The 48179-nt window shown below is 63.5% G+C and carries 42 protein-coding genes (1 of these 42 cut by a window edge); 31 read left to right on the forward strand and 11 right to left on the reverse strand.

Annotated elements, in window-relative coordinates:
* Both HZB49_RS27770 and HZB49_RS27775 read left to right on the forward strand, forming a co-directional pair.
* A protein-coding gene (locus tag HZB49_RS27770) for a PEP/pyruvate-binding domain-containing protein (protein WP_291617280.1) crosses the window boundary here: on the forward strand, positions 1-90 show its 3' end. The gene continues 1530 nt to the left of window position 1, outside the view; only the last 90 of its 1620 coding nucleotides appear in the window; its start codon lies off the left edge, out of view; the stop codon is at positions 88-90.
* Between the two features lie 119 nt (positions 91-209).
* Positions 210-917: a glutathione binding-like protein gene (locus HZB49_RS27775; RefSeq protein WP_291617281.1), complete on the forward strand. Its 708-nt coding sequence runs from the start codon at positions 210-212 to the stop codon at positions 915-917.
* 8 nt (positions 918-925) lie between these two features.
* On the opposite strand, the gene HZB49_RS27780 is transcribed toward HZB49_RS27775, so the two are convergent.
* Positions 926-1570, reverse strand: coding sequence for a nitroreductase family protein (locus HZB49_RS27780; protein WP_291617283.1), 645 nt, complete (start codon positions 1568-1570; stop codon positions 926-928).
* Between the two features lie 331 nt (positions 1571-1901).
* Between HZB49_RS27780 and HZB49_RS27785 the strand changes: the two genes are divergently transcribed.
* The 5 genes from HZB49_RS27785 to HZB49_RS27810 all read left to right on the forward strand — a co-directional run bounded on the left by HZB49_RS27785 (position 1902) and on the right by HZB49_RS27810 (position 6982).
* A complete protein-coding gene (locus tag HZB49_RS27785; RefSeq protein ID WP_291617285.1) occupies positions 1902-2666 on the forward strand; it encodes a three-Cys-motif partner protein TcmP in 765 nt (254 codons plus the stop codon).
* A gap of 6 nt (positions 2667-2672) precedes the next feature.
* Complete coding sequence (locus HZB49_RS27790; RefSeq protein ID WP_291617287.1) at positions 2673-3419, forward strand: DUF5131 family protein; 747 nt, start codon at positions 2673-2675, stop codon at positions 3417-3419.
* A gap of 352 nt (positions 3420-3771) precedes the next feature.
* Positions 3772-5331 carry a DUF1800 family protein gene (locus HZB49_RS27800; RefSeq protein ID WP_291617291.1) on the forward strand — a complete coding sequence of 520 codons (1560 nt, stop codon included), beginning with the start codon at positions 3772-3774 and terminating at the stop codon, positions 5329-5331.
* 5 nt (positions 5332-5336) lie between these two features.
* The gene (locus HZB49_RS27805; RefSeq protein ID WP_291617292.1) at positions 5337-6569 is read left to right on the forward strand and encodes a DUF1501 domain-containing protein; all 1233 of its coding nucleotides are present in this window, start codon (positions 5337-5339) and stop codon (positions 6567-6569) included.
* 68 nt (positions 6570-6637) lie between these two features.
* Positions 6638-6982 carry a DUF559 domain-containing protein gene (locus HZB49_RS27810; RefSeq protein WP_291617294.1) on the forward strand — a complete coding sequence of 115 codons (345 nt, stop codon included), beginning with the start codon at positions 6638-6640 and terminating at the stop codon, positions 6980-6982.
* Between the two features lie 68 nt (positions 6983-7050).
* Here HZB49_RS27810 and HZB49_RS27815 read toward each other — a convergent pair whose 3' ends face one another.
* Positions 7051-7992 (reverse strand): aldo/keto reductase, encoded by a 942-nt coding sequence (locus HZB49_RS27815; RefSeq protein ID WP_291617295.1) that lies wholly within the window; start codon positions 7990-7992, stop codon positions 7051-7053.
* 447 nt (positions 7993-8439) lie between these two features.
* Between HZB49_RS27815 and HZB49_RS27820 the strand changes: the two genes are divergently transcribed.
* From HZB49_RS27820 to HZB49_RS27845, 6 genes are all read left to right on the forward strand, one after another.
* The gene (locus tag HZB49_RS27820; protein ID WP_291617297.1) at positions 8440-9417 is read left to right on the forward strand and encodes an ABC transporter substrate-binding protein; all 978 of its coding nucleotides are present in this window, start codon (positions 8440-8442) and stop codon (positions 9415-9417) included.
* A 154-nt stretch (positions 9418-9571) separates the two neighbouring features.
* A complete protein-coding gene (locus tag HZB49_RS27825) occupies positions 9572-10447 on the forward strand; it encodes an ABC transporter substrate-binding protein (RefSeq protein ID WP_291617298.1) in 876 nt (291 codons plus the stop codon).
* 139 nt (positions 10448-10586) lie between these two features.
* Positions 10587-13286, forward strand: a complete 2700-nt coding sequence (locus HZB49_RS27830; protein ID WP_291617300.1) for an ATP-binding protein — start codon at positions 10587-10589, stop codon at positions 13284-13286.
* Positions 13283-13672: a response regulator gene (locus HZB49_RS27835; protein ID WP_291617302.1), complete on the forward strand. Its 390-nt coding sequence runs from the start codon at positions 13283-13285 to the stop codon at positions 13670-13672. The genes HZB49_RS27830 and HZB49_RS27835 overlap by 4 nt, the downstream gene beginning before the upstream one ends.
* Positions 13669-14922 carry an adenylate/guanylate cyclase domain-containing protein gene (locus tag HZB49_RS27840; protein WP_291617304.1) on the forward strand — a complete coding sequence of 418 codons (1254 nt, stop codon included), beginning with the start codon at positions 13669-13671 and terminating at the stop codon, positions 14920-14922. Before HZB49_RS27835 ends, HZB49_RS27840 begins: the two co-directional genes overlap by 4 nt.
* Before the next feature lie 251 nt (positions 14923-15173).
* Positions 15174-15824, forward strand: coding sequence for a hypothetical protein (locus tag HZB49_RS27845; RefSeq protein ID WP_291617306.1), 651 nt, complete (start codon positions 15174-15176; stop codon positions 15822-15824).
* Positions 15825-15881: 57 nt separating this feature from the next.
* Here the strand turns inward: HZB49_RS27845 and HZB49_RS27850 are convergent, their stop codons facing one another.
* Both HZB49_RS27850 and HZB49_RS27855 read right to left on the reverse strand, forming a co-directional pair.
* Positions 15882-17402 (reverse strand): caspase family protein, encoded by a 1521-nt coding sequence (locus tag HZB49_RS27850; protein WP_291617307.1) that lies wholly within the window; start codon positions 17400-17402, stop codon positions 15882-15884.
* Between the two features lie 2 nt (positions 17403-17404).
* Positions 17405-19609, reverse strand: coding sequence for a caspase family protein (locus tag HZB49_RS27855; RefSeq protein ID WP_291617310.1), 2205 nt, complete (start codon positions 19607-19609; stop codon positions 17405-17407).
* Positions 19610-19991: 382 nt separating this feature from the next.
* Between HZB49_RS27855 and HZB49_RS27860 the strand changes: the two genes are divergently transcribed.
* The 3 genes from HZB49_RS27860 to HZB49_RS27870 all read left to right on the forward strand — a co-directional run bounded on the left by HZB49_RS27860 (position 19992) and on the right by HZB49_RS27870 (position 23074).
* Positions 19992-20255: a hypothetical protein gene (locus HZB49_RS27860; RefSeq protein ID WP_291617312.1), complete on the forward strand. Its 264-nt coding sequence runs from the start codon at positions 19992-19994 to the stop codon at positions 20253-20255.
* Positions 20256-20402: 147 nt separating this feature from the next.
* Positions 20403-21512: an autotransporter domain-containing protein gene (locus HZB49_RS27865; protein ID WP_291617314.1), complete on the forward strand. Its 1110-nt coding sequence runs from the start codon at positions 20403-20405 to the stop codon at positions 21510-21512.
* Between the two features lie 296 nt (positions 21513-21808).
* Entirely contained in the window at positions 21809-23074 is a 1266-nt protein-coding gene (locus HZB49_RS27870; RefSeq protein ID WP_291617316.1) for an FAD-dependent oxidoreductase, read from the forward strand.
* 191 nt (positions 23075-23265) lie between these two features.
* On the opposite strand, the gene HZB49_RS27875 is transcribed toward HZB49_RS27870, so the two are convergent.
* The gene (locus tag HZB49_RS27875) at positions 23266-24078 is read right to left on the reverse strand and encodes a PAS-domain containing protein (RefSeq protein ID WP_291617318.1); all 813 of its coding nucleotides are present in this window, start codon (positions 24076-24078) and stop codon (positions 23266-23268) included.
* Between the two features lie 195 nt (positions 24079-24273).
* On the opposite strand from HZB49_RS27875, the gene HZB49_RS27880 reads away from it, so the two are divergent.
* Complete coding sequence (locus HZB49_RS27880) at positions 24274-24624, forward strand: DMT family protein (protein WP_291617320.1); 351 nt, start codon at positions 24274-24276, stop codon at positions 24622-24624.
* A 183-nt stretch (positions 24625-24807) separates the two neighbouring features.
* Here HZB49_RS27880 and HZB49_RS27885 read toward each other — a convergent pair whose 3' ends face one another.
* The 5 genes from HZB49_RS27885 to HZB49_RS27905 all read right to left on the reverse strand — a co-directional run bounded on the left by HZB49_RS27885 (position 24808) and on the right by HZB49_RS27905 (position 30035).
* Complete coding sequence (locus HZB49_RS27885; protein ID WP_291617322.1) at positions 24808-26139, reverse strand: adenylate/guanylate cyclase domain-containing protein; 1332 nt, start codon at positions 26137-26139, stop codon at positions 24808-24810.
* Positions 26140-26374: 235 nt separating this feature from the next.
* Positions 26375-27535 carry a PQQ-dependent sugar dehydrogenase gene (locus HZB49_RS27890; protein ID WP_291617354.1) on the reverse strand — a complete coding sequence of 387 codons (1161 nt, stop codon included), beginning with the start codon at positions 27533-27535 and terminating at the stop codon, positions 26375-26377.
* An 82-nt stretch (positions 27536-27617) separates the two neighbouring features.
* Positions 27618-27785, reverse strand: a complete 168-nt coding sequence (locus HZB49_RS27895; protein WP_291617324.1) for a hypothetical protein — start codon at positions 27783-27785, stop codon at positions 27618-27620.
* 175 nt (positions 27786-27960) lie between these two features.
* Positions 27961-28611 carry a glutathione S-transferase family protein gene (locus tag HZB49_RS27900; RefSeq protein ID WP_291617326.1) on the reverse strand — a complete coding sequence of 217 codons (651 nt, stop codon included), beginning with the start codon at positions 28609-28611 and terminating at the stop codon, positions 27961-27963.
* A gap of 197 nt (positions 28612-28808) precedes the next feature.
* A complete protein-coding gene (locus HZB49_RS27905; protein WP_291617328.1) occupies positions 28809-30035 on the reverse strand; it encodes a glycosyltransferase family 87 protein in 1227 nt (408 codons plus the stop codon).
* Between the two features lie 237 nt (positions 30036-30272).
* On the opposite strand from HZB49_RS27905, the gene HZB49_RS27910 reads away from it, so the two are divergent.
* From HZB49_RS27910 to HZB49_RS27935, 6 genes are all read left to right on the forward strand, one after another.
* Positions 30273-31475 (forward strand): pyridoxal phosphate-dependent aminotransferase, encoded by a 1203-nt coding sequence (locus HZB49_RS27910; RefSeq protein ID WP_291617330.1) that lies wholly within the window; start codon positions 30273-30275, stop codon positions 31473-31475.
* Positions 31476-31703: 228 nt separating this feature from the next.
* Positions 31704-32180: a DUF992 domain-containing protein gene (locus HZB49_RS27915; protein WP_291617332.1), complete on the forward strand. Its 477-nt coding sequence runs from the start codon at positions 31704-31706 to the stop codon at positions 32178-32180.
* Positions 32181-32480: 300 nt separating this feature from the next.
* Positions 32481-34529 (forward strand): elongation factor G, encoded by a 2049-nt coding sequence (locus HZB49_RS27920; protein ID WP_291617334.1) that lies wholly within the window; start codon positions 32481-32483, stop codon positions 34527-34529.
* 205 nt (positions 34530-34734) lie between these two features.
* Positions 34735-35475, forward strand: a complete 741-nt coding sequence (locus HZB49_RS27925; protein WP_291617336.1) for a class I SAM-dependent methyltransferase — start codon at positions 34735-34737, stop codon at positions 35473-35475.
* Positions 35476-35509: 34 nt separating this feature from the next.
* Positions 35510-36352 carry a shikimate dehydrogenase gene (locus HZB49_RS27930; RefSeq protein WP_291617337.1) on the forward strand — a complete coding sequence of 281 codons (843 nt, stop codon included), beginning with the start codon at positions 35510-35512 and terminating at the stop codon, positions 36350-36352.
* A gap of 222 nt (positions 36353-36574) precedes the next feature.
* Positions 36575-39733, forward strand: a complete 3159-nt coding sequence (locus HZB49_RS27935; RefSeq protein ID WP_291617338.1) for an ABC transporter substrate-binding protein — start codon at positions 36575-36577, stop codon at positions 39731-39733.
* 112 nt (positions 39734-39845) lie between these two features.
* Here HZB49_RS27935 and HZB49_RS27940 read toward each other — a convergent pair whose 3' ends face one another.
* On the reverse strand, positions 39846-40982 hold the full coding sequence (locus tag HZB49_RS27940) for an alpha-hydroxy acid oxidase (RefSeq protein ID WP_291617355.1): 1137 nt from the start codon (positions 40980-40982) through the stop codon (positions 39846-39848).
* 121 nt (positions 40983-41103) lie between these two features.
* Between HZB49_RS27940 and HZB49_RS27945 the strand changes: the two genes are divergently transcribed.
* From HZB49_RS27945 to HZB49_RS27980, 8 genes are all read left to right on the forward strand, one after another.
* The gene (locus HZB49_RS27945) at positions 41104-41265 is read left to right on the forward strand and encodes a hypothetical protein (protein WP_291617339.1); all 162 of its coding nucleotides are present in this window, start codon (positions 41104-41106) and stop codon (positions 41263-41265) included.
* Positions 41266-41475: 210 nt separating this feature from the next.
* Entirely contained in the window at positions 41476-42819 is a 1344-nt protein-coding gene (gene glmM / locus HZB49_RS27950) for a phosphoglucosamine mutase (RefSeq protein ID WP_291617340.1), read from the forward strand.
* A gap of 178 nt (positions 42820-42997) precedes the next feature.
* Entirely contained in the window at positions 42998-44257 is a 1260-nt protein-coding gene (locus HZB49_RS27955; protein ID WP_291617341.1) for an MFS transporter, read from the forward strand.
* Between the two features lie 255 nt (positions 44258-44512).
* Positions 44513-45340 carry an outer membrane beta-barrel protein gene (locus HZB49_RS27960; protein ID WP_291617342.1) on the forward strand — a complete coding sequence of 276 codons (828 nt, stop codon included), beginning with the start codon at positions 44513-44515 and terminating at the stop codon, positions 45338-45340.
* 180 nt (positions 45341-45520) lie between these two features.
* On the forward strand, positions 45521-46402 hold the full coding sequence (locus tag HZB49_RS27965) for an outer membrane beta-barrel protein (protein WP_291617343.1): 882 nt from the start codon (positions 45521-45523) through the stop codon (positions 46400-46402).
* Between the two features lie 80 nt (positions 46403-46482).
* Positions 46483-47073: a glutathione S-transferase family protein gene (locus HZB49_RS27970; RefSeq protein WP_291617344.1), complete on the forward strand. Its 591-nt coding sequence runs from the start codon at positions 46483-46485 to the stop codon at positions 47071-47073.
* A 140-nt stretch (positions 47074-47213) separates the two neighbouring features.
* Positions 47214-47438, forward strand: coding sequence for a hypothetical protein (locus HZB49_RS27975; RefSeq protein WP_291617345.1), 225 nt, complete (start codon positions 47214-47216; stop codon positions 47436-47438).
* Positions 47439-47495: 57 nt separating this feature from the next.
* On the forward strand, positions 47496-48179 hold a 684-nt coding region (locus HZB49_RS27980; RefSeq protein WP_291617346.1), incomplete at its 3' end, for a phosphoserine transaminase.

Genomic DNA, 48179 nt, shown 5'->3' on the forward strand with positions numbered 1-48179 from the left:
CCGGAGGCCGAGCTGGCGGAACTCGCGAGCTGGCAAGGCGAACAACGCCCCGGGCACGGCGTCGCCGCCGCTTCGCGCGCCGCGGTCTGACGCCCCATCACATTTTCGCAGCGCTGCCGCGTTGCCATTGACTCGGCGGCGCGTCCTGCCCAAATTCATGCAGTCGCATCTTTTTCGCTGCATCAATTCACGAGCGCAGGACCGCCGCCATGATCGATCTCTATTACTGGACCACGCCGAACGGCCACAAGATCACGATGTTCCTCGAAGAGACGGGGCTGCCGTATCGGATCATCCCGATCCAGATCGGCAAGGGCGAGCAGTTCAAGCCCGACTTCCTGAAGATATCGCCGAACAACCGCATTCCCGCGATGATCGATCACGAGCCGAAGGGCGGTGGCAAGCCGATCTCGATCTTCGAGTCCGGTGCGATGCTGCTCTACCTCGGCGAGAAGACCGGCAAGTTCCTGCCGGCCGATCTTCACGCCCGCTACGACGTGATCCAGTGGACGTTCTGGCAGATGGGCGGCCTCGGCCCGATGGCGGGGCAAAACCATCACTTCAACGTCTATGCGCAGGAAAAGATCAAATACGCCATCGACCGCTACGTGAACGAGACCAACCGCCTCTATGGCGTGCTCAACAAGCGCCTCGCCGACCGCGAATTCATCGCAGGCGACTATTCCATCGCCGACATGGCAAGCTATCCCTGGGTCGTGCCGTGGAAGAACCAGGGCCAGAACATCGACGACTTCCCGCATCTGAAGCGCTGGCTGGAAACCATCCGCGAGCGTCCCGCCACGCTGCGCGCCTATGCGAAGGCGAAGGAGGTCAACCCGAATTTCGGCCAGCCGGTCAACCGCACCGAGGAAGAGCGCCGGATCCTGTTCGGCCAGACCGCGGCGGTGGTGCGGTAGGCGCGCGCTTACTCCCCTTGAAAGCCGACCGTCTGCGACAGCAGCACCTGATGATCGTGCGGCAGGCCGAGCGCATTGGCGATCGCCTCACGGTCGATCCAGGCGCGAATGACGGTGGCGAGCCCGTTGCCGGCGGCGAACAGATAGACATTTTGCGCAACCGCACCTGCTGCCGCGGAGGCAAAGCTCCCGCGCTGCGACACCGGGATCAGCTTCATGCGGCTGTGGTCGGCGATATAAACGAGATCGAGCGGCGCCTCGTCGACGAAATCCTGATAACCGGTGACGCGCCGCACGTCGTTGCCGGCGACGAGCTGTAGCTCGTTGGCCTTCGCGTCATAGAGATATGCGCCCGACGCAAGCGCCACGTAGATGTCGATCTCCTGCGCGTTCATCGCTGACGGTGCGGTACGGCCGCCATCCGCACGATTGATGCCGTTGGCAGCCCACAACAGATTGGCGAGCAGGGGCAGTGGCAATTCCTTGCGCGAAAATTCCCGCATCGAACGGCGCCGGGCGATCGCTTCCATCAATGGCATGCCGCCTGTCTTGTCTGGTGCAGGCAGGGCGATTTTCGGCGCGGCATTGCCGCGCGCCGGTCTTGGCCGCAACTGCCCCATGGCGCCGAGTGCAAGCTTGGTCAGGGTGCTCATCGGTGCTTCTCCGTGCCCGCTGCTGAAATTACAACATCAAGCGCAAACTTTATTTGTCGTGTTGCTTCAGATCAAAGTGAAGTTTTTTTGGGCACTGAAGCGCAAGCAGCAGCTGCAGGGACTTCCTGGGTGTCATGGCAGTTCGGATGTCGGGAGGTCAAAATCGCTCACTCCACGCGGAGCCCCTTTCCGCTATCGCTAGACAATTCCTCCGGGCGATTTCAATTTATTGCTAGTTTTGGTAGAATGCTAAAAGGGGGGATATTGGGTGGCAAGAAGGGCAATTGATCCGTCTGACGGGCTCATAGCTGACATTGTAGGTCCATGGGCCTTGGAAAAGCATGAGAGGCTTCGGAAATACATCGACGCCTACCGTGGTGCGCGAGCGATGTTCTTGCCGCCGCGCGGGTCCGGAGGCGCTGCCTTTGTCGATCTGTTTTCTGGACCTGGGCGCTCACAACGCGATGACAATGGCCAATTTATCGACGGTAGCCCGCTCGTAGCTTATCGCGCCGCCCTACAAAGCCGCACTAGATTCTCTGACCTGCATTTCAACGATATAGATGCAGACAATGTCGACGCGCTGCGCCAGAGAATTGAGAGTCTCGGTGGAGCGGCTCACTTCTACAACGAGTCGGCGGAGAAGGCCGTTGAGCGCGTTGCCTATGCGCTCGATCCCTCCGGACTCCATTTCGCCTTTCTTGACCCATACAATCTCGAAAACTTGCCGTTCTCGATCATCCAACGGTTGGCAAAGTTGCCGAGGATGGACATGCTAATACACGTTAGCGTCTTTGATCTGCAGCGCAATTTGCGGCGTTACTTGGATGACGGACGTGTGCTCGATGCGTTCATGCCGGGTTGGCGTGATGCCGTTGACCCGAACCGCGTTGACCAAGCGGTGAGAACCGATTTGCTTCATTACTGGTTAGGTCTTATTCGTCGTCTCGGTACCTCTCCTGCCGAGGGTATTGAACTAGTGTCGGCGACCGGCGGACAAAGACTCTATTGGCTCGTCTTCGTGAGTGCTAACGAACTTGGCAGAAAGCTTTGGGGTGACATCAGCAACGTGCATGTTCAGGGAAGACTGTTTTGAGGAAACATGGCTGAAACTGCGATCGAGTGGACCGACGCAACCTGGAATCCGGTGGCTGGTTGTAGTGTGCTGTCGCCCGGCTGTACGAATTGTTATGCAATGCGGATGGCGGCGAGGCTCGATGCAATGGGAGTGGCGAAATACCGCGGCCTCACGCGTAAGAGTGGTGGACGGGCGAAGTGGACCGGAAAAATTCGGCTCGATCGAGAGGCTTTGGTGGCGCCAGTGAAGTGGCGACGTCCGCGGCGTATTTTTGTGAATTCGATGTCCGACCTATTTCACGATGCAGTTCCGGAGGATTTCGTCGCTGACGTCTGGGCGGTGATGGCCTCCACGCAATGGCACACTTATCAAATTCTGACCAAGAGGCCGGTGCGCATGGCCAAGATCACGGCGGGCCTGAAGATGTTGCCGAATGTATGGCTTGGTACCAGTGTCGAAAATGCTGAACACCTCGATCGTATCGACGCGCTACGCAAGGTGAATGCCGCGATCAGGTTTATTTCCTTTGAGCCTTTGTTGGGTTCAGTTGGCGCAGCGAATCTTACAGGCATCCATTGGGCGATAGTCGGTGGCGAGAGCGGTCCACGTGCGCGACCGATGCTAGAGGAGTGGGTCGATGAGATCGAGGCTGCCTGCCGGCCGGCTGGCACAGCCTTCTTCTTCAAGCAGTGGGGCGGCGTTCGGAAGAAGTCGACGGGTCGAACCTATCGCGACCAAATCTTTGATGAGATGCCAAACCTTCCAGTCTAATCTACGGGCTGCCCCGACCCCTCAGCTTCGTCGTTCACGCTCCTCGCGACGGCGTTTGCTGCGCCGCGAGCTTGCGCAGGCAATCCGGACACAGGCAGTCGCTGGCATCCGCCGGCAGCGGCAGCCGGAACGACTCATCCGCGCACCAGCATCCGCCCGCAAGGCTGCAGGAAAATTCCGTCCCGCAGGCGGAGCAGGCGAGGCGGCGCGGGCCTGGAGTTTCTGACCGATTTGTCATCAATCGGGCCGGTTTCCTGCGCTGAATTAATCCCGGGTTCATCCCGGATGGCGTTATGATCTCCCGCAAATCAGAGATCAAGCACGCTTCGAGGGAAGCCCCGAGGGAAACCGGATGGCCCGCGATTCGCAAGCCGCGCTCGTTGCCCTCAATCGCTTCGGTTTCGGCGCGCGGGGCGGTGCGTCCGGCGATTTCATCAATGCGGCTTCCGATCCGCGCGGTTTTGTGAAGGCGGAGCTGAATCGTACGAACGGCGCATTACTGGAGCTGCCCGGCCTTGCCTCGACGCCGGCGCTGGCGAAAGCCGTGTTCGACTATCAGTTCGAGATTCAGCAGGCGCGCAACGCCGCGGCGAAACCGGGCAACCGCGGTGCTGCGACCGAAGCGCCGCAATCCTCCGAAGCCGCGCCAAAGCAAACGCGCAACCTTTCGCTCAACCGCATCGCGATGGAGATGGCTCCGAAAGAGCCGTCGATGCAGCAAGGCGAGGCGGGCAGTGCGGCCGCGCCGCCGGCCGAGCCGATGCCGCCCGGCGCGAAGGCCCCGCCGCCGCAACCGCCGAACGTGATCCAGAAGACGTTTCGCGCCGAGGCGCTGGCGCGCATCCAGCGCGCGACCATGGCCGATTGCGGCATCGTCGAACGGCTGGTGGCGTTCTGGTCCAATCATTTCTGCATATCCGCCAGCAAGGGCGGGCTGGCGCGGATGTGGGCCGGTTCGTTCGAGCGCGAGGCGATCAGGCCGCATGTGTTCGGCCGTTTCACCGACATGCTGAAGGCGGTGGAGCAGCATCCGGCGATGCTGTTCTTCCTCGACAACCAGCAATCGCTGGGGCCGGATTCCCGCGCCGGCATCTTCCGCAATCGCGGGCTCAACGAGAATCTCGCGCGCGAGATCATGGAGCTGCATACGCTCGGCGTCGACGGCGGTTACACCCAGGAAGACGTCACCTCGCTGGCGCGCGTCATTACCGGGTGGACCTATGCCGGCAGGCTCGGCCAGCTCGGCACGCCCGGCACCTTCGTGTTCAACGCCAATGCGCATCAGCCGGGCGCGCATCGCGTGCTCGGCAAGACCTACGAGGCAGGCGGCGTCGCGCAGGGCGAGGCCGTTCTCGCCGATCTCGCGCGGCATCCTTCGACCGCGAAATTCGTCGCCGCCAAGTTCGTTCGCCACTTCGTCGCCGACGATCCGCCGCCGGCGCTGGTCGCAAGGCTGCAGGACGTGTTCACCAGGACCGACGGCGACTTGCGCGCGATGACGCTGGCGCTCATCGACGCCGACGAAGCGTGGAAGGCGCCGCTGACCAAGATCCGCAGCCCTTACGAATTCATGATCGCGACCGGCCGCGTGCTGGCGCGGATTCCGGGGGATCCCGGGCGCTATCTCGGCGGCCTCAACACGCTGGGCCAGCCGCTGTGGTCCCCCGCCGGGCCCAACGGTTTTCCCGACACCAACGCCGCCTGGGCCGCGCCCGAGGGCATGAAACTCAGGCTCGACATTGCGGCGCAAGTCGCCTCGCGCATTGCCGACAGCGTCGATCCCCGAGATCTGCTCGAAGTCGTTGCCGCAAATGCCGCTTCGCCCGAGACGCGGCGCACGGTGGAGCGCGCGGAGACGCGCCAGCAGGCGCTCGCGCTGTTGCTGATGTCGCCGGAATTCCAGAGGAGATAGTACCGATGGAAACGACAATGGATTGTTGCGAAAGCCGGGCATCGTCGCTCACGCGACGCTCGCTGCTGTTTGGCGGCGCCTCCTTTGCCGCCTGGGCATACTTGCCGAAATTCGCCCGTGCCGCCGAAGGCCGCGATCCGCGCCTGATCGTCGTCATCCTGCGCGGCGCGCTGGACGGGCTTGCGACGGTTGCGCCGATCGGCGACCCCGATTATGCCGCTCTGCACGGCTCGATCGCGCTGACCTCCAGCGGCGCGAAGGGCGCGACCATGCTCGACAATTTCTTCGGCCTGCATCCGGCCATGCCGGAGTTTTCGCGCATGTATCGCGAGAAGCGCGCCGCGGTCGTTCATGCGGTGGCCACCTCCTATCGCGAGCGCTCGCATTTCGACGGGCAGGACGTGCTGGAAAGCGGCTTTGCCGGCCCGGGCCGCGTGCAATCCGGCTGGCTCAACCGCGCGCTGGAATCCTTGCCGCGCGGCGAGCGGGTGACGAGCGGGCTTGCGGTCGGCCCGACCACGCCGCTGATCCTGCGCGGAGCCGCGCCCACCGTCGCCTGGGCGCCGGTGGCGCTGCCGCAGGCCGCGGAAGACACCGCCATGCGGCTGATGGATCTCTACAGCCAGCGCGATCCCGCGCTGGCGAAAGCACTCGCCGCCGGCCTGCAGCTCGACAAGGTCGCCAAGGGCGACGACATGAAGCCAAAACCCGGCATCAATGGTGCGGCCGCGATGCGGCTGGTGGCGCGCGGCGCCGCAAAGCTGATGGCGGCCGACGACGGTCCGCGTATCGCCGCACTCGCCTTCGACGGCTGGGACACCCACGCCAATGAAGGCGGCGCGACCGGCCGGCTCGCGCAGCTGCTCGGCGGCCTCGACGGGGCGCTGGCGGAATTCGAGAGCGGGCTGGCGGCGCGCTGGCGCGATACCGTCGTCGTCGTCGCCACGGAATTCGGCCGCACCGCGCGCATCAACGGCACCGAAGGCACCGACCACGGCACCGGCACGGTGGCGCTGCTCGTCGGCGGCGCGGTGAAGGGTGGCAGGATCATCTCCGACTGGCCGGGGCTGAAACCCGCCAACCTCTACCAGGGCCGCGACCTCGCCCCCACCACCGATCTGCGCGCCGTCTTCAAGGGCGTGCTGCACGATCATCTCGGCATCGGAGAGTCTGCGCTGGCGCAGACGGTGTTTCCCGATAGCGCGAGCGCGAAGCCGATGAAGGGGCTGCTTGCTTAACCTCTCCCCGCCCTCTTGCGGGGAGAGGTCGGATTGCATGAAATGCAATCCGGGTGAGGGGCAGGGCGATGCGTGGCCGCAAGGAAGAGACCATCCGATTCGCGAGACGCTTGCGCACCAATCAAACCAACGCCGAGACGGTCTTATGGAATCGTATTCGCAACAGGCAAATCGATGGACACAAGTTCGTCCGGCAGCAGCCCATCGCAGGGTACATCTGCGACTTTGTCTGCCGCGAAAAGCTTTTGGTCGTTGAAGTCGATGGCGGTCAGCACAACGAGTCTGCGGCCGATGTAGTTCGAGACCGTCGCTTGAACGAGGAGGGCTACAAAGTCATCCGCTTCTGGAACAATGACGTGCTCGGCAATATCGAAGGCGTGTTGCTCACCATCCAGGCCGCGCTCTCCGGATAGAGCCCCTCACCCCAACCCTCTCCCCGCGAAGAGCGGGGAGAGGGAGCGGAAGCACCGCCGCTGCCTCATTAGCCCTTCGTAATCCGGTCGATCTCAGCCACATCCTCCACGCTGAGCGCCCACTCGATCGCCTTGACGTTCTGCTCGATCTGCTCGACGCGCGTGGCGCCTGCGATCACGCTCGACACTTGCGGGCGCGACGCCAGCCAGGAGAACGCCAGCTCCAGCATCGTATGCCCGCGCGCCTGCGCAAAGGCCTGCAGCTTCTCGACGATGTCCTCGTTGCGCGCCGTGACGTAGCGATCCCTGAGCGCCGGCGCCTTGCCGAAGCGCGTATCGTCCGGCGGCGCCGCGCCGCGCTTGTACTTGCCGGTGAGCAGGCCGCTCGCCAGCGGGAAGAACGGCAACAGGCCGAGCTTGTACTCCTGCGCCGCCGGCAGCAGATCCTTCTCGATGTCGCGCACCACGAGGCTGTACTCGTCCTGGCAGGAGACGAAGCGGCTGACGTTCATCGCGCGCGCGACATGCTCGGCCTCCGCAATGCGCCAGGCCGGAAAATTGGAATTGCCGATATAGCGCACCTTGCCTTGCCGGACGAGATCGTCCAGCGCGCGCAAGCTCTCCTCGATCGGCGTCAGCGGATCGTAATCGTGCTGCTGGTAGAGATCGATGTAATCGGTCTTCAGCCGCCGCAAGCTCGCTTCCACCGCCTCCATGATGTAGCGGCGCGAGGCGCCCTGTTTGGTGCCGTCCTTGCTCATCGGCTTGGAGTATTTCGTCGCCAGCACGATGTCCTTGCGGCGGTCGCCGAGCACGGTGCCGAGCACGGTCTCCGAGCCGCCCATGCCGGCATAGATGTCGGCGGTGTCGAACAGCGTCACGCCGAGGTCGATGGCGCGGTGGATCACCTTGCGTGAGGTTTCCAGATCGGTGCGCTGGCCGAAATTGTTGCAGCCGAGGCCGACGGCGGAGACGCGCAAGCCGGAGCCGCCGAGATTGCGAATTTGCATGATCGATCCTGTGGGCGCGAAGGCGGGAGGGGCGGCGATTGTGACCCGCGGCCCGCGGGCCGGCAAGGTGCCATCGCACCGCGGCCCCGCATGACTGCGCCGCGCATTGCGCCCGGCAGCCAAAAAAAGAAGCGGCCCCGGTCAGACGCGGCGACTGACGGGGACCGCTGGGGCGTGTGATCTGAGACGGGGGGCCTGATCAGACGCGGGCGAAAGCTAGCCGCGGTTTGTTACGCGCCGGTGACAGCCGGATTTATCCACAGGGCGAACCTGTCAGCGCGTCACCTTGCCGTGCGGTCGGGTTCAGAGGGCAGGCAGTCGATGCGCGGCGATCCCGCAAGGCAGTGCTTCCCTGAAAATTCCGCGGCGGCTCAAAAAAGATTATGATTGAGAACGCTGGGGGTTTTTCGGAAGCTGCGCTTCGACAGTGGCCAAGGAAAGGGAAAAATGGACAGGCGTGCCTTCTTGACCTTCATGGCCGCCTTGGCGGGTCTGCCGCGGATTGCCGCCGCCCAGAACAGCGCCAAGACCCTCAAGATCGGGTGGCTGACCGCGCAGCAGGAGGCCAGCCTCACGCCCAACCTTGTGGCCATGCGGCAGGGTTTTGCCGAACTCGGCTATGTCGAGGGACGGAATCTCCTCATTGAATACCGGTTCGGCAACGATCGGCTCGATCAGGTGCCGATGCTCGCGTCCGAATTGGTGAGCGACCGCGTCGAACTCATCGTCGCCCAGGGGGCGGCCGTATCCGCAGTGAGCAAGCTCAACCTGCCTGTGCCCGTCGTGTACATCTTCAGCGGCGATCCGGTTTCGGCCGGCTTCGCCGACAGCCTGGCGCGTCCCCGCGGCAACATGACCGGCCTCACGCTGATGGCGGCCGAACTGAACAGCAAGCGGCTGGAAATCCTGCGCGACATCGTTCCCGAACTGCGCCGCGTCGCCATCATCGCCAACCCGGAGCATCACGGCGTCAATCTCGAGCGCGCCAATTGCGAAGAGGCCGGTCAGCGGCTCGGCATCGAAATCCGGTTCTATCCGACGCCGACCCGAAGCGCGCTGGACGACGCGTTCGCCGCGTTGAGGTCCGATCCCGTGCAGGCGATCTCGATTTTCTCCGACGGCTTTGCCGTGCAGAACCGTCAGGTGGTGATCGATTTCGCCAGCCAGCAGCGCGTGCCCGTGATTGCGGGGTGGTCGATATTCGCCAGAAGCGGGGCGATCTGCTCCTACGGTCCGCTGCAATCCGAGCAATACCGGCTCGTCGGAGGTTATGTGGATCGCATCGTGAAGGGCGCCAAACCCTCCGAGCTGCCGGTCCAGCAGCCTGCGAAATTCGAGACCGTGGTCAATCTCAAGACGGCCAGGGCTCTCGGCCTTTCCATACCGCCAACCCTGCTCGCACGCGCCGACGAGGTCATCGAATGACGCCGCGGCGCGCGATACGGTGGTAATGATAGAGTCGGCTCAGTCCAGGGATCATCGCATGAGGCGGCGTGATATCATTGTTGCGGGAGGCGTTGCAGCGCTCTGGAGCGCGCTCGCGCGTGCGCAAACCCGGACGGCGGCTCCGCGGCTCGGAATGCTCCGGTACGGGTCGCCGGGGGAAGACGGTGGGCTGAAGCCGTTCCTGAGCGCGATGAGCGAGCTCGGATATGTCGACGGCAGGACCGTCCAATACGATTATCGCTACGCGGGGAACGATGCGGGCAGGCTGCCGGCGCTGGCCGCCGAGCTTGCAGCCTCCAGGCCGGACGTCATGATGGCGTTTGGCGGCGACATTGCGCCCTTCGTCCGCGATGCGACGCAGTCGTTGCCGATCGTATTTTCGGTCAGCGCCGATCCCGTCCGGCTGGGCCTAGTTGCCAGCCTGAACCGGCCAGAGCGGAACGCCACCGGAATCACGTTTCTGCACGACGAACTTGGATCGAAGCGCCTCCAGTTGCTGAAGGAGGCCGTTCCCCGTCTTTCCCGGGTGGCCTTCCTGTGGAATCCCGATCATCTGGACAACGAGCTTCCCGAGACCTCCCGCGCCGCGCAGGCCTTGAAGATGGAGTTGCTGTCGTTGCCGGTCCGCAAGACGGACGAGCTTCAGGCGGCCTTCGACCGGGCAACGGCCGCGCGGGTCGACTCCGTCTATGTCGTGACGTCGACACTGATGGTGAATTCGATGCCGCGCATCCTGAGTTTCGCGACGGAAAATCGCCTGCCCTTGATAGGAGGCTGGGGCGCCTGGGCATCGGCCGGCGGATTGATGTCATATGGTCCCGACGTGAATTTGATGGTGTCCCGGACCGCCGTTTTCGTCGACAAGATACTTCGAGGCGCAAGACCCGCCGAACTGCCGGTCGAGCAGCCAACCAGGTTTGAATTGACCGTAAACACGAAGGCGGCGAGGTCACTCGGCCTCAACATACCAGAGAGCTATCTGGTTCGGGCCGATCACATCCTGGAATGACGAATCTCGCATGCATGTGGCAAATGCCGGGGGGCGGCACGCCAGGTGATCGGGCAGGTGCGGGAGAAGGGCATCGAGGCGGCAATATCCTGCACTGCAACAAAAGACAAATACCGTTGTTCTTGCTAGCTTTGGCGCGATGAACATTTCCCTCGATCCAGATCTGTCAAAGGAAAAGGTTCTGGCGGCTGTGCCGGCTGCGGTATCGGCAACCGGGGAGGAACCGGCCGGGAGGAAAACCGGCAGCCGGCTGTTTGCCAAATACGTTGCGCTGTTTGTCGCGGTGGTCGCCATCGCGCTTCTGTCGAACGGAATCTTCGAGGTCTACTTCTACTACCGGGAGCACAAGGCTTCCCTCATCCGGATCCAGCACGAGCAGGCCGAAGCCGCCGCCGCCAAGATCAGCCAGTTCATCAAGGAGATCGAGAGCCAGCTCGGATGGACGACCCAGCTGCCCTGGTCGGCCGGCTCGCTGGAGAACCGCCGCTTCGACGCGCTGCGGCTGTTGAGGCAGGTGCCTGCCGTCACGGAGCTGGCGCAGATCGACTCGACGGGAAAGGAGCGGTTGCGGGTCTCCCGGCTTGCCATGGACGTCATCGACAGCGGACTCGACCTGTCGAAGGAACCGAAATTCACCGAGGCCGTCGCCAACAAGGTCTATTACGGTCCGATCTATTTCCGCCGGGAATCCGAGCCCTACATGACGCTGTCGCTCGCCGGCACGCGCAAGGACGCCGGCGTCAGCATCGCGGAAGTCAATCTGAAGCTGATCTGGGACGTGGTTTCGCAGATCAAGGTCGGCGAGCACGGCCACGCCTATGTCGTTGGCTCGCAGGGACGCCTCATCGCGCATCCCGACATCAGCCTGGTGCTGCGCAACACCGATATGTCCAAATTGGTCCAGGTGCACGCGGCGCTGGAAGAGCAGGCGGCGATCGCCAAACAGATGGAAGAGGCCGCCGCCGTGTTGCAGGCAGCACAGGCTGCGTCCGGCGCACGGACTACGCCGCAGGCCGCCCCGCCGCCGCCACCGCCGCCGCGCCCTCTCAACACCGACTCGCTGCAGGGCGCACTCAACATTCAGGGCCAGGAAGTGCTCACCGCCTCCGCGCCTATCTGGCCGCTGCGCTGGGTTATGTTCGTGGAGCTACCGGTGCAGGAGGCCTATGCCTCGCTGTACGCGGCGCTGAAGCGGCTCGCCATCGTGCTGCTGGCCGCCTCGATCTTCGCGGTACTTGCCGGAATCTTTCTGGCGCGGCGCATGGTCGGCCCGATCCAGGCACTGCGCGCCGGCGCCGCGAGGATCGGCGGCGGCGACTTCGCTCAGCGCATCTCCATCAAGACCGGCGACGAGCTGGAAGGCCTTGCCAATCAGTTCAACGACATGGGCGCCCGCCTGCAGGAATCCTATGCGGACCTGGAAAACAAGGTCGAACAGCGCACGGCCGAGCTGAGCGAGTCGCTGCAACAGCAGACCGCGACCGCCGAGGTGTTGAAGGTCATCAGTCGTTCGGCATTCGATCTGCAAACCGTTCTGGATACCCTCGTCGAATCGGCGGCCCGCTTGTGCGACGCGGATGAGGGAACGATTTTTCGTCCCGCGGATGAGGGCTATCGCCTGGCGGCGAGCTACGGCCTTGGAGACGCGCACAAGAACCATCTCGCAACATTCACGACCGTGCCTGAGAGAGGCAGCGTAGTCGGACGGACCCTGCTGGAGGCCAGGACCATCCACGTCCCCGATGTTCAGGCGGATCCCGAATATGCGCCCTCTGCAGGCCGCAGGAGCGCCAATGTGAGAACCATGCTCGGCGTGCCGCTATTGCGCGATGGTGTGCCGATCGGTGTATTCGTGTTGACGCGGCACATGGTACGGCCGTTCAGCACAAAGCAGATCGAGCTTGCGACGACCTTTGCCGACCAAGCCCTGATTGCGATCGAAAATGTCAGGCTCTTCGACGAAGTTCAGGAGCGGACCAGGGAGTTGTCGCTCTCGCTTGAGGAATTGCGCACCGCGCAGGACCGCCTGATCCAGACCGAAAAACTCGCATCGCTCGGCCAGCTCACGGCCGGCATCGCGCACGAAATCAAAAACCCGCTCAACTTCGTCAACAATTTCTCCTCGCTCTCGACCGAGCTGATCGACGAGTTGAACGATGTGCTGAAGTCGGCGCCGATCGGCGACAAGACCCGCGAGGAGATCGACGAGCTCACGCACATGCTGAAGGGCAACCTGGACAAGGTGATCCAGCACGGCAAGCGCGCCGACTCCATCGTCAAGAACATGCTGCTGCATTCGCGCGAGGGCTCCGGCGAGCATCGGCCGGCCGATATCAACGCGATCGTCGAGGAAAGCCTCAATCTCGCCTATCACGGCGCCCGGGCGGAGAAATCCGGTTTCAACATCACGCTCAGGCGAGACCTCGATCCGGCGGCCGGCATGATCGACGTCTATCCGCAGGAAATCACCCGCGTGTTTCTCAACCTGATCTCGAACGGTTTCTATGCAGCGACCAAGCGCAAGGAGAGCGCCGGCGACGGTTTCGAGCCGACGCTGAGCGCGACGACCAGGAATCTCGGCAATCGGGTTGAAATCCGCATCCGCGACAACGGCACCGGGATTCCGTCCGATGTGAAAGACAAGATGTTCAACCCTTTCTTCACGACAAAGCCGGCGGGCGAGGGCACCGGGCTCGGCCTTTCGATGAGCCACGACATCGTCGTGAAACAGCATGGCGGCAAGATTGACGTCGCGACCGAGCCGGGGTCATTTACCGAGTTCATCATCACGCTGCCGCGAAGCGGTGCGATAAGGGAAACCACTGGAGGCAGGAATTGAGCGTCTACATACTCGTCGTCGATGACGAGCCCGACGTGGAAGCCCTGTTTCGCCAGCAGTTCCGCCGTGAGCTGCGCAGCGGGCGTTTTCTGATGGAGTTCGCTCCGTCCGCACCGGTGGCGCTGCAGCGCGCCGTCGAGCTGCGTGAGCCGTCACTGATCCTGATCCTTTCCGACATCAACATGCCGGGGATGAGCGGGCTCGACATGCTGCCGAACATGCGCGCCGAGCGGCCGGACGTGCCGGTGATCATGATCACCGCCTATGGCGATGCCGAGACGCGCAGGAAGGCTCTCGAGCGCGGCGCGGAAGGGCTCCTTACAAAGCCCATCGATTTTTCGGTGCTGCGGCAGGAGATCGATTCGAGACTTGGGCAAGCCGCATGACCGCGACCATCCTTGTCGTCGATGACGAGCCCGATCTCGAGGCGCTGGTGCTGCAGAAGTTCCGCCGCCAGATCCGCGAGGGCGCGGTGAGCTTCGTGTTCGCGCATGACGGCATCGAGGCGCTGCAGCAGCTGGAGGCCAATCCGGACGTCGACATGGTCGTGTCCGACATCAACATGCCCCGCATGGACGGGCTTTCCCTGCTGGCCAGGCTGCAGGAGGCGGACGACAAGAAGTCCACCATCATCGTTTCCGCCTATGGTGACATGAGCAACATCCGCACCGCCATGAACCGCGGCGCGTTCGACTTCCTGACCAAGCCGATCGATTTCGCCGACCTCGAAACCACCATCGACAAGACGCTTCGCCACATCGAGCTGTTGCGCGAGGCGCGGCGGCGCCAGGCCGAGGCCGAGCGGGCGCACGCCTCGCTGTCGCGCTATTTTTCGCCGCAGCTCGCCAGTCGGCTGGCTTCCGGGGGCGCGGGCGAAAATGGCCTGGAGGTGCATCGCCGCGATGTTGCGACCATCTTCACCGATGTGACCAGCTTCACGTCGTTGGTGGAGAACCTCGCGCCCGAGGTTCTGGGCGAGCTGCTCAACGAATACACCGGCGGCATGACCGAGATCGTGTTCTCTCATGAGGGAACGGTCGGCAAGATCATCGGCGACGGAATCCACATCCTGTTCAACGCGCCCGGCGACCAGCCGGATTACGCGACGCGAGCGGTGGCGTGCGCGCTCGAGCTCGACGACTGGGCCGAACAATTCAGGCAGCGCTGGCGGGCGGCGGGCGTGAATTTCGGCGCCACGCGTATCGGCGTTCACGCCGGCCCCGCTCTGGTCGGCAATTTCGGCGGCAGCAAGTTCTTCGACTACACGGCTCACGGCGACACCATCAACACCGCAGCACGGCTCCAGGCGGCCAACAAGTTCCTGGGTACGCGGATCTGTGTCAGCGAGTCCGCAGCCAGGGCCGCGGAGAATTTCAGGGGGCGGCCGGTCGGCGATATCGTGCTGCGCGGGCGCAGCGAACCGCTCCGCGCCTTCGAGCCGCTGCGTGAGGAGGCCTTCTCCTCGCCGGCGACGGCGCAATATTCCGCGGCCTTCGCCAGGCTCGAGGCTGGCGATGCCGGGGCGATGCCGGCCTTTGCGGCACTGGTGGGCCAGCATGCCGACGATGCGCTCGCCGGCTTCCACCTCAAGCGCCTGCTCAACGGAGCCAAGGGCGTTCGCATGCAGCTGGAATAGGCTTTTGCCCGGCAAAGGCGCGCAGAGGGCCGCTTCCCCTGCGCACACTCGCAGACCCGGGATTGTACGGCTTCGGGAGCGGCCGAAACGGGCCCCGGAATAACCGATCCTTAACCATAACCGCCCATCATCCCGGCTGAATTGGGGTGGGCAATCGCGCGAGAGTTGTCGCCGGATCGTCCGCGATGGCGCTTTATTTTAGCCGATTGATGAGGAGAAATTGCAACCAGGCTGACACGTAGGGAACTCAGGTGGCCGAGACACCGGACAAAGAACCGCAAGGAGACAAGCCGCCGGAGACGGTACAGCTGAAGTCTCCGGGCCGCGTGACGGCGACCGTGGTGTCGCTGGCGGCGCTGGCCATCCTCGGCGCGGCGACCGCTAATCTTCTGCCCAATCTCGATCGCTTCGCTTTGCCGAACGCCGATCGCCTGGCTCTTCCGAAATTCGATCGCATCGCCCTGCCGAAATTCGATTTCTCCTGGCCGGATTTCATTCGCACCGCTGAGCCGAAGTCGAATCGCATTGCCCCGCCGTCTCCGCCCAGGACGGTTTCCGTGCCGATACCGGATCCGCTGGTCAGGACGATGCTGATAGACATCCAGTCGTCGCAGCAGCAGGACGCAGCTGTGCTGGCCTCGCTCACGCAGAGCGCCGAAAACCAGCAGTCGGATTTGCGAAGAATATCCCGCCAGCTCCACGCGCTGACGGTGCAGGTGAACGCCCTGCAAGGTGCGGTGGGGCCGTTGACGACGTCCAGCATCACGCCATCCAAGGCCCGCACCCGGTTTGTCCGGAGATCGCCAAAGACGATCCCGCCGCCGCTGCCCAAGCCGGTCGGCCCTGTCTCGGTCGGCGGCGCCCCGCTCAGCACGGCGCCGGCGTCGGGTTCTGGCGTCTGACGGCGCCTCGACTCTCTTTCCTCGCGCGACGTCACTCCCGGCACGCGCGAAGCAGGCTTACTTCTGTTTGCCCTTTCCGATCCGCGCCAGAATTTCCCTTGCTTCGGCGCTGCCGGCTTGCGCGGCCCGGGCGAGCAGTTTTCTCGCCCCGACAGTGTCCTGCCGGCCGCCGATGCCGTTGGCGTAGCAGCGCGCCAGATTGATCATGGCTTCCGGCTCTCCCATGGCCACGCTCTTTTCATAGAGCGCGCGGGCTTGCCCGGGGTTTGCCGCAACGCCCAGCCCTTTCTCGGTGAGCTCGCCGAGCCTGTTCACGGCACGCCCATCGCCAAGATCGGCTGCGCGCTGGTAGAGGCTGTAGGCTTTGGCCGCATCCTTCTCGCCGCCGATCCCGCGCTCCTGCTGAATGCCGAGACTGACGATGGCCGGCGCAAATTTCATTTCGGCCGCGATCTCGTAATAGAACCGGGCGCGGGCCGGATCCTTCTCGACGCCGTTGCCATTGTCGTACATCGCTCCCAGTGCGTAGAGCGCGCGGGTGTTGCCGAGCTCGAACGCCTTCTTGTAGCTCGCCAGCGCCGCCGGATAGTCCTGCGCGGCAAACAAGGCGCGGCCGAGCTGGTAGTGGAAGCGGTCGATCCCCGGAAACTCCCTGACGGCTTCGGAGCATGCCGCAATCGCGTCGGCGATCTTGATCTCTTCGAGCTTCACGCCTCTGACGATTGTGTTTCTGGTCGTGTCGTCCGGCGCCGCAGCCAGCCGGTCGCAAGGTTGCACCGACGCAGGATCGGCCGTGGGTATCGACACCGGCGCCTGCTTGACGGCGTTGAGATAGATTTTGTCCCGCGACAACTGGCCGTACATGTACGGCGTCTGCTTCTGGGCGGTCGCGCCCCTGACCTCGTCGCGGAGTTTCCGGAACATGAAGCTGATCTCGAGATCGGGCTCGGGAAGGTGCTTCAACAGGGCTAGTGCGAACGGGCTGTTGCGGCCGTTGCCCTCTTCGGCCCTGCGGGTCGGCTCGGTCGAAAAGAACACCAGGACGTTCCTGGAAGAAGCGGCGGCGCCCGGGGAAGCGTGATCCTGGCCGGCATCCTGCCGCTCGAGTTTCGCGGGAAAGGGATTGCCGCGCAACGCATCGAGGATCACGAGTCCGAGGACGCGGGCTCTCGCGACATTTGCCGTCGCAGCGCGGAGAGGTATCGCCTCGGTCCGAAACGAGAGCGACGATGCAAGCTGCGCATCGACGGGAATCAGGTAGCCGTCGACGCCGGCATGGACGCTGTATCCTGCAAAATAGACGATCGCGATCTCGGCCTTGGCCGACTTTCCCGCAAACGCGTCGAGGGCGGATTTCAGCTCTTCGGCGGATGCATCCTTGCGCACATCCACATCGAAGCCGAGCCCGGTGAGCATCGCCGCGATGTCTTCGGCGTCGTTGACGGGTGTCGCGAGCGCGGGAGCGTGGCGGTAGTTGGCGTTTCCCACGACCAGGGCAACGCGGCTGTCTGCCGCTTCGACGGTGCCGCCAAGGAGAAGCGCAACAACAGCAATGATTCCGGGGATCCAGCACCGCAAGGCTAGCGCGTGTCCTCTGTCCCGGCCGAATGCCGCAGCGTCCAGTCGCGCCAGGTCAGGAAGTCGAGGCCGAGCAGGCTGTAGTCGACCTGCAGGTATCCGTCGTCTCCTTGCGAGACCGCCGCTGGAACGCGCGGTGCCACTTGCTGTGCCATGACCCCGACATAGACCGTATCGTCGCCGATGTAGCGATAGCGATAAAGTTCGATGCCGTGTTCCGTGACGCCAAGCCGGTGGATGTCCTGCTTGAGCCCTATGTCGGACGGAATCCTGATGTTGCTTGCCGCATTGGATGCAGCGGAACCGGCAGCCCTGGATGCGGCCGACGATGCTGCCTTGCTCGCGGCGTTCGAGGCGGCATTCGATGCCGCGGTAGCCGCAGCCCGGCTGGCGGCGTTCGATGCAGCCCGGCTGGCCGCGCCAGAGGCGGCGGAAGACGCCGCTGCGGCCGCAGCCCTGCTTGCAGCCGCCGAAGCGGCGCTGCTTGCAGCCTGCGAGACCGCGCTGCTCACCGCATTGCTGACCGCCTGGTTGACAACGTTGCCCACGGTCGTGCTGACGACGTTACTGACGACGTTGCTGACGTTCTGCTGCACGCGCGCGACGGTTTGCCGGTATTCGCGGTTGCGCGCCTTTTCCTTCTCAGACTTCGTGTACGCCGAGACCAGCAAGCCGCGCTTGCGGGCATCGTCCACCGCGTCCTGCATGCAACCCTTCGGATGGCCCTTGAGTCGGCAAAGCTGGAAACGGAGTTGAACCAGATCGGGATATTTGCCGGTGGCGGCAACGCATGAGCTGGCGTCGCCGCTGAAACAAAGGTTCACCTCGTTGTCCTGCGCGGTCCGCAACATCAACTCCGTCGAGTTGACGCGCCGCAGGCCGACATCGCTGTTGCCGGGAATGCGGTTATGGCGCTGGCTCGGATATTTCTGGGCAAAGCTGCCGACGACGTTCTTGTCGCGGGAGTCCTTGAGCACGTCCCAGACCTTCTCCACGGAATCCTGATCTTTCGTCGTGGCTTCCGGAGAGGCCGCCGCAAGCTGGTAGGTCGAGGCCGGCGGCTTGGGCAGGTCGACGCCGCCCGCGTCGGATTTCTTGCGGCCGGGCTGGGCTTCGAGCGAGGCAAGCGTCACGCGCGCGCTCTCGACGTTGTCGCTGTAGGGATAGAGATCGAGGAACGCCCGGTAGGCCGCGACCGAGTTCTGCTTCTGGACGATGGTCCAGGCGAATTTCTCGGCGCCTTCGAGTTGCGCAACGCGATCGTTGACTTCGGCAACATGCGTGCTGGCCGGGAACTGCTGGGCAAAGCGCCGCAGCGTCGCGATCTCGCTGGTCGAGCGCACGAAAGTCCATGCCACGCGCTCGGCCTCGGCCTCGGCATTGGCGGCGGCCACGGCCGCATCGCCTTTCAGATAGATCTCTTCGCTGGAAAGCGTGCCGTAGACCGCGGGCTCCTGGGTCCTTGTCTCGCGCACGACGTCGTCGTGCACGTTGCGGAACACGTAGTTGATTTCGAGGCCGGGCGTTTCGACGTGGCGCAGCAACGAGCCGGAGTAGGGGCTGTTGCGCCCCGTGCCGTCATTGGCCGTCGTTCCGGCGGCGGCGGCGAAGGCCACCAGCACGTTGTCATTGATCTCGACCGGCACGAGTCCGCGCGCGGCGGGTTCGACCGGAATCATCGTGGCGGCAGCAGGCTTTTTGGCGGCGCTCTTCGAGCCCTTGCCGGCATCCTTGGTGCTCTTCGCCAGCGACCGGCTGGCGGCGGCGTTGGAGGCCGTGAAGGGATCGTTGCGGCAGGCATCGAGGATCACCAGCCCGATGAGCTTCGGCATCACCGAGATGTCGATCAGGGTCTCGAGGTTGATCGCCTCGGCATATACGTCCAGTTCGGACTTGATCTCGGCGTCGACGGGAATCAGCCAGTTCTTTCCGTCGATCTCGACACCGTGGCCGGCATAGAAGATCACCGCCTTGTCCGCGGTCTTGGCGGCATTGCCGAAATCGATCAGCGCGCGGCGGAATTCCCTGTAGTCGAGATTGTCGACGTGCTTGACGGCAAAGCCCAGCCGCTGCAGCGAGGCGGCCATGTCGGCGGCGTCATTCACGGGGTTGGGGAGAGGCGGAACCTTGAGATAGGCGCTGTTGCCGACGACCAGCGCGATCTTTTCTTCAGCCGTCGCCAGCCCGGTATTGGCGATGAACATCATCGTCAGTGCCAGGGCGAACAGGAGCCCGCGGTGGCTTTTGGTGGCAGCCTGTCTGTGAGCCTTGTCACTGAACCCGCTGCCGGTTCTCGCGCTTGTAATCGACCTGAACATCATCCTGCCCGTGAAATGCTACGGCATCGAAAATTGATCGCTTGGAAACATCGAACGCAGGCGTCTCGATTTCATTATAATACAATGGCGGACGAATGTATCTTTCTGAAGGATATGCGCGATTGGCCGCAAATTGCGGAACCGGCGCGGCGCGCCGATCCCGGCGTGCGCGCGACCGGAAGCTGCACGCCGTGATTGCGCTTGCCGGGTGGATCAAGACCCAGGGCGCCGAAACCGCCGCCGATGCTTTCGTTATGATCGGAGTAACTCCATGACACCCTCGTTGAACTTCTGCCGGACCTTGCTTTTCGGTCTGTGTCTCACCCTGCCAATCGCGAGCGTCGGACGCTGCGAGGATCCTGCGAAGGCATCTCGGGATACCATTATTCAAGGCGTGCGCGACGATGTGCGCCGGAAGATCAGGGAGCGCGAGGCCAATCCCCCGGCGGCTCAACCCGATGCGCAAACTGCGGGTAGTGGCGCCGATGCAACGAAGCCGTCGCCGGGCAAGTCGAGCAAAGACCAACATAACTAGCTGATTTGCTGGAGGTATTGTTCGGAGCTCGGCTTTGGGCGTCAGATTGTATTACCAATTCATTAAAACTGTGCTTTTTCGGCACTATCGAGTTTGCCCCCGACTTGTTTATTTTACGGCGTAATTTCGAGTCTTTTGGGGGCGCGAATGATTTTCAATAAATATTCCAAGGCTTTACTGGCGACTGCGGCGCTGCTGGCCATCACGTCCCAGCCCGCTGCGGCGCAGTATTCGGGCGACGTGCAGCAGCAGATCATCAGCAACACCATTCAGAGCATTCTGCAGAATGTCCGCGATCAGATTCAGCGGCGCAGGCTCGTTGCGCCGCCCGGCAGGCTGCAATTCAGCGGCGAGGAGGGCGAGTTCAACAGTCGCGATCCTTTTGCCGCGAACGGCATGGGCAATCCGTTCGGCGCGCTCGCCTATGCGAAGGCGCCCGCCATGGCGGTCGCACCGGTGGCGCAATGGCTGTATGGCGCGAACCTCGTCACCAGCGTCGACAAGGCGGTCAGCCTCAACACCGAGATCCACACCTGGACGGTGACCGGCGCGTTCGACGTCACCAAGATCGGCATCTTCACTGCGACCGACGCCCTGACTTTCATCGGCACGGGATCGCACACCTGGTCGCGCACGTACAATGTGGCGCCTGTGCCGTGGTTTGACGGATCGATCCCGTCGACATCGGGTACGTTGTCGTACCTGAATGGCGGTTTCTCCGCCGATTTCACCGTTCTGGCGATGTGGACGCGCAATTCGCTGGTCAATGCGCCGGCTCTCGCCGTTGCTCCGCCCGACTCCAGCACGGCCTCCTACACCGGCAACGCCCAGTACCGCTTTGACTTCCCGTATTCGGTTTGGTTCGAGCCGACCGCCGGCGTGACCTATACAGAGGTCTTTACCGCCAACTTCGGCACCAAGATTGCGGACACCACCGAGGTGCATGGCGGCGGCCGCGTTGGCACCGAGATGAAATGGATGGGCTTCACCGTGCAGCCGACGCTGTCGGGCCAGGTGTACAAGATCGTCGACGCCAACATCGTGGGCGGCCTCGTCGGACCCAATATTCCGTTTGTGGCGCCGACCTTCGCCAATCTGGGCGGCCGCGGTTCCGCGAAGATCACGGTGCTCTGGACGCCCAATTTCTCCAGCTATCTCGAAGGCCATGGCAGCGGCACGGCGGGAACGCAGACGGTTGGGTTCAACCCCGCTACCCAGATTTACGGTGTCCAGGCCGGACTGCGCTACACTTGGTGACCTGAACATATCGAATGAAAATGCCCGCCGTACCGGCGGGCATTTTTGTTTGTCACAGCGAGTAAGCAGTCAAACTCTGCCATCGTCTCAACGTAGACCGAACTTCATGCGCGATGAATGGCCGCTCACGGCAGAACGGCGAACGCGCGAGGGTTGGCCCCCAGTTGCAGCGGATGCCCTTTCCTCGATGTACCATGCTGTTTCTGTGTTATATGGCGCCGACGGCGTGAGGGGACTCCGCAGGGGCACGCGTTTCCGGTGACCCTGCCGTCGTGGTTGAAATTTCAGGCCGACTCGTGCGCGAGCGGTCGTCAGCTGTTGTGAGTTCGGTCTTTCGTATGCGTGTCGGGATTTTGGGTGGCGGACTTCAGGGTTGTTGCGTGGCGTTGGCACTTGCTGAACACGGCATAGATGTCACGCTGTTCGATCGCAACGAGCAACTGCTGAGCCGGACGGCGATCGCGAACGAGGGCAAGGTCCACCTCGGTTACATGTATGCCAATGACCCCGGCTATTCGACCGCACGCATGATGATGCGGGGGGCGCTGGCGTTTGCTCCGTTTTTCGAGCGTCATCTCGGGTTGGCCGGGGACGCCATGGCTGTTTCCCGCCCCGCGGCTTATGTCGTGCACCGCGACAGCCAGCGCACGGCGGAGGACGTGTCGCAATATCTCGCTGCCGTGCACGCGCTGATCCGCGAATCCAGCCGGCAAAGACCCGATGCCTATTTTGGCCGTGACCTCGATGCCGACCTGCGCATGTGGTCGCATGCGGAGCGCGAGGCGCACTTCGATCCGCAGGTCGCCGTGGCGGCATTTGATACGCCCGAGGTCGCCATCGATCCGGTGGCGCTGGCCGACGCGGTGCGGAGCAGGGTCAATGCCGATCGCCGGATCGCCGTCCGGACGGGGCATGAAGTCATTTCCGTCGAGGACGGCGACGGTCTCGAGGTCGTGCTGCGAGCAGGCGGAAGGGCCGCCCGCGAGCGCTTCGATCATGTCGTGAATGCGCTGTGGGAAGGACGATTCGCGATCAACGAGAAGCGCGGGCTGCTGCCTGATCGGCCATGGATGCATCGGCTGAAATATGGCGTCAGCTTCCGCTTGCCTGAAGGCGCCGGGAAGCCGCCGAGCGCCACCTTCGTGTCCGGACCTTTCGGCGAAGTGGTCAGTTATGACGACGGATTGACGTATCTGACCTGGTATCCGGTTTGCCTGCAGGGGATATCGAGCGACATCACGCCGCCGCAATGGCCCACTTACCCGTCCGAACCGCTTCGTTCGTCGCTGTTGCAGGGCACTCTGAGCGCCATGGCCCAGTTCGTGCCAGCGCTTCGCGACCTCGCTCCGGACGAGTTGCAGGACGTTTCGGTCAAAGGCGGTGTCATCGTGGCCTGGGGCCGGACCGACATCTATGATCCCGCCAGCGAATTGCATCAGCGCTTCGCGATCGGTGTCACTTCCGCCGGTCGCTATCACTCGATCGATCCGGGCAAGCTCACGATGGCCCCTCACTTCGCCGAGGTCTGCGCCGGCCGCATCCTGCAGGACCGCGTCAGGTGAGCGGGCCTCTGGTCACCGTCGGTGTGCCCGTATATCGCGGGCAGGACGTTCTCCCTGTCACCCAGGCCGGTTCGATCCCGCTTATCTGCAATCGACCTGGGAAAGCCTGGAAGAGAAGGTGCAGATGCGCCTGACACGCGCCTTCGCATCGTAGATGCGTCCAGGCCCGCCGCGGTCGAAACGTGCGCCTCTCATTCCGCCGCGCGCCTGTCGGGGAAGGGCGGGCGCTGGCCCTTGCGCAGCGCGCGATAATGTTCCGCGCGTTCCGGCGCATCGCTGTGGCGGACGAGGTCGGTCACCGGCGTGTAGCTCAGCATCCGGCCGCCATCGGGCAGCGCGGTGCAGGAGAAGCGCAGTACCTGGCCGTCGGCGAGGTTGATGTTGATCGGCGTGGAATCGCCCGACCGCATCATCTCGGTGCGCGCGGCGATGAAATGGGCGAGCTGGTCCTCCGGCAACTCATAGGCCCCGGTATCGCGGCCGTGATACATCAGCGCAATGAAGGGCGGCTGGCTGTCGGCCATTTCATCGGACAGCGCGAAGTAGTCGCGGAAGGCGCGGTTGATGAATTCCGCGCGCGTGTCGGCGTCGAGCAGCACGATGCCGATGTCGACCTGGTCGAGCGCGGCGGCAAGGCGCGCGGAAGTGGCGTGATGCGCCTGTTCGGAAGCGAAGGCGTCGATCCACTTCTGCCGCAGCATGCCGGTGATGAGTGCGGTGCCGCCGGCGGTCAGCGCCAGCAACGCCATCCGCGCCACGTCGTGGGCATCGTAGCCGGGCGCCACGCGGTGATTGAGAAAGAACAGCGCGGAGAAGAGCACGGCGATGCCGGCGCTGATCATGCCGGATGCAATGCCGCTGATCGAGCTCGCCAGCGCAACGATGCAGACGAACAGCGGCGCCGGATTGGGCACCGTGACGAAATGGCGGTCGACGAAGAAGGCGACCAGCGCCACCGAAATCGTCAGGCCAGGGCCGAGCACTGTACGCCAGTCGATCTGCATGTCGTATCCAGGGCAAAACCGGGGCAGGCAGTTTGGCGCATTCCCGCAACAGGTGTTGGATTTTCCGGCCTGTCGTTAAGGCAAGCCTGCCGCGCTCGCGCGGGTTTCGCGCTTGTTGGAATCAAATGCTATTCAAAGCCGATGGAACCCGCATTGCGCTGGCCGGTTGATGCGGGAATTTTCGAAAGGACGTCCATGCCCACGATCTCGCCGACGCTGCTGCCGGTCCTGATGCTGTTTGCCTCCAACGTGTTCATGACCTTCGCCTGGTACGGCCATCTCAAGTACAGGAATCATTCGCTGGTGCTGGTGGTCCTCGCGAGCTGGGGCATCGCCTTCTTCGAATACTGGCTGGCGGTGCCGGCCAACCGCTGGGGCAGCGCGGTCTATTCCGCGGCGCAGCTCAAGACCATCCAGGAGGTGATCACGCTGACCGTGTTTGCCGCCTTCTCGGTACTCTACCTGAAGGAGCCGCTGGCCTGGAACCACGCGCTCGGCTTCGCCTCGATCGCGTTCGGCGCGTTTTTGATTTTTCACAAGTGGTAGAACCTTCTTGGTGAGGAGGCGCAAGGTGCCGTCTCGAACCACGATGCCCATGTCTGCGGCCATCCCTCGAGACGCGCGCTGAAGCGCGCTCTTCAGTATGAGGTCGGCATGCGCCCCCCCACCTTTCTGCTACTCAGCGGAGGAGCATCTTTGGGCTAGTAGCGGACATTCCGAGAGTGCGCTTCACGAAGCGGCAAAGAGCTCCCAGCGGCCCGGCAGCCCCTTGAGTTCGCACGGTCCGCGGGGGCTGAAGTTCACACCTGAGCCGGCTACGAGATCGGTTACGACGCGAGACACCAGGGTTTCGCCCGGGCGAGCCTCAGACATAATCCGTGCAGCAGTATTAACGGCGACGCCGGCGATATCATCGCCGCGCAGTTCGACTTCGCCGATGTGCAGTCCGGTACGAAGCCTGATTCCAAGTCGCGCGGTACCCCCCGACAACGCGACGGCGCACTTGATGGCGCGCCCAGGTCCGTCAAAAGTAGCCAGGAGTCCATCGCCTGTCATCTTGATCAAACGTCCGCGATGCTGCTCGACCGTGCGGCGTGCCAGCTTGTCATGCTCATCGAGCAACCGATGCCAGTTGCTATCACCAAGAGTCACCGCCTGCCTTGTCGAGTCGACGATATCGGTAAAAAGGACAGTGGCAAGCACGCGCTCGATTTTTTCCACGACGACTTCGCGGCGGCCGGTGACGAACTCCTCGATGTCGCCGATGATGGCCTCGATATTCTTCTGAGCCCACGGCCGATGATCGCCGGCAGGGTACTCGATATAGCGCGCTCCAGGAATGTGGGCCGCCAGGTAACGGCCGTTGGCGACTGGCACAGCCATGTCAGCCTCGTTGTGCAGAACGAGAGCGGGCAAGCGAAGTTGGGGCAGAATGGCGCGAACGTCGATCAACGCATTCGTCTCAAGCATCGCCTGATAGGCGCTGGGACTAACGATGAGCCTCTCGCCCTTGGCCCATAGCTTGATCGCTTCAGGATCGCCGGCGAGGCTCGGAGCGAAGGCCTTCGCCGACATGCCGCTGCCCCAATACTTCACAGTGCGTATCATCTGCTCCAGTGGAAACATATGGGTGTAGTCATCGGAGTTGGTGAAACGGGCAAATCCACCATAGAGGATGAGATGGGAAACCCGCTCTGGATAGGTTGCCGAAAACAGCGCGCTCATCGCTGCTCCCTCGGAATAACCGAGCAAGGCCGCACGCGAGATACCGAGCGCTTTCATCACGGCATCCAGATCATCCATCCGTTCATCGAGCGTGGGGCTGCCAGCAACTCGGTCAGACAAGCCCTGGCCTCGCTTGTCGAAGCTGATGACGCGCGCAAAACCGGCAAGCCGGCGCAGAAAGTCCGTGTAACCGGCCAATTCATGGAAAAACTCAATATGCGACAGCAGGCCCGGAATAATGATCAGGTCGATTGGACCATCGCCCATCACCTGATAGGCGATGCTGACGTTTCCGCTGCGCGCATAGCGGGTCTCGGGCAGCTGAAAGGGTGTCATCGACCCGATTCCCAGGTGCAAAGAAGCCAGATGAGATAGCGGTTAGCCTACCTGACATGCGGCTCGGCAGGAAGTCTCTAGGCGAAACGTCGAGGCGTCATGTCCGGTCCGGGGCAAAATCGGAAATCGTGCCTCGGCGCATTTCTGTTTGCTCCGGAAGCGCCCCGCATTGGTCACCGACTTAATGCAACTCCCTGACAACCAGACGTGCCGGCTCCACGTCATCACACCGGCATCATTTCGCGGCCGGTGTCACCCGCAGGATCCGGCCGGCCGAATTGTCGGTCAGCAGCCACAGCGCGCCGTCCGGGCCCTGGCGGACGTCGCGGATACGCTCATGGAGATTTTGCAGTAGCCGCTCCTCAGCCGTAACGGCATGGCCGTTGACGGTGAGCCGCACCAGCATCCGCCCCGAGAGCGCGCCGGTGAACAGGCTGCCGTTCCACTTCGGAAACAGTTTTCCGGTGTAGAACGTCGCGCCCGACGGGGCGATCGACGGCACCCAGTATTTCGCGGGCTGCTCCATGCCGTCCCTAGCGGTGGCTTCGTGGATCTTCGTGCCGGAGTAATCGATGCCGAACCCGATCACCGGCCAGCCGTAGTTCTTACCCTTGGCGATGACGTTGACCTCGTCGCCGCCGCGCGGCCCGTGCTCGATCTCCCAGAGCTCGCCGGTGCCGGGATTGATCGCAAGGCCCTGCTGGTTGCGGTGGCCATAGCTCCAGATTTCAGGTTTCGCGCCGTCGCGCCCGACAAAGGGATTGTCAGGCGGCGCAGCGCCATCCGGCGCGATGCGGATCAGCTTGCCGAGATGGTTGGAAAGACTCTGCGCCTCGTCGCGATAGCTGTAGTGGTCGCCGAGCGTGACGAACAGATTGCCGTCGGCGCCTTGCGCGAAGCGGCAGCCGTAGTGATTGCCCGACGACAGCGGCCCGTCCTGGCGGAAGATCACCTTCGTCTCATCGAGGCGGCCCGCGCCGTCGTTGAGTCTGGCGCGCGCCACCGCGGTGCGGCCGCCGCCCGAGGTGCGCTCGGAGTAGCAGAAGAAGACGGTGCGGTTCTGCGCGAAATCCCTGTCGGCGATGACGTCGAGCAGGCCGCCTTGGCCGCTCGCCCACACCTCGGGCACGTTCTTCAGCGGCGGCGAGAGCTGGCCCTCCGCGGAGACGATGCGCATGCGGCCCGGCCGCTCCGTCACCAGCATCCTGCCGTCGCCCAGGAAGGCGAGCGCCCAGGGATGCACGAGGCCGCTGGCAAAAGTCTGCACGTCGAGCTGGCCGGCCGAGGATTGAAACGACGTGTTCTGTCCGCGCGTGCCCGTGACCAGCAGGAAGGTGCCGGCGAGCAGCGTCGCCGCCGAGAGCGCTGCAGTCACAAGTCCAACGGGCGTCTTCATCATGGTGGTTTCGCGATGTCAGGCATCGCGCGCGGTTTGTGTCGGGAGGAGGGGTGCAGGCTCTTTCGCGAAGCGTGCCGGCTCACATCGGCAGCGGCATCGCCACCAGCTTGATCGCCAGCACTTTCAGGCTGGAGATCAGGCACAGCGAGGCGGCGCCGAACGCGAGCGAAGCTGCGACGGCGTTGATCAGGCGGGACGAGGCCACGGGCGCGGGGGCAAAGCCGATGGCGCGGGATGACCGAATCATGTGGTCCGAATCCTTGACCTCTCGCGGCGAATCAGCCGCGAACGGCAGGTATTATTGCGGGCCGCACCGGCAAGATTGCGGCGACGACCCGCGCCGATCGTGGCAAAACCGCGGCTGCGTTAACGGTTTCCCCGTTTTCCCCGGTATTTATACCCACTCTTCACGAGAAGTTGCGTCAGGCGCTCGCCGCGACGCTGGGGGCATCCACCACCTCGGTGCCCGGCTGCCGGTCCATCGCCACAAAGCCCGGGGTCTGCTCGACCCGGCGCAGCCAGGCGCGGATGGCGGGGAAGGTGGAGAGGTCGTAGTCGCAGCGGTCGGCGACATGGGTGTAGCCGTACAGCGCGATGTCGGCGACGGTGAGCTGGCCCGCGGCAAAGTACTGGTGCGTCTTGAGATGGTTCTCCATCACCTGCAGCGCCGCATAGCCGCGCTCCATCCAGTCCTCCAGCGCATGCGTCTGCAACTCGCGGCCGCCGCGCACCAGCGACAGCCAGAAATAGGCCGCGCCGATATTCGGCTCCAGCGCATGCTGCTCGAAGAACATCCATTGCAGCGCTTCGGCGCGTGCGAGACGATTCTCCGGCGACAACGGCGTTTCGGCGGCGACATACCACAGGATGGCGTTGGACTCGGCGAGATAGCGGCCGTCCACTTCCAGCAGCGGAATCTGTCCGCTCGGATTCTTGGCGAGATAATCCGGTGTGCGGCTCTCGCCGCGCAAAATGTCGATCTCGACTGCCTCATAGGGGACGTTGAGCATCGCAAGCGCAAGGCGGACCTTGTAGCTGTTGCCGGAGCGCTGCATCGTATAGAGCTTGTACATCGCCTCTCATTTCCAGCGTCGGTGGGAATCAACCGGTGGGTGAACCGGCTTGTCGCGCCTCAACGCGGCTAAAGAATGATGGCGAAGCGGGCGTGCCGCAAGAGCGGGCGACTGGAAAAAGTCGAAATCTCTACCGCAGTGCAGTATGGCGAAACGATCGCATCATCGCGGCCGGGAACACGGCAAGACAAATCGCATCACGCCTGCGCCAATTGTCGCAAATTGTTTGCAGTCGCGTGATCGAGCACGGCGCGGCGCAGCAGCAGTCCGTAGAAAACCAACTCCGCGATCAGGCCGAGCGGGATTGCTGTCGCGCCGGCGATGCCGCGCGACAACAGCGGAACGAGCCAGGCGGCGGCACAGATGCTGATCTCCCAGTCGCGGAAACCGTGCGCCAGGCCATGGCGTGCGAAGAACGCAATCGCCACCGCCAGCACGACGAGGTCGTAGTCGAGCACGTAAGGCGTCGCGAGCAGGCTGCCGAGCGCAAGTGCTGCGGCTTTCAATTCGAAGGCTGCATCGCCGTGCCACAGCCATGCGATGCTTCCGGCGAGCAACAGCGCGAGCGCCGCCTGGATCGCGTAAGCCGTCGGCACGTTGGCGCCAAGATTGCGCGCGGCCGAAAATATCGACTGGATTTTTTCCCAGCCGGTGTCGCCCTGCTCCAGCACGATCGTCTGCGTGAACTTCATGGAGTCGAAGAAGGCGTGCCAGACATCGCCGCCGAGTATCGCAAAGCTCAGCGCGGCGAGCGCGCCGACGGTGGCGCTGGCCGCAATGATCGCGTTCCAGCGCTGTCCCGCCAGCAGCGCGATTGGAATCAGCACGCCGAATTGTGGCTTGTAGGCGAGCACGCCGATCAGCACCCCCGCCAGCCACGGCCTGCGGTCGAGAAAATGCAGCGCGCCGCCGAGCAGGGCTGCGGTGAGAAAGCCGTTTTGCCCATGGCCGATATTGATGAACACGGCCGGGAAGGCGGCAGCGATCAGCAGCGTTTCGCCGCGCGGCAGGATCGCGCGCAGCATGGCGAGATACGCAGCGAAGCTCGCCACGAGCCAGATCGCGAGACCGCAACCATAGGGAACGGCGGCGACGAGAAAGGCGATCGCAAAGAAGAACGGCGGATAGTGCCAGCCATAGAACGGCACGTCGCGGCCGCCGAACACCGCCTTCTCGGCGGCGTGCTGCAGCGAAGGCTCATAGGCTTGCGCGGACCGGCCCTGCCAGGTCAGCGCGCCTGCCGCATAGACATTGGAAAAGTCGGTGCCGAGCGGCTTGCCGTTGCGGTCGATCAGCCCGTCGGAGAGCGCGATCCAGCCGGCAAAGGCGATGCTGCAGATCGCGAGCAGGATCAGGCTGTAGCCGCGCGCACGCTGCGCCGTCAGCCAGCCGCCGGTCCGCAAACCTTGCCAGAAATGAGCCATTTCGCCGCAGAAATTTAGGAATGTTGCGCGGACGGTAACGGCCGCCCTTTAACGTTCCCTAAAGCTTGCACCGAGAGCGGTAAACTTTGCACCGAACCGGGCAAAGTTCCTTGCGATGCAGCGGTTTGCGCCTTAGGGTGCGACCCATTCCTATCATCAAGAGTCGTGGACTTCTGCGCTCCATGACGCTCGCCCAAGTGAACTAACCAAGTGAACTTGCCCAACCAGGAGAAGATGATGTCCTTCCTGTCTGCCTCGCTCGCCCGCGTGAAGCCGTCCGCGACCATCGCGGTCACGGATAAAGCACGCGCGCTGAAAGCGGCGGGCCGGAACGTCATTGGGCTGGGCGCCGGCGAGCCGGACTTCGACACGCCCGGCAACATCAAGCTGGCCGCCATCCACGCCATCGAGGCCGGCAAGACCAAGTACACCGACGTCGGCGGCATTCCCGAGCTGAAGGAGGCGATCATCGCCAAGTTCCAGCGCGAGAACGGGCTGACCTACAAGCCGAACCAGATCATCGTCGGCACCGGCGGCAAGCAGGTGCTGTACAATGCGCTGATGGCCACCATCAATCCCGGCGACGAGGTGATCATCCCCGCGCCGTACTGGGTGAGCTATCCGGAAATGGTGGCGCTCGCCGGCGGCGAGCCGGTCGCCATCGTCTGCACCGCCGAGCACGGCTTCAAGCTGCAGCCACAGGATCTCGAGAAGGCGATCACGCCGAAGACCAAGTGGATCATTCTCAACTCGCCGTCGAACCCGACCGGCGCGGCCTATTCGCGCGCCGAGCTGAAGGCGATCACCGACGTGCTGGTGAAGCATCCGCATGTCTGGGTGATGACCGACGACATGTACGAGCATCTGGTCTACGACGACTTCGTCTTCACCACGCCGGCGCAGATCGAGCCGAAGCTCTACGACCGCACGCTGACCGTGAACGGCGTCTCGAAAGCCTATTGCATGACCGGCTGGCGCATCGGCTATGCCGGCGGCCCTGCCGAGCTGATCAAGGCGATGCAGACCATCCAGTCGCAGTCGACGTCGAACCCGTCGTCGATCGCGCAGTGGGCGTCGGTCGAGGCGCTCAACGGTCCGCAGGATTTCATCGAGGCCAACAACAAGGTGTTCAAGGAGCGCCGCGACCTCGTGGTCGGCATGCTCAACCAGGCCAAGGGCATCGATTGCCCGCGTCCGGAAGGCGCCTTCTATGTCTATCCGTCCTGCGCCGGCACCATCGGCAAGACCGCGCCCTCGGGCAAGGTGCTCGCCAATGACGAGGATTTCGTCACGGAGCTGCTGGAAGCCGAAGGCGTCGCCGTCGTGCAGGGCTCGGCGTTCGGCCTCGGCCCCGCCTTCCGCATCTCCTATGCGACCAAGACCTCGGACCTCGAGGACGCCTGCAAGCGCATCCAGCGCTTTTGCGGCAATTTGCGTTGATCGACCGCAAGCAACGTTCGGAAAGGCCCGCGCAAGCGGGCCTTCTTTTTTGCCACCGTCATTCCGGGGCGGCTCGAAGAGCCGAACCCGGAATCTCGAGATTCCGGGTCTGGTCCTTCGGACCATCCCGGAATGACGTGTAAAATCTGCCGCCGTTGTGCCATAGAGACCGCGCCATATCGTCGGCTTCCCGCATCACCCCCTCACTTGAAGCTTTGGAGATTATTCATGCGCCGCTCACTCGCCCTTGCCGGTATCGTCCTCGCTCTGTCGGCATCGGTTGCCGGCACCCGGGCGCAGCAGGGTAAGGTGCAGGTCGGCGTGCTGGAATGCCGCGGCGGCTCCAGCGTCGGCTTCATCGTCGGCTCCGTGACCAATCTCGGCTGCGTGCTGCGCAATGCCGGTCAGCCCGACGACTTCTACGTCGCGACCATCCGCAAGGTGGGACTCGATCTCGGCATCACCCAGGAATCGGTGCTGGCCTGGGGCGTGTTCGCGCCGGTGAACCGGCTCGGGCCGGGCGATCTCGCCGGCAATTACGTCGGCGCCCAGGGCAGTGCGACGCTCGGCATCGGCGTCGGCGGCAATGTGCTGGTCGGCGGCTCCGGCAATTCCATCGCGCTGCAGCCGCTCAGCGTGCAAGGCCAGGTCGGCATCGCCATTGCCGCGGGGCTCGAGAGCCTGGAACTGCGTCCGGGCCGTTAACCTCCTGCCGATTTCCGTCATTGCGAGGCGCGATAGCGACGACCCGTCTACGCCTGCTGCGCAAGCTGCGCCGGGTTGGGAGTCCGCCGAAGCTCGGAGAGCGAAGGCGGAAGCAATCCAATTTACTTGTTGCACCAGGGCTCGATTGCTTCGCTTCGCTCGCAATGACGGATTTGGTTACCGGCTTATCGAACACTGCACCGCAGCGACATTTTCCCGCTTGCCAAAATCGCGGGACAGGCGGAGCATTGCATTTGCCGACCCAATCATGGGCCGACTTCAAATTGAAGGAGGCGGCATATGGGACAAGACGTCAGAAGTCCCCGAGGTCCACGGTGCATTGCGCTGGTGGGCCCTTTCCAAAGCGGTAAAACCACCCTTCTCGAAGCGATACTGGCGCGAACAGGCGCCATCCCCAAAGCCGGCAGCGTCGATGCCGGAACCTCCCACGGAGATGCCAGTCCCGAGGCCCGCCATCACAAGATGAGCGTCGGCCTTTCCGCTGCCACCGTGAATTTCATGGGCGACAGCTACACTTTCATCGATTGTCCGGGTTCGGTCGAGTTCGCGCACGACATGCGCGCCGCGCTTCCCGCCGTCGATGCCGCCATCGTGGTCTGCGAGGCGGACGAGAAGAAGCTGCCGCAACTGCAAATCATTCTCCGCGAGCTCGAGGATCTCGGGATCCCGCGCTTCCTGTTCCTCAACAAGATCGACAAGGCCAACAAGCGCATCCGCGAAACGCTAGCGACCCTGCAGCCGGCCTCGCGCACGCCGCTGGTGTTGCGACAGATTCCGATCTGGAAGGGCGACCTGATCGAAGGCTTCGTCGATCTCGCGCTGGAGCGCGCCTTCATCTACCGCGAGCACAAGCCCTCCGAAGTCGTCGCCCTCGAAGGCGGCGATCTCGACCGCGAGAAGGAAGCGCGCTTCTCCATGCTGGAGAAGCTCGCCGATCACGACGACGCGCTGATGGAACAGCTCCTGGAGGACATCCAGCCGCCGCGCGACGCCGTGTTCGACGACCTCGCCCGCGAATTGCGCGAAGGGCTGATCTGCCCGGTGCTGCTGGGCTCGGCGACCCGCGAGAACGGCGTGCTGCGCCTGATGAAGGCATTGCGCCATGAAGCGCCCGGCGTTGCGGCAACTGCCAAGCGCCTCGGCGCGCCCGCGCAGAAGGAAGCGCTGGCCTATGTGTTCAAGACGGTGCACCAGCTGCACGGCGGCAAGCTCTCGCTGGTCCGCCTGCTCGCCGGCCGTCTCGACGACGGCGCCACGCTGCTGTCGTCCTCGGGCGAGAGCGGCCGCGTCTCCGGCATCCTGGGCGTCAGTGGCGCCCACGACAGCAAGCGGGCGTCCGCGGAGGCCGGCGACACTATCGCGCTCGGCAAGCTCGATGCGATCAAGACCGGCGACACGCTGTCCGGCGGCAAAGCCGCGCCGGCGGCGCTGATCAAGGTCGAGCCGTTGCCGGGCGTGCTCGCGGTGTCGATCGCGGCCGTCGACCGCAAGGACGACGTCAAGCTGGGCCAGGCCCTGATCCGGCTCAACGAGGAGGATCCCTCACTGACCATGGTGCACAATCCGCGCACCCACGACATCGTGCTGTGGGGGCAGGGCGAAATGCACCTGCGCGTGGCGATGGAGCGCCTGAAGGACCGCTTTGGCGTCAACGCCAAATCGCATGCGACCGCGATCGGCTACCAGGAGACCATCCGCAAGTCGATCACCCAGCGCGGCCGTCACAAGAAGCAGTCCGGCGGCCACGGCCAGTTCGGCGACGTCGTGCTCGATATCAAGCCGATGCCGCGCGGCACCGGCTTCGAGTTCGCGGAAAAAGTGGTCGGCGGCGCGGTGCCGCGCAACTACATCGGCGCGGTCGAGGAAGGCGTGGTGGACGCGCTGGTGCGCGGCCCGCTCGGCTTTCCCGTCATCGACGTGCATGTCACGCTGACCGACGGCTCCTATCACAGCGTCGATTCTTCGGATCTCGCGTTCCGCACTGCGGCGCGCATCGGCGTGGCGGAAGCGCTGCCGCAGTGCCAGCCGGTGCTGCTGGAGCCGATCCACGTGGTCGAGATCGTCTGCCCGACGGAGGCGACCGCCAAGATCAACGCGATCCTGTCGGCGCGGCGCGGCCAGATCCTCGGCTTCGACACCAGGGAAGGATGGAGCGGCTGGGACTGCGTCCGCGCCACCATGCCGGAAGCGGAGATCGGCGATCTCATCGTCGAGCTGCGCTCGGCGACCGCAGGCGCCGGCAGCTTCACGCGGCAGTTCGACCGCATGGCCGAAGTCACCGGCCGCGACGCCGACAAGATCATCGCCGCGCATCGCGACGCGGCGTGATCAGTGGATGCACCTACCCTCTCCCCTTGTGGGAGAGGGTCGCTTTGCGAAGCAAAGCGGGGTGAGGGTTTGTCTCGGTGAGCGAACATGCCTCATTTCAACCGCCTGCATCCGCGGATAGATACCCCTCATCCGTCGCGCATCTGTCGATGCGCGCCACCTTCTCCCACAAGGGGAGAAGGAAGGCGGCGGCAGGGGCGGCGGAGTGAAGCCTGGCAAGATGGATATCGTCAATCTGCTCGGGCATTTTCACGGCCATGCATCCTTTCTGGAGATTTCCACGGCAACCACGGGCGGCGCGTTTGCTCGGGTCGATGCCAGCCGCTTCACGACGATCCACCGGCTCGCCTACAATGTCGGCGACGATTTCGATGACGGCGCAGCTATCGAATTCCGCTCCCGATCCCTCGACATCGGCACTTGCGTCGCGGAGCTGGACCGCCGGGGCGCGCGCTACGACGTCATCCTCGTCGACTCCTTTCATGATTACGAATGCTCGCGCCGGGACCTCGACCTTGCCTTTCGCCTGATCGGCGACGAGGGAACGATCGTGGTGCACGACGTGCTGCCGCCCGCGACCGGGAGCGTGATCAGTCCGACATTCGTTCCGGGCGAATGGTGCGGCCTGACGTTCGTCGCCTTCGTGGATTTCCTGATGCAGGAGCGTCCGGTCTTTTCCGCGGTCGATTGCGACTACGGCTGCGGGATCGTCACGCGCCGTCGCGGGTCGGACGTGCTCGGCGGCTGGCGCGCCGAATGGCAGAAGGTGAGGGGCGATCCCGAGCAGGCGTTTCGGTTCCTGTCCCGTCACAAGGCGGCGCTGCTGAATTTGCAATCCGCCCGCGATTTCGTCAAAAGACATGACAGTCCGGCAACAAGGACGTATCTGCGGGAGGCGCGCCGCATCATGGCCGCGAGCCTGTTCCGCAGGTTGTGGAAGGGATGACGCAGCCTCGCGGCTGCGAGCAACGGGATCGATCATGACGACCGCCGCCAGAACCCCCGCCGCCTGCCTGATCGGATGGCCGGCCGCGCATTCGCGCTCGCCGCTGATCCATCGCTACTGGCTGCGCACGCTCGGCATCGAGGGCGGCTATGTGATCGAGGCCGTGCCGCCGGACGATTTCAGGGATTTCGTGCTGCGGCTGTCGCTGCGCGGCTTCGTCGGCGCCAACGTCACCATCCCGCACAAGGAGCAGGCGCTGGCGCTGTCGAAACCGGATGCGCGGGCGAAAGCGGTCGGCGCCGCCAACACGCTGTGGTTTCGCGACGGCGAGCTCTGCTCGACCAACACCGACGTCGAGGGATTCATCAACAATCTCGACGCCAGCGCGCCCGGCTGGGACAAGGCGCAGGAAGCGCTGGTGCTGGGCGCCGGCGGCGCTTCGCGCGCGGTCGTGTTCGGCCTGATCGATCGCGGCATCAAGACGGTGCATCTCGTCAACCGCACCGTCGCGCGAGCGCAGGCGCTGGCCGGGCAATTCGGCAGCGGCGTGCAGCCCGCGGGCTGGGACGAGGTCGAAAAATTGCTGCCCCGCGCGGGCCTCCTGGTCAACACCACCTCGCTCGGCCAGCACGGCCAGCCGCGGCTCGAGATCGATGTCGCGCGGCTTCCCGACGGCGCCGTCGTCGCCGACCTCGTCTATGTGCCGTTGCAGACGGAACTGCTGGCCGCCGCGCAAGCGCGCGGGCTGAAAACCGCCGATGGCCTCGGCATGCTGCTGCACCAGGCGGTGCGCGGCTTCGAGCTGTGGTTCGGCCGGCGCCCGCAAGTGACGTCGGAACTGCGTGCCCTGGTGGAAGCCGATCTCAAGCACGCTTAAGTCGATGTAACGGCAGGCGGGAGGCCGGCCACGCCTGATTTCGGCCTGGGAACCGGCAGGAGCAGCTTTTCACCGGCAGGCCTGCCTCCGGACCTTTGACACAGATCAAGAGCTGGACCGTCGCCCCCCATAGCGTTGCGGCTCCCGTTAGGTCTTTCCCGGAGAACGATGCTTTTTCGCAGTCTTGGGCGCCTCCTGCTCCAGCGACCTCAACGAGCTCCATTGCTGCTCGCTCGCGCGATGTGGAAGATTGCACCCGCACTTCTGCTCTGCGGGACGATGATCATTCCGGGGAGCGGCCATGCGCTGGAAAAAGTATCGTTGCAACTCAAGTGGCTGCATCAGTTTCAGTTCGCGGGATACTACGTTGCCCTGGAGAAGGGCTTCTACAGGGACGCCGGCCTTGACGTCGAAATCAGGCAGGGCGGCCCCGGCATCGATGCGATGATCGACGTCGGGTCGGGCAAGGCCGATTTCGGCGTTTGTGCGACCGGCGTCCTCCTGCCACGGCCCGGACTGGCGAAGACGATCGTGCTGGGCGTGATCTTTCAGCATTCCGCCGCAAACATCCTTGTCCCCAGCCGGGCGCGCATCAACGCGCTGTCGGAATTGAACGGCCACCGCTTGATGGATGCGTCGGGCAGCGACGATCTTGCGGCTATGCTCAAGCAGCAGGGTGTCGATTACGCGGCCCTGCCACGCGTAGAGCATACGGGTAACCCCCTCGACTTGGTTGCCGGCAAGGCGGATGCGATGGTTTCGTATGTCACGAACGAACCGTTCGTGCTCGAGCAGAATGGCGTTCCATATCGGTCTTTCACGCCCAGGACCTTCGGATTCGACTTTTACGGCGACAATCTTTGCACGAGCGAGGCGCTGTTGCGCCGTAACCCGGAGATGGTGCAGGCGTTTCTTGCTGCGAGCCTGAAGGGCTGGGAACAGGCCTTGGTCGACAAGCAGGATGCGGTTGAACTGATCCTGCGAAGCTACCCCGTGATCAAGTCGCGCGAAGCATTGATGTATGAGGCGGTTCGAACGGAAGCCCTGATTCAGCCCGGATTCATCAGGTTGGGCAGCCAGACACCGGAGCGCTGGAATGCCATAGCGAGAATCTACCAGGATCTCGGCATGTTGCCGAAGGGCAGGCTGCCGGCTCCGCCATTCCATGAGCCGTTCGAAGACAGACTTCATCGCTGGCTGAAACCGGTCATTGCAGGGGCGATTCTGCTGTTGGTCGGCATTGGCGCAGTCGTGACCTATCGAAAGGTCGGAATATCCGCTTCCAGGCAGTTGCGATTGAGCCTGGTGATGGCCGGGCTGTTCGTGTGCCTCAGCATTCCGATTCTGATCTTCATTCTCGGCTTCAATCACCAGAAGAACAGCGAGGCGATCGTCTCGATGCTGCAGGAGCACATCGGCAAATCGCGGCTAGCGACCATCGAGAGCATCGAGAACCTGATGCGTGGCATCAGCGGCGTGCTGGGATTGCTCTCGGAGGCCGCCGCAGCGCAACCTTCCTTCTTCAGGACCGAGGAGAGCCGCGATGCGCTATATCGCGTGCTCACTTCCTCAACCCAAATCGATGCCGCCTATGTCAGCTTCGAGGACGGCTATCATCGCGTCGTCACCCGCGTCGATGAGGACCGGAAGCGGTCGGACCCCCAGATTCCCGCAGATGCCAACTGGCATTCGAGCTATATTGATCCGTTTTCCAGTGGAACCGATCGCAAGCGCCACCGCACATTCTACGATACCTGGCCACACGCAATCGCCCGGCACAGCGCCACGACTAACCTCGATATCCGGACCTTGCCGGGCTACGCGGCAGCAAGGGAGTCCCGGGCGCTCTACGTCACCTCGCCTTCAATCAACCCCGACACTGGCTATCCCATCATCTCCGCGCGCTACCCGATATATCGCGGCGATGGCGAGTTCCTCGGGTGCGCTTCCGCAAACATCACCTTTGACGTTCTGTCGCGCTATCTGGCCAAGCAGCGGCCAAGTCGGAACAGTGTGACGATTATCGCGGATCCCAACGACGGCAAGGTGGTTGCATCTTCGGAGAGGGAGAAGGTGATAAATCTCGCGATGGGCTCCCTGCAAATCGCTACCCTGGCAAACATTGAAAATGCCGATGTCCGGGACGCTTACCGTCTTCACATCGAGACCAACAGGGACGATTTCGTGTTCAGTTCGTCGCGGGACGGTCGCGAGATAAGCGCATCGTTTGCACGGTTTCCCGAGAGCTTCGGCAGTCCGTGGCAATCGGTGATTCTGACGCCGACCGACGATTTTGTAGGACAGCTGCGCGAGAGCAATCAGAAGATCATCCTGACCATTGTGGTGCTGACGGCAATTGAGCTGGCCCTCATTTTTGTCCTCGCCCGGCGATTGACGCGCCCTTTGGAGAAGGTAACGCGCGAGCTCGAAGCAATCGAGGACCTTTCTTTCGAGAAGGGTGATAATTCATCCTCCAAGATCAAGGAGATTGCCCAGCTTCAGACTGCGGCAACCCTCCTGCGCAGTTCGCTGCAATCTTTCTCTTCCTTTGCCCCGATCGAGGTTGTGAAGAGGCTGGTCAAGTCGGGAGTGCCATTGGAATTAGGCGTCGAGAAACGCTGCCTGACGATATTCTTCTCGGATATCGAGAGTTTTTCGACGCTTGCCGAGCACTCGGATCCCGACCTCTTGCTCGAGCAGATGTCTGCCTACTTTGACGTCGTTTCGCGAGCGGTGAGCGAGGAGGGGGGCACTGTCGACAAGTTTATTGGTGATGGCGTGATGGCGTTCTGGGGCGCGCCCGTAGGCCTGCCGGACCACGCGTTTAAAGGGTGTTGCGGCGCGCTCCGTTCCTTGCGTCGAATCGAAGGTCTCAATGCAAACTGGCGTGCGCAGGGGCGTCCGCCTTTTCGGACGCGGATTGGCCTGAGCACGGGTGAGGTTCTGGTCGGCAACGTCGGTTCCGCCGAACGCTTCAGCTACACGGCAATGGGTGACGAGGTGAATGTCGCCTCTCGTCTGGAAGGGTTGAATAAACAGTTCGGAACGGCGCTCTGTGTAAGCGCGAGCCTAGTGAGTGCGGCAGGGAATGCTGTCCTCGTTCGGCCTCTCCGCCGCATGGCGGTCAAGGGGCGCGAGCAACGCTTCATGGTCTATGAATTGCTTGGCGTGGCGGGCAGCGACGATCCGGAGTTGAGACCGGCGAAAGACGCGGCTGAATTGATACGGTTGACCCGCGAGGCCTCCGATCTGTTCGAGTCGGAAAAATTCAGGGAAGCAGCCGCTGCCTATCGAAGAATCCTCAGTCGATACCCCGGTGACCCGGTTGCGAGAGCGATGCTTTCGGTGCCCGAGGTGCGCGTGGGCGAAGAGGAATCTTGATAGGCTCGGACTTTTGATCGAAGAGGGGGCAACGAGATGCAAGACTCAGGTGATAATCCCGTCGTGAGAACGAGAGCGCATATGCCGCAAATTCAGCTGTCGGCTCGGCATGCTACGTCGCCAGCACGTGATCGTCGATCTCGCTGATCTTGTTCACGCCGCACAGGCCCATCGTCGTAGTGAGTTCCTTCGCGAGCAGGTCGATCGCCTTCGCCACGCCTTCCTGCCCGGCGGCGCCCAGCCCATAAGCATAGGCGCGGCCGATCATGCAGGACTTTGCGCCGAGCGCGAGCGCGCGCATCACGTCCATGCCGGTGCGGATACCGCCGTCGAACATGATCTCCGTCTGCGAGCCGACGGCGTCGACGATTTCAGGCAGCACCTCGATCGAGGACGGCGCGCCGTCGAGCTGGCGGCCGCCATGGTTGGAGACGACGATCGCCTGCGCGCCGGTCTTCGCCGCGATCTCCGCATCCTCGACGTCGAGGATGCCCTTGAGGATCAGCTTGCCCGGCCAGATGCTGCGGATCCAGTCAATGTCCTTCCAGTTCAGCGTGGTGTCGAACTGCGAGGCGGTCCATTCCGCCAGCTTCGTGAGATCCTCGGTGCCTTTGACGTGGCCGACGATGTTGCCGAAGCTGCGCCGCTTGCCGCGCAGCACGCCGGCTACCCAGGCGGGCTTGCTGGCAAAATCGAGCAGCTTCGACAGCGACCATTCCGGCGGCACCGACATGCCGTTCTTGATGTCCTGGTGCCGCTGCCCGATCACCTGCAAATCGACGGTGAGCACCAGCGCGCTGCAGTTGGCTGCAATGGCGCGCTCGATCAGCGCCTTGATGAAGCCGCGGTCCTTCATGACGTAGAGCTGGAACCAGAACGGCTTGTCGACGGCGCCCGCGATGTCCTCGATCGAGCAGATCGACATCGTGCTCTGGGTGAAGGGGATGCCGGCGGCCTGCGCGGCGCGGCAGGCATGAATCTCGCCGTCGCCATGCTGCATGCCGAGCAGGCCGACCGGCGCCAGGATCAGCGGCATCGCGGCGGGCTCGCCGAGGATGGTGGTGGAGAGATCGCGCTTGGAGACGTCGACCAGGATGCGCTGGCGGAACTTGATCTGCTGCAGATCCTCCGAATTGGCGCGCAGCGTGTCCTCGGTGTAGGAGCCGCGGTCGGCATAGTCGAAGAACGCCTTCGGTACCCGTTGCTTGTGCAACTGGCGCAGATCCTCGATGCAGGTGACATGCTTCATGGACATTCCCGGCGGCCCTTCCTGACGTGACTTGGCTTGTCTCGGCGGCGTTCGATGTCATCTAGCATGGTTGAGCCTTCCGCCAAATCCGGGCGGAACCTTTGGGCACGGGAGAGCCGCCATGACCCGACCAGCCAGGAAGCCGGCCGATACGACCGAGAAGCGCCAGCTCGAGGAGGCCCTCGAAGAGGGGCTGGAGGAGACGTTTCCCGCCTCCGATCCCGTCAACGTCACCCAGCCGCCGCCCTCCAAGGCCGATCACCACGTCAAGCGGACGGGCTGAACGGCGTGGCGCCGGGTTCCGGATGTGACAAGAATACAAGTCCAAACAATATGTTAGGCTACGGCCGGGTCTGCTCATGCCGTAACGATTCATCATATTTTTTGAAGCCATTTTAGCGCCGCAGGGATTATAACCCCCCTGCACGCTATCATAGCGGGCATTCGAGGCTCCCTGCCGGGTGGCGGGCCCTCGAAATGCGCTGGGGGTTACATGAGCCGCAAATATTTCGGTACCGACGGGATTCGGGGCCGCGCCAACGGGCTGATCACGCCGGAGCTCGCGCTCAAGGTGGGTCAGGCGGCCGGCCTCGTGTTTCAGCGCGGCGAGCATCGCCATCGCGTCGTCATCGGCAAGGACACGCGGCTGTCCGGCTACATGATCGAATACGCCATGGTGGCGGGCTTCACCTCTGTCGGCATGGACGTGCTGCTGCTCGGCCCGATGCCGACGCCGGCGGTTGCGATGCTGACCAAGTCGATGCGCGCCGATCTCGGCGTCATGATTTCCGCCTCGCACAATCTGTTCGAGGACAACGGCATCAAGCTGTTCGGCCCGCAGGGCTTCAAGCTTTCCGACGACGTCGAGAAGCAGATCGAGCAGTTGCTCGACGAGCCGATCGACCGCCGCCTGGCGCAGAGCGCCAGCCTCGGCCGCGCGCGCCGCATTGACGGAGTGCATGACCGCTACATCGAATTCGCCAAGCGCACGCTGCCGCGCGAGCTCTCGCTCGACGGCCTGCGCGTCGTGATCGATTGCGCCAACGGCGCGGCCTACAAGGTGGTGCCGGAAGCGCTGTGGGAACTGGGCGCCGATGTCGTGCCGATCGGCGTCGACCCCGACGGCTTCAACATCAACAAGGAATGCGGTTCGACCTCGCCGGAGGCGCTGGCCAGGAAGGTGCGCGAGATGCGCGCCGATATCGGCATTGCGCTCGACGGCGACGCCGATCGCGTGATCCTCGTCGACGAGCGCGGCCATGTCGTCGACGGCGACCAGTTGCTCGCGGTCATCGCGCAGAGCTGGAAGGAAGAGGGGCGCCTGTCCCGCCCCGGCATCGTCACGACCGTGATGTCCAATCTCGGGCTCGAGCGCTTTTTGCAAGGGCAGGGGCTCGAGATGGTACGCACGCCGGTCGGCGACCGCTACGTGCTCGAGCAGATGCTCAAGGGCGGCTACAATCTCGGCGGCGAGCCGTCGGGCCACATCATCCTCTCCGACTACGCCACCACCGGCGACGGCTTCGTCGCAGCCCTTCAGGTGCTCGCGGTGGTGCAGAAGCTGCGACGCCCGGTGTCGGAAGTCTGCCATCGCTTCGATCCGCTGCCGCAGATCCTCAAGAACGTGCGCTACAAGAGCGGCAAGCCGCTCGACGATGCCGACGTCAAGTCGGCGATCGACGCCGGCGAGAAGCGCCTCAACGGCCATGGCCGCCTCCTGATCCGCCCGTCCGGCACCGAGCCGGTGATCCGCGTGATGGCCGAAGGCGACGACCGCATCATGGTCGAGGAAGTCGTCGACGAGATCGTGCACGCGCTCGGCCAGGCCGCCGCCTGAGTTATTTCGCAAGCCGAGCCACAAGCTCCGTTCACCTCTCCCCAGCGGGGAGTGGTGAAGAGTTGAATTCGCGGCGACGTCTCGTGCATCGCAGCCATTATGTAATGTCGGTGGTATCAGCGCCATCTGCAGCGTAGGAGAGGGAAGTCATTCCCTTGAGTCCCGCAAGGAATTGCCCTTGAACAAGCCCGTCTCCGTCTCCGAGGAGGCGCTGGTCACGCCGGTGCTGGTGCCGGAGGTGACGGCGGAAGCCGAGGCGCGCGCCTCGGTGGCGGGGCCGGCCTATATCGTGCTCGCCGGCATCTCCTTCTCGCACTTCCTCAACGACACCATGCAGTCGTTGATCGCCTCGGTCTATCCGATCCTCAAGGCCAATTACGCGCTCGACTTCGCGCAGATCGGCTTGATCACGCTGGCGTTCCAGTTCACGGCCTCGCTGCTGCAGCCCGTGATCGGCTATTTCACCGACAGGAAGGCGCAGCCCTTCTCGCTTGCGGTCGGCATGGGCTTTACCTTCTTCGGCCTGCTGCTGCTCGCAATTGCCGGCCAATACGCAACGATCCTGATCGCGGCCTCGCTGGTCGGGCTCGGATCGGCGGTGTTCCATCCGGAGTCCGCGCGCATCGCGCGGCTCGCCTCCGGCGGCCGCTACGGCTTTGCGCAGTCGGTGTTCCAGCTCGGCGGCAGTTTCGGCACCTCGATGGGGCCGGTGCTGGCCGCGCTGATCGTGGTGCCGTTCGGCCAGCCCTCGATCGCCTGGTTCTCCATCATCGCCTTCGTCGCGATCGTGATCCTGGCGCGGATCGGTGTCTGGTACCGGCCGCAGGTCGCGGGCAAGAAGGCGGCCAAGGTCGAGCTGCATCCCGATCATCCGGACTCCCGCCGCGTGATGATCGCAATCGCCGTGCTGGTGGCGCTGTTGTTCTCCAAGCAGCTCTACGTCTCCAGTCTGTCGAGCTATTACATCTTCTATCTCATCGACAAGTTCGGCGTGTCGACGCAAGGAGCCCAGCTCTATCTCTTCATCTTCCTGGCGGCGAACGCGGCCGGCGCCTTCTTCGGCGGGCCACTCGGCGACCGCTTCGGCCGCAAGTACATCATCTGGATCTCGATCCTCGGCGCGCTGCCGTTCACGCTGGCGCTGCCCCACGCGGGGCTCGCGGCGAGCGCGGTGCTCACCGTGTTCATCGGCCTCATCATCTCGTCGGCGACGTCGTCGATCATCGTGTTCGCGCAGGAGCTGATGCCGCATCGCTTCGGCATGATCTCCGGCGTGTTCTTCGGCGTCGCCTTCGGCATCGGCGGCCTCGGTGCCGCCGTGCTCGGCAAGCTCGCCGACCACACCTCGATCGGCTTCGTCTATCACCTCTGCGCCTTCCTGCCGGCGATCGGCCTGCTCGCCGTGTTCCTGCCGAAGATGCCGAGGCAGCTGCGCTGAGACGTTGCGAAGGCGTAAACGCGCGCCGGCTGCGTCAACACATTGTTAGCAACTGTGACGGCTTCGCCGCATTGTGCTGTGGTGCCAATGCATCACTCGCAATCAGGTTGAAATGCCGGGGGGAGGCTTCGTCAGAAATTATCAACCTTAATAATTAGGGTTAAGTGCCGCTTAAGCATTTGCTGGCATCGTCCCACCGTGAGTTTTTGGATGTGAGGCGTCCTGTCTGCCTCACCGGACAAAAGGACGAAGCCAATGCGTAGCGTGAAGTTTCTCATTGCCGCCGGTGCGGCCACTTTGATGTCATCCGCGGCGTTCGCCGCCGACATGGCGATTGCGCCTCCCCCGGCCTACGCGCCGCCTCCGATCGTCGAGGACTTCGGCGGCTGGTATCTGCGCGGCGACATCGGCTTTTCCAACCAGCGGGTTGATCGCCTGAACAATGCGCTCGATGCCAACAACCTGACCTCGACGCAGAAGCTCAGCTTCAACACCGCGGGCATCTTCGGCCTCGGCGCCGGTTATCGCTTCAACAACTGGTTCCGCGCCGACATCACCGGTGAGTATCGCGGCAATTCGCAGTTCCACGGCACCGACCAGATCACCTATGTCGGCGGCGTCGGCACCGATACCTATCGCGCCACCAAGTCGGAATGGGTCGTGCTGGGCAACGCCTATGTCGACCTCGGTACCTGGTGGTGCATGACTCCGTTCATCGGCGCCGGTGTCGGCGGTGCGCGGGTCTCGATCGCCAACTTCACCGACGCGGGCATCGCCAACAACGGCGGCGGCGCGCTGCCGGGCCTGGCGCTCGCCGACGACGTCGCGAGGTGGAACTTCGCCTGGGCGGTGCACGCCGGTGTCGCCTACAAGGTCACGCCGAACTTCACGGTCGAACTCGCCTATCGCTATCTCGACATGGGCAACGGCCTGACCGGCGATCTCCGTACCTTCGACGGCGTCAACGGCATCAACAACCCGACCACGTTCAAGGGCATCACCTCGCACGACCTGAAGATCGGCGTGCGCTGGGATCTGGCCAATCCGCCGGTCTATCAGCCGCCGCTGATCCGCAAGGGTTAATCGGTTCTCACATTCGTTAACGGTTGCCGGCGGCGCGGGATCTCTCCCGCGCCGCTTTGCTTTGCGCCTCGCGCATGGCCTCGGCGAAAGACATCGCCGTGCGGAACGCAGGCGAAACGAATTATTAGGGTTAACAGGCGATGATCATCGCGAAAGTTAGCGAGTTCATGGAGCGTTGCGATGCGTAGGTTCGTGCTGGCGACGGCAATGGTCGGGATGGCATTCGGCGCCCATGCAGCCGATGTCCCGGATCTGCCGGTACTTCGCGGCAGCTTCGGCTCGGGTAGCCTGAGCACGACCACGCGCAACTGGGACGGCTGGTATGTCGGCGGCCATGTCGGCTACGCTTCCTCCGAAATGGACTTCAGCCACTCCGTCAGGTCGCTGACCAATTTCATCCTGCGCAACAGCGTGCTGCAGGCGCCCGTCGAGCAGTGGGCGCTGCTTTCCAAGAATCACGTCCAGGCCAACAGCTTCGGCGCCTTCGCCGGCCGCAACTGGCAGTGGGACGACCTCGTGTTCGGCTTCGAGGTCAACTACACCTACTACAACGGCCTGCAGAGTGCTTCGACCAACTCGATGTCCCGGATCATTCCCGGAGAAGCAGCGCCGGCGGGACACACATATACCTATAACACCACGCTGGCCGGCCATGCCGGCTTGCAGCTCAAGGACGTCGTGACGTTTCGCGGCCGTACCGGCTGGGTGGTAGGCAATGCCTTACCCTATCTGTTCGGCGGCCTCGCCGTAGGTCGTGCCGACGTTTCGCGCGCAGCGACCGTTACCTACGACAAGTACGACGACTACGACACTACTACCACGGTCGCCGGCGTCACTACGACGACCCAACATCACGACTACTTGTACAGCGACGTCGTGTCCTCGAACGACAAGCGCTCCAACAGCTTCGTGCCCGGCTGGACCGCCGGTCTCGGCATGGAATACTGCCTGTGGGGCGGCCTGTTCGTGCGCGGCGAGTGGGAGTACATGCGCTTCCTGACCGTCAAGGACATCACGTTCTCGGTCAATAATGCGCGCCTCGGCATCGGCTACAAGTTCTGATCCGCCTGGCGCGCCCCGCGCCTTGACATGAAATCTTGCGGCTGTTCGGATACCGCCTCCAACCGGAGGCGTGCACCTTGATGAAGATTTTCGGCGATACCAATTCCGGCAATTGCCTAAAGGTGAAGTGGGTCTGCGACCGGCTGCGGTTGCCCTATCGCTGGATCGACATCGACACCATGAAGGGCGAAACCCGGACGCCGGAGTTCCTGAAGCTCAACAGCGCCGGCCAGGTGCCTACCGTCGAGCTCGACGACGGCCGCACGCTGGCGCAATCCAACGCCATCATCCGCTATCTCGCGCGCGGCAGCGATCTCATTCCTGCCGATCCCTACACGGCCGCGAAAATGGATGAATGGCTGTTCTGGGAGCAATACAGCCACGAGCCCTACATCGCGGTCTGCCGCTTCCAGATGGTCTATCTGAAGAAGCCGGCCTCCGAACTCGATCCTGAGAAGGTCAAGCGCGGCCATGCCGCGCTGGCGCGGATGGAGCAGCATCTGGCGGCATCGCGTTTCCTGGCGGGCGAGGCGGTCTCGCTCGCCGATGTGTCGTTGCTCGCCTATACCCGCCTCGCGCACGAAGGCGGCTTCGATCTCGCCTCCTATCCGTCCGTGCGACGCTGGATCGGCGAGTCCGGGAAGGCGCTCGGCCTGCCGCCGGCGCAATGAGCCGGGGATGTCCGCGGCGGTTGCGGGTATGCGATCCCGTTAACAAGCGGTAAACTAACGATCGCTTTGTCATCCGCCCGGCAGATCGTCGCCGCATTTGCAGCCTACCCCGCGCGCCTGGGCAGCACGGGGATATTCACATGGCGCGCTATTCGATTCGCAAGCTCGGCTGCGAGTATGTCGTACTTGCCGGCGATCAGAGCATTCTCCGTTTCACGAGCCGGCGGAAGGCGGCAAAGCTCGTTGCCGACGTTGCGGAATTGCTCTCGGTGCAATCGGCTTTGCAGCCCGGGCGTGAGCTTGATCCAGATCAATCGGACGTGAAGGACGCAAAGTTCCTTGACGGTGAGGGGCGATTCCCTTAATGACCGCGGCGGGACACCTCCCCCCAACGGGAGGCTTACTATCTGGAAGGATAGATCATGACCGTGGCGAAGCCCGCTTCGCGGCCGACCGTGCCGCATTTTTCCTCCGGCCCCTGCGCCAAGCGCCCCGGCTGGGCCCCCCAAAATCTCAAGGACGCCGCTCTCGGCCGCTCGCATCGCGCGAAGGTCGGCAAGGCCAAGCTCAAGCTCGCGATCGACCTGACGCGCGAAGTGCTTGAAGTGCCGGCCGACTACAAGATCGGCATCGTGCCTGCGTCCGACACCGGCGCCGTCGAAATGGCGCTGTGGTCGCTGCTCGGACCGCGCCCCGTCACCACCATCGCGTGGGAATCCTTCGGCGAAGGCTGGGTCAGCGACGTCGTCAAGGAATTGAAGCTGAAGGATGTCGTCAAGCTCAGTGCGGGCTACGGCGAAATTCCGGACCTGTCGAAGGCCGACAAGAATTCGGATATCGTGTTTACCTGGAACGGCACCACTTCCGGGGTGCGCGTGCCCAATGCCGACTGGATCAGGGCCGATCGCGAAGGGCTGACCATCTGCGACGCCACCTCCGCCGCGTTCGCGCAGCCGCTCGACTGGCCGAAACTCGATGTCGTGACCTTCTCCTGGCAGAAGGCGCTGGGCGGCGAAGCCGCGCACGGCATCATCATTCTGTCGCCGCGCGCGGTGGAACGGCTCGAAACCCACAAGCCCGCCTGGCCGCTGCCGAAAATCTTCCGC

Source organism: Bradyrhizobium sp. (assembly GCF_016219575.1).
Lineage (GTDB): Bacteria > Pseudomonadota > Alphaproteobacteria > Rhizobiales > Xanthobacteraceae > Bradyrhizobium.

What these genes read in the sequence shown, in the direction of transcription:
- HZB49_RS27970 (WP_291617344.1), top strand. Translation starts at nt 46,483, where the DNA reads ATGAAGATTTTCGGCGATACCAATTCCGGCAATTGCCTAAAGGTGAAG.
- HZB49_RS27840 (WP_291617304.1), top strand. Translation starts at nt 13,669, where the DNA reads ATGACCGCGACCATCCTTGTCGTCGATGACGAGCCCGATCTCGAGGCG.
- HZB49_RS27780 (WP_291617283.1), bottom strand. Translation starts at nt 1,570, where the DNA reads ATGAGCACCCTGACCAAGCTTGCACTCGGCGCCATGGGGCAGTTGCGG.
- HZB49_RS27885 (WP_291617322.1), bottom strand. Translation starts at nt 26,139, where the DNA reads ATGACACCCTTTCAGCTGCCCGAGACCCGCTATGCGCGCAGCGGAAAC.
- HZB49_RS27915 (WP_291617332.1), top strand. Translation starts at nt 31,704, where the DNA reads ATGCGCCGCTCACTCGCCCTTGCCGGTATCGTCCTCGCTCTGTCGGCA.
- HZB49_RS27945 (WP_291617339.1), top strand. Translation starts at nt 41,104, where the DNA reads ATGACCCGACCAGCCAGGAAGCCGGCCGATACGACCGAGAAGCGCCAG.
- HZB49_RS27910 (WP_291617330.1), top strand. Translation starts at nt 30,273, where the DNA reads ATGTCCTTCCTGTCTGCCTCGCTCGCCCGCGTGAAGCCGTCCGCGACC.
- HZB49_RS27860 (WP_291617312.1), top strand. Translation starts at nt 19,992, where the DNA reads ATGACACCCTCGTTGAACTTCTGCCGGACCTTGCTTTTCGGTCTGTGT.
- HZB49_RS27825 (WP_291617298.1), top strand. Translation starts at nt 9,572, where the DNA reads ATGCTCCGGTACGGGTCGCCGGGGGAAGACGGTGGGCTGAAGCCGTTC.
- HZB49_RS27800 (WP_291617291.1), top strand. Translation starts at nt 3,772, where the DNA reads ATGGCCCGCGATTCGCAAGCCGCGCTCGTTGCCCTCAATCGCTTCGGT.
- HZB49_RS27855 (WP_291617310.1), bottom strand. Translation starts at nt 19,609, where the DNA reads ATGATGTTCATCGCCAATACCGGGCTGGCGACGGCTGAAGAAAAGATC.
- HZB49_RS27790 (WP_291617287.1), top strand. Translation starts at nt 2,673, where the DNA reads ATGGCTGAAACTGCGATCGAGTGGACCGACGCAACCTGGAATCCGGTG.
- HZB49_RS27880 (WP_291617320.1), top strand. Translation starts at nt 24,274, where the DNA reads ATGCCCACGATCTCGCCGACGCTGCTGCCGGTCCTGATGCTGTTTGCC.
- HZB49_RS27810 (WP_291617294.1), top strand. Translation starts at nt 6,638, where the DNA reads ATGCGTGGCCGCAAGGAAGAGACCATCCGATTCGCGAGACGCTTGCGC.
- HZB49_RS27830 (WP_291617300.1), top strand. Translation starts at nt 10,587, where the DNA reads ATGAACATTTCCCTCGATCCAGATCTGTCAAAGGAAAAGGTTCTGGCG.
- HZB49_RS27965 (WP_291617343.1), top strand. Translation starts at nt 45,521, where the DNA reads ATGCGTAGGTTCGTGCTGGCGACGGCAATGGTCGGGATGGCATTCGGC.
- HZB49_RS27975 (WP_291617345.1), top strand. Translation starts at nt 47,214, where the DNA reads ATGGCGCGCTATTCGATTCGCAAGCTCGGCTGCGAGTATGTCGTACTT.
- HZB49_RS27930 (WP_291617337.1), top strand. Translation starts at nt 35,510, where the DNA reads ATGACGACCGCCGCCAGAACCCCCGCCGCCTGCCTGATCGGATGGCCG.
- HZB49_RS27775 (WP_291617281.1), top strand. Translation starts at nt 210, where the DNA reads ATGATCGATCTCTATTACTGGACCACGCCGAACGGCCACAAGATCACG.
- HZB49_RS27960 (WP_291617342.1), top strand. Translation starts at nt 44,513, where the DNA reads ATGCGTAGCGTGAAGTTTCTCATTGCCGCCGGTGCGGCCACTTTGATG.
- HZB49_RS27895 (WP_291617324.1), bottom strand. Translation starts at nt 27,785, where the DNA reads ATGATTCGGTCATCCCGCGCCATCGGCTTTGCCCCCGCGCCCGTGGCC.
- HZB49_RS27890 (WP_291617354.1), bottom strand. Translation starts at nt 27,535, where the DNA reads ATGAAGACGCCCGTTGGACTTGTGACTGCAGCGCTCTCGGCGGCGACG.
- HZB49_RS27805 (WP_291617292.1), top strand. Translation starts at nt 5,337, where the DNA reads ATGGAAACGACAATGGATTGTTGCGAAAGCCGGGCATCGTCGCTCACG.
- HZB49_RS27875 (WP_291617318.1), bottom strand. Translation starts at nt 24,078, where the DNA reads ATGCAGATCGACTGGCGTACAGTGCTCGGCCCTGGCCTGACGATTTCG.
- HZB49_RS27920 (WP_291617334.1), top strand. Translation starts at nt 32,481, where the DNA reads ATGGGACAAGACGTCAGAAGTCCCCGAGGTCCACGGTGCATTGCGCTG.
- HZB49_RS27815 (WP_291617295.1), bottom strand. Translation starts at nt 7,992, where the DNA reads ATGCAAATTCGCAATCTCGGCGGCTCCGGCTTGCGCGTCTCCGCCGTC.
- HZB49_RS27900 (WP_291617326.1), bottom strand. Translation starts at nt 28,611, where the DNA reads ATGTACAAGCTCTATACGATGCAGCGCTCCGGCAACAGCTACAAGGTC.
- HZB49_RS27905 (WP_291617328.1), bottom strand. Translation starts at nt 30,035, where the DNA reads ATGGCTCATTTCTGGCAAGGTTTGCGGACCGGCGGCTGGCTGACGGCG.
- HZB49_RS27940 (WP_291617355.1), bottom strand. Translation starts at nt 40,982, where the DNA reads ATGAAGCATGTCACCTGCATCGAGGATCTGCGCCAGTTGCACAAGCAA.
- HZB49_RS27820 (WP_291617297.1), top strand. Translation starts at nt 8,440, where the DNA reads ATGGACAGGCGTGCCTTCTTGACCTTCATGGCCGCCTTGGCGGGTCTG.
- glmM (WP_291617340.1), top strand. Translation starts at nt 41,476, where the DNA reads ATGAGCCGCAAATATTTCGGTACCGACGGGATTCGGGGCCGCGCCAAC.
- HZB49_RS27865 (WP_291617314.1), top strand. Translation starts at nt 20,403, where the DNA reads ATGATTTTCAATAAATATTCCAAGGCTTTACTGGCGACTGCGGCGCTG.